General features: G+C 61.6%; 44 protein-coding genes and 1 tRNA gene. 19 read left to right on the forward strand and 26 right to left on the reverse strand.

Annotated features, from left to right (window positions below; genetic code table 11):
* Positions 1-655: 655 nt before the first annotated feature.
* A complete protein-coding gene (locus NKH12_RS17915) occupies positions 656-1,315 on the reverse strand; it encodes a DUF2161 domain-containing phosphodiesterase (RefSeq protein ID WP_352954355.1) in 660 nt (219 codons plus the stop codon).
* A 140-nt stretch (positions 1,316-1,455) separates the two neighbouring features.
* The gene (locus NKH12_RS17920) at positions 1,456-1,752 is read right to left on the reverse strand and encodes a DUF982 domain-containing protein (RefSeq protein WP_352954356.1); all 297 of its coding nucleotides are present in this window, start codon (positions 1,750-1,752) and stop codon (positions 1,456-1,458) included.
* A 234-nt stretch (positions 1,753-1,986) separates the two neighbouring features.
* On the opposite strand from NKH12_RS17920, the gene map reads away from it, so the two are divergent.
* Both map and radC read left to right on the forward strand, forming a co-directional pair.
* A complete protein-coding gene (gene map, locus NKH12_RS17925; protein WP_352954357.1) occupies positions 1,987-2,814 on the forward strand; it encodes a type I methionyl aminopeptidase in 828 nt (275 codons plus the stop codon).
* Between the two features lie 49 nt (positions 2,815-2,863).
* Positions 2,864-3,628 carry a RadC family protein gene (gene radC / locus NKH12_RS17930; protein WP_352954358.1) on the forward strand — a complete coding sequence of 255 codons (765 nt, stop codon included), beginning with the start codon at positions 2,864-2,866 and terminating at the stop codon, positions 3,626-3,628.
* A gap of 75 nt (positions 3,629-3,703) precedes the next feature.
* Here the strand turns inward: radC and NKH12_RS17935 are convergent, their stop codons facing one another.
* Positions 3,704-5,155, reverse strand: coding sequence for an MFS transporter (locus tag NKH12_RS17935; RefSeq protein WP_502910809.1), 1,452 nt, complete (start codon positions 5,153-5,155; stop codon positions 3,704-3,706).
* A gap of 147 nt (positions 5,156-5,302) precedes the next feature.
* Here NKH12_RS17935 and NKH12_RS17940 point away from each other — a divergent pair, with 147 nt between their 5' ends.
* Positions 5,303-6,211: a LysR family transcriptional regulator gene (locus NKH12_RS17940; protein WP_352954359.1), complete on the forward strand. Its 909-nt coding sequence runs from the start codon at positions 5,303-5,305 to the stop codon at positions 6,209-6,211.
* A 27-nt stretch (positions 6,212-6,238) separates the two neighbouring features.
* Here NKH12_RS17940 and NKH12_RS17945 read toward each other — a convergent pair whose 3' ends face one another.
* A complete protein-coding gene (locus tag NKH12_RS17945; protein WP_352954360.1) occupies positions 6,239-6,376 on the reverse strand; it encodes a hypothetical protein in 138 nt (45 codons plus the stop codon).
* 434 nt (positions 6,377-6,810) lie between these two features.
* On the opposite strand from NKH12_RS17945, the gene coxB reads away from it, so the two are divergent.
* The 6 genes from coxB to NKH12_RS17975 all read left to right on the forward strand — a co-directional run bounded on the left by coxB (position 6,811) and on the right by NKH12_RS17975 (position 12,017).
* Positions 6,811-7,626: a cytochrome c oxidase subunit II gene (gene coxB / locus NKH12_RS17950; protein ID WP_077381602.1), complete on the forward strand. Its 816-nt coding sequence runs from the start codon at positions 6,811-6,813 to the stop codon at positions 7,624-7,626.
* 86 nt (positions 7,627-7,712) lie between these two features.
* Positions 7,713-9,482: a cytochrome c oxidase subunit I gene (gene ctaD, locus NKH12_RS17955; RefSeq protein WP_352954361.1), complete on the forward strand. Its 1,770-nt coding sequence runs from the start codon at positions 7,713-7,715 to the stop codon at positions 9,480-9,482.
* Positions 9,479-10,183 carry a cytochrome c oxidase subunit 3 gene (locus tag NKH12_RS17960; RefSeq protein ID WP_352954362.1) on the forward strand — a complete coding sequence of 235 codons (705 nt, stop codon included), beginning with the start codon at positions 9,479-9,481 and terminating at the stop codon, positions 10,181-10,183. Before ctaD ends, NKH12_RS17960 begins: the two co-directional genes overlap by 4 nt.
* Positions 10,184-10,196: 13 nt before the next feature.
* The gene (locus NKH12_RS17965; RefSeq protein WP_352954363.1) at positions 10,197-10,919 is read left to right on the forward strand and encodes a heme-copper oxidase subunit III family protein; all 723 of its coding nucleotides are present in this window, start codon (positions 10,197-10,199) and stop codon (positions 10,917-10,919) included.
* A gap of 31 nt (positions 10,920-10,950) precedes the next feature.
* On the forward strand, positions 10,951-11,355 hold the full coding sequence (locus NKH12_RS17970) for a cytochrome C oxidase subunit IV family protein (protein WP_352954364.1): 405 nt from the start codon (positions 10,951-10,953) through the stop codon (positions 11,353-11,355).
* A 188-nt stretch (positions 11,356-11,543) separates the two neighbouring features.
* Positions 11,544-12,017: an aminoacyl-tRNA deacylase gene (locus NKH12_RS17975; RefSeq protein WP_065007814.1), complete on the forward strand. Its 474-nt coding sequence runs from the start codon at positions 11,544-11,546 to the stop codon at positions 12,015-12,017.
* Between the two features lie 157 nt (positions 12,018-12,174).
* On the opposite strand, the gene NKH12_RS17980 is transcribed toward NKH12_RS17975, so the two are convergent.
* The 3 genes from NKH12_RS17980 to NKH12_RS17990 all read right to left on the reverse strand — a co-directional run bounded on the left by NKH12_RS17980 (position 12,175) and on the right by NKH12_RS17990 (position 14,862).
* On the reverse strand, positions 12,175-12,993 hold the full coding sequence (locus tag NKH12_RS17980; RefSeq protein ID WP_065007813.1) for a DUF2189 domain-containing protein: 819 nt from the start codon (positions 12,991-12,993) through the stop codon (positions 12,175-12,177).
* Between the two features lie 405 nt (positions 12,994-13,398).
* Positions 13,399-14,346 carry a heme o synthase gene (locus tag NKH12_RS17985; RefSeq protein WP_352954365.1) on the reverse strand — a complete coding sequence of 316 codons (948 nt, stop codon included), beginning with the start codon at positions 14,344-14,346 and terminating at the stop codon, positions 13,399-13,401.
* Between the two features lie 135 nt (positions 14,347-14,481).
* A complete protein-coding gene (locus NKH12_RS17990) occupies positions 14,482-14,862 on the reverse strand; it encodes a c-type cytochrome (protein ID WP_352954366.1) in 381 nt (126 codons plus the stop codon).
* 275 nt (positions 14,863-15,137) lie between these two features.
* Here NKH12_RS17990 and NKH12_RS17995 point away from each other — a divergent pair, with 275 nt between their 5' ends.
* Together NKH12_RS17995 and NKH12_RS18000 are read left to right on the forward strand one after the other, a co-directional pair.
* Positions 15,138-16,025: an alpha/beta fold hydrolase gene (locus NKH12_RS17995; RefSeq protein WP_352954367.1), complete on the forward strand. Its 888-nt coding sequence runs from the start codon at positions 15,138-15,140 to the stop codon at positions 16,023-16,025.
* A gap of 77 nt (positions 16,026-16,102) precedes the next feature.
* On the forward strand, positions 16,103-16,387 hold the full coding sequence (locus NKH12_RS18000; RefSeq protein ID WP_502910810.1) for an antibiotic biosynthesis monooxygenase family protein: 285 nt from the start codon (positions 16,103-16,105) through the stop codon (positions 16,385-16,387).
* Positions 16,388-16,508: 121 nt separating this feature from the next.
* Here NKH12_RS18000 and tig read toward each other — a convergent pair whose 3' ends face one another.
* Positions 16,509-17,981, reverse strand: coding sequence for a trigger factor (gene tig / locus NKH12_RS18005; RefSeq protein WP_352954389.1), 1,473 nt, complete (start codon positions 17,979-17,981; stop codon positions 16,509-16,511).
* A gap of 444 nt (positions 17,982-18,425) precedes the next feature.
* On the opposite strand from tig, the gene NKH12_RS18010 reads away from it, so the two are divergent.
* Positions 18,426-18,510 (forward strand) — tRNA-Leu (locus NKH12_RS18010).
* A 165-nt stretch (positions 18,511-18,675) separates the two neighbouring features.
* Positions 18,676-18,867, forward strand: a complete 192-nt coding sequence (locus tag NKH12_RS18015; protein ID WP_352954368.1) for a hypothetical protein — start codon at positions 18,676-18,678, stop codon at positions 18,865-18,867.
* Here NKH12_RS18015 and NKH12_RS18020 read toward each other — a convergent pair.
* Genes NKH12_RS18020 through NKH12_RS18030 form a run of 3 tightly spaced genes read right to left on the reverse strand, consistent with a single transcriptional unit; the run spans position 18,842 to position 22,037 of the window.
* A complete protein-coding gene (locus tag NKH12_RS18020; protein ID WP_352954369.1) occupies positions 18,842-20,290 on the reverse strand; it encodes an aromatic amino acid lyase in 1,449 nt (482 codons plus the stop codon). The genes NKH12_RS18015 and NKH12_RS18020 overlap by 26 nt on opposite strands.
* A 53-nt stretch (positions 20,291-20,343) precedes the next feature.
* Positions 20,344-20,925, reverse strand: coding sequence for a GDYXXLXY domain-containing protein (locus NKH12_RS18025; protein WP_352954370.1), 582 nt, complete (start codon positions 20,923-20,925; stop codon positions 20,344-20,346).
* Positions 20,922-22,037 (reverse strand): DUF2157 domain-containing protein, encoded by a 1,116-nt coding sequence (locus tag NKH12_RS18030; protein WP_352954371.1) that lies wholly within the window; start codon positions 22,035-22,037, stop codon positions 20,922-20,924. The genes NKH12_RS18025 and NKH12_RS18030 overlap by 4 nt, the downstream gene beginning before the upstream one ends.
* Before the next feature lie 236 nt (positions 22,038-22,273).
* Between NKH12_RS18030 and NKH12_RS18035 the strand changes: the two genes are divergently transcribed.
* Entirely contained in the window at positions 22,274-22,414 is a 141-nt protein-coding gene (locus NKH12_RS18035) for a DUF1127 domain-containing protein (RefSeq protein WP_091596947.1), read from the forward strand.
* A gap of 54 nt (positions 22,415-22,468) precedes the next feature.
* Positions 22,469-22,609 carry a DUF1127 domain-containing protein gene (locus NKH12_RS18040; protein WP_023802557.1) on the forward strand — a complete coding sequence of 47 codons (141 nt, stop codon included), beginning with the start codon at positions 22,469-22,471 and terminating at the stop codon, positions 22,607-22,609.
* Positions 22,610-22,962: 353 nt separating this feature from the next.
* Here NKH12_RS18040 and NKH12_RS18045 read toward each other — a convergent pair whose 3' ends face one another.
* Positions 22,963-23,760, reverse strand: coding sequence for a hypothetical protein (locus NKH12_RS18045; RefSeq protein WP_352954372.1), 798 nt, complete (start codon positions 23,758-23,760; stop codon positions 22,963-22,965).
* On the opposite strand from NKH12_RS18045, the gene trmFO reads away from it, so the two are divergent.
* The 3 genes from trmFO to NKH12_RS18060 all read left to right on the forward strand — a co-directional run bounded on the left by trmFO (position 23,665) and on the right by NKH12_RS18060 (position 25,759).
* Positions 23,665-25,077, forward strand: coding sequence for a methylenetetrahydrofolate--tRNA-(uracil(54)-C(5))-methyltransferase (FADH(2)-oxidizing) TrmFO (trmFO, locus tag NKH12_RS18050; protein ID WP_352954373.1), 1,413 nt, complete (start codon positions 23,665-23,667; stop codon positions 25,075-25,077). The two genes, NKH12_RS18045 and trmFO, sit on opposite strands and share 96 nt — an antisense overlap.
* Before the next feature lie 78 nt (positions 25,078-25,155).
* Positions 25,156-25,446, forward strand: a complete 291-nt coding sequence (locus tag NKH12_RS18055; protein WP_352954374.1) for a type II toxin-antitoxin system ParD family antitoxin — start codon at positions 25,156-25,158, stop codon at positions 25,444-25,446.
* The gene (locus NKH12_RS18060) at positions 25,430-25,759 is read left to right on the forward strand and encodes a type II toxin-antitoxin system RelE/ParE family toxin (RefSeq protein ID WP_352954375.1); all 330 of its coding nucleotides are present in this window, start codon (positions 25,430-25,432) and stop codon (positions 25,757-25,759) included. The genes NKH12_RS18055 and NKH12_RS18060 overlap by 17 nt, the downstream gene beginning before the upstream one ends.
* Before the next feature lie 86 nt (positions 25,760-25,845).
* Here NKH12_RS18060 and NKH12_RS18065 read toward each other — a convergent pair whose 3' ends face one another.
* The 4 genes from NKH12_RS18065 to yajC all read right to left on the reverse strand — a co-directional run bounded on the left by NKH12_RS18065 (position 25,846) and on the right by yajC (position 30,319).
* The gene (locus NKH12_RS18065) at positions 25,846-26,697 is read right to left on the reverse strand and encodes a phytoene/squalene synthase family protein (RefSeq protein ID WP_352954376.1); all 852 of its coding nucleotides are present in this window, start codon (positions 26,695-26,697) and stop codon (positions 25,846-25,848) included.
* A 1-nt stretch (position 26,698) separates the two neighbouring features.
* Positions 26,699-27,088: an Mth938-like domain-containing protein gene (locus NKH12_RS18070; protein WP_352954377.1), complete on the reverse strand. Its 390-nt coding sequence runs from the start codon at positions 27,086-27,088 to the stop codon at positions 26,699-26,701.
* Between the two features lie 13 nt (positions 27,089-27,101).
* Positions 27,102-29,654: a protein translocase subunit SecDF gene (secDF, locus tag NKH12_RS18075; protein WP_352954378.1), complete on the reverse strand. Its 2,553-nt coding sequence runs from the start codon at positions 29,652-29,654 to the stop codon at positions 27,102-27,104.
* A 326-nt stretch (positions 29,655-29,980) separates the two neighbouring features.
* The gene (yajC, locus tag NKH12_RS18080; protein WP_352954379.1) at positions 29,981-30,319 is read right to left on the reverse strand and encodes a preprotein translocase subunit YajC; all 339 of its coding nucleotides are present in this window, start codon (positions 30,317-30,319) and stop codon (positions 29,981-29,983) included.
* A gap of 290 nt (positions 30,320-30,609) precedes the next feature.
* On the opposite strand from yajC, the gene NKH12_RS18085 reads away from it, so the two are divergent.
* Positions 30,610-31,485 (forward strand): ATP-binding protein, encoded by an 876-nt coding sequence (locus NKH12_RS18085; protein ID WP_352954380.1) that lies wholly within the window; start codon positions 30,610-30,612, stop codon positions 31,483-31,485.
* A 124-nt stretch (positions 31,486-31,609) separates the two neighbouring features.
* Here NKH12_RS18085 and NKH12_RS18090 read toward each other — a convergent pair whose 3' ends face one another.
* The 10 genes from NKH12_RS18090 to nagZ all read right to left on the reverse strand — a co-directional run bounded on the left by NKH12_RS18090 (position 31,610) and on the right by nagZ (position 40,990).
* Complete coding sequence (locus tag NKH12_RS18090) at positions 31,610-33,100, reverse strand: peptidoglycan DD-metalloendopeptidase family protein (protein ID WP_352954381.1); 1,491 nt, start codon at positions 33,098-33,100, stop codon at positions 31,610-31,612.
* 213 nt (positions 33,101-33,313) lie between these two features.
* A complete protein-coding gene (locus NKH12_RS18095; RefSeq protein ID WP_352954382.1) occupies positions 33,314-33,979 on the reverse strand; it encodes a protein-L-isoaspartate(D-aspartate) O-methyltransferase in 666 nt (221 codons plus the stop codon).
* On the reverse strand, positions 33,976-34,734 hold the full coding sequence (surE, locus tag NKH12_RS18100; RefSeq protein WP_352954383.1) for a 5'/3'-nucleotidase SurE: 759 nt from the start codon (positions 34,732-34,734) through the stop codon (positions 33,976-33,978). The genes NKH12_RS18095 and surE overlap by 4 nt, the downstream gene beginning before the upstream one ends.
* Positions 34,734-36,038 carry a serine--tRNA ligase gene (serS, locus tag NKH12_RS18105; RefSeq protein ID WP_352954384.1) on the reverse strand — a complete coding sequence of 435 codons (1,305 nt, stop codon included), beginning with the start codon at positions 36,036-36,038 and terminating at the stop codon, positions 34,734-34,736. Before serS ends, surE begins: the two co-directional genes overlap by 1 nt.
* Before the next feature lie 236 nt (positions 36,039-36,274).
* Positions 36,275-37,084, reverse strand: coding sequence for a twin-arginine translocase subunit TatC (gene tatC, locus NKH12_RS18110; protein WP_095493799.1), 810 nt, complete (start codon positions 37,082-37,084; stop codon positions 36,275-36,277).
* A gap of 44 nt (positions 37,085-37,128) precedes the next feature.
* Entirely contained in the window at positions 37,129-37,818 is a 690-nt protein-coding gene (gene tatB / locus NKH12_RS18115; RefSeq protein ID WP_352954385.1) for a Sec-independent protein translocase protein TatB, read from the reverse strand.
* A gap of 29 nt (positions 37,819-37,847) precedes the next feature.
* On the reverse strand, positions 37,848-38,069 hold the full coding sequence (locus NKH12_RS18120; RefSeq protein WP_095493766.1) for a twin-arginine translocase TatA/TatE family subunit: 222 nt from the start codon (positions 38,067-38,069) through the stop codon (positions 37,848-37,850).
* A 177-nt stretch (positions 38,070-38,246) separates the two neighbouring features.
* Complete coding sequence (gene scpB, locus NKH12_RS18125; protein WP_352954386.1) at positions 38,247-39,026, reverse strand: SMC-Scp complex subunit ScpB; 780 nt, start codon at positions 39,024-39,026, stop codon at positions 38,247-38,249.
* Positions 39,023-39,823, reverse strand: coding sequence for a segregation and condensation protein A (locus tag NKH12_RS18130; protein ID WP_352954390.1), 801 nt, complete (start codon positions 39,821-39,823; stop codon positions 39,023-39,025). The genes scpB and NKH12_RS18130 overlap by 4 nt, the downstream gene beginning before the upstream one ends.
* A 147-nt stretch (positions 39,824-39,970) precedes the next feature.
* Entirely contained in the window at positions 39,971-40,990 is a 1,020-nt protein-coding gene (nagZ, locus tag NKH12_RS18135) for a beta-N-acetylhexosaminidase (protein WP_352954387.1), read from the reverse strand.
* Positions 40,991-41,143: the final 153 nt, after the last annotated feature.

The following is a 41,143-nucleotide window of genomic DNA, read 5'->3' on the forward strand; positions in this document are numbered from 1 at the left end:
CATTAATAATCCTTTTTTTCTTAGCGCCCCGCGGTGCCTGCCTACTCGACGGCGTATATTAGCTTCAAATCACATACCAACACCCCTCTGATAGAATTTTTGAGATTTTTGGTATTGCATCGAGTGCCGCAGGCCGGAATTCAGCGCAAAAAGTGCGCGCTCCTGCCAATGTCGAATTCGCGGAAACAATCCGTAGACAGTCTTGATGAACTACGAAAATATTCCTTTTTTGTTCCTAGGCGTACCGATCCGTTCGACGCGCTTGGTAACGCAAATATCAATTTGTTGTTTCTAGCTGCTGCAATCACTGTCTCCTGCTGCCGCATCTGCTCGATTTTGCGCTCTGGCGGGCGGAGACATTTGTTTGAACAATCTTGCCTCGGACGATCGCAGTTGCGATATCTCGCCGGCGACGGTGCCCATTGCCGCGTTTGAGTTTCGACGCAACCCACCTTGTCGTCGCGGCATCAACGGGTGTGCACAAGGCAGATGCGCAACTCGGAAGAGGCTGTCACGTTTCGCCTTATGCAATAATGCCTTCCACGGCTAGCGACAAACCGATACAGCCCGCCGACACTGATCGTTGCCAGGTCCGGGAGAGGTTTGTTGTCTCCCCTGCCGCGGCAAGTCGCTCAAACGACTCGGCGCCGCCTCGTCATGGAGCCGGTTGGGGCCAGCGCTGCAACGCAGCACGGCCAACGTCCGTAACCGCATAGACGCCGCGCTCGGCCCTGGCGAACCAGCCATAGACATTGTGAAGCAGGATCTTGGCAGCGCGTGGTGAAATGGTTTTCAGGTCGCGCGGGCGCTTCGGCCCGTCGACCATCGCAGCGGCACAGGCCAGCGCATCCTGCCGGTAAGCGGTCATTATCGGCGCACGCGAGCCGCGGCCGACGACAGGGTCGCCGCGCCGGCGAAGATGCTCGTCCAGCAGGCGCGATCTTCGTCTCGGGTCGCGCCGGGGCGGCAAGGCGGCCGGGCTGAGCAGCAATTCGACGTTGCCGGCGGAACCAACCCCCAGAAGCCCGAACCCGAGCCGCCGGCAAAGTGCGCGGAACCGGCGATCATGCTCGCGGCCTTTGCCGCGGGCCGACATTCGCGCCGCGAGCCAGACCTCATCGCATGACGCAGCACGATCGACACCTTGAAGTATGAGTTCGAGGTTGAACTGCAATTTCAATTCGCAGATAACGACCACGGGCGGCTCGCCGTCACGCAGTCCCACGACATCGCAGCCGCCAACTTCGCCTTTGACGGTGAATTCCAGGCCTTCAAGAAACCGCTTCACCGGGATGTAGAGAGACGTTTCCTGCATGCCGAAGCCATAGCCGATTCGTAACTGGCTGGCACAGCATCACCGAAGGGCATGCCGCTCTGGGGCAGATTTGCCGCTCTTCGAACGCATGGAAGTGTGGGATGCATTAAGCAGTTCGCTGGCACTGCCTGGCTCGGGCGTTAAGCCCGCAGCCTCCTCGCCTCGCCTCCGCGCTTGCGCGGAACCAGCATGTCCCTGGCCAGGAGGCGGCTTACCCGGCAGAACGCCATGAACGCCCGGCAAGCATCCTCGGTCTCGACCAGGTCGACCGTGGCGCCAAAGCAGGCATTGAACGCGGCCTGATAGACCGGGCCCTGCCGGCGAACCGGCCAGCCTTGCAGGAAATCCAGCGCCTGTTCGACGCTGTAGATTTCCTCGACCGGCAGGCCAGGCGCGGTCGTGATGCGCACCGGCACCTCGAATTGCAATCTGTCCATTCGTGTCTCTCCAGAACGGGTTCCCCACTTCTTGCTCAGAAATATGTCGTCAGTGCGGACGAACACTCCGGCACAGGCCGGACAGGCACAAGATGAAGCCGCAAGACATGAATATCGCCGGCTTGAGCCCATCGCTGGCAGTTCGTCCTTGAACCTTGCGCCGTCCGGTGCCAAATCTGAGAGACTTTTCGCGCGGGCTCATCAGAAGCCCTTTCTTCCGGCAAGACGGACACAATGGTCACCTATCTCGACGCCGCCACGGCACCACTCAGAAACACCGGCCAGATCCGCCTCTACGGCGAAGAGGGCTTTGCCGGCATGCGCAAGGCCTGCGATCTCACCGCGCGCTGCCTCGACGAACTGGTGTCGATTGTCGCGCCGGGCGTCACCACCGAAACCATCGACCGCTTCGTCTTCAAGTTCGGCATGGATCACGGCGCATTGCCGGCGACGCTCAACTATCGCGGCTACACGAAGTCATCCTGCACCTCGATCAACCACGTCGTCTGCCATGGCATTCCCGACAGCAAGCCGTTAAAGGACGGCGACATCGTCAACATCGATGTCACTTACATCCTCGACGGCTGGCATGGCGATTCGTCGCGCATGTATCCGGTTGGCACGATCAAGCGCGCCGCCGAGCGCCTGCTCGAGGTCACGCATGAATGCCTGATGCGCGGCATCGCCGCGATCAAGCCCGGTGCCCGCACCGGCGCCATCGGCGCCGCCATCCAAACCTATGCCGAAGGCGAGCGCTGTTCGGTGGTGCGCGATTTCTGCGGCCACGGCGTCGGCCAGCTCTTTCACGATGCGCCGAACATCCTGCACTATGGCAACGCCAGCGAGGGCGTCGAGATGCGACCGGGCATGATCTTCACCGTCGAGCCGATGATCAATCTCGGCCGGCCGCACGTGAAAGTGCTGTCGGATGGCTGGACGGCGGTGACGCGCGACCGCTCGCTGTCGGCGCAGTACGAGCACACGATCGGCGTCACCGAAACCGGCTGCGAAATTTTCACGCTGTCGCCAAAAAACCTCGACCGCCCCGGCCTGCCGGCCTAGTGTTTGTGCGAGGGCCGGATCTTTTCGGTCAAGAAAATGCGGGCGGCCTATGGGGAAAACCAGCGACGACGAACGAATCTTCTTTCCTGAGCGATCGATAAAATCGCCCGCGAAAACCACGTCGGTCGACACGTCAGTAGAAAAGCCGCATTATCTCGGTCATCGTGACCGCTTGCGCCAACGGTTCGCGGCTTCGGGTTCCGACGCTCTCCCCGACTATGAACTGCTGGAACTCTTGCTCTTTCGCCTGATCCCACGCGCCGACACCAAGCCCGTCGCCAAGGCGCTGCTGGCGCACTTCGGCACGCTGGCCGAGGTGCTTGGCGCGCCGGTTGCGCGGCTTGAGGAGATTAGCGGTATCGGTCCGGCCGTGGCGCTCGATCTCAAGATCGTTGCCGCGACGGCCCAACGTGCGGCGCGTAGCGAGATCAAAGGCCGCGAGGTCCTGTCGTCCTGGACTCAGGTTCTCGGATATTGCCGGTCGGTGATGGCCTTCGAGGAGCGCGAGCAGTTCCGGATCCTGTTTCTCGACAAGAAGAACGCGCTGATCGCCGACGAGGTGCAGCAGGTCGGCACCGTCGACCACACGCCGGTCTATCCGCGCGAAGTGGTCAAGCGCGCGCTCGAACTCTCCGCCACGGCGATCATTCTGGCGCACAACCATCCGTCAGGGGATCCCACGCCGTCGCGCGCCGACATCGAGATGACCAAACTGGTCATCGAGACGGCCAAACCGCTCGGCATCGCTGTCCACGATCACATCATCATCGGCAAGAAGGGTCATGCCAGCATGAAGGGCCTGCTGCTGATCTGACGCCCCTGTTCGAACATGCACCGGCTTCTTGTCGAAAGCGTCCGAGTTGCGTTCGGACTACGGTGCCTGTTCGCATCATGACACGCTTCCAGGCAGCGGACGGCGTGCCTCCAGAGCGCGGCTTCCAACCGCGATGGCGAGCGCGACGACGATCAGTATAGCCGCGACCGCAAACGTCATCCGCATACCGTCGGCAACGGCCTCGGGGCGCGCCGTTGTGATGTCGATCGCCTCTGAGGCGAATGCGAACACTGCACCCATAACGGATGCGCCAGTGATGAGCCCCAGATTGCGCGACAAATTGAGCAAGCCGGAAATGACGCCCCGCTGATCCGGGCGGATATCGGACATGACGGCGGTGTTGTTGGCGGTTTGGAACAGCGCATAGCCTGATGTGATGACGGCGATCGGGGCGATGTAGCCGGAGATGCCTGATACTGCCGGCATCACGGATAGAATGAAGCAACCGGCCACTATCGCGATGAGCCCAATGATGGTCATGCGTCCAGCGCCAAAACGGTCCGCTATGCGACCAGCCGGCACACCGGTCAGCGCGGCGACAAGCGGACCGACCGACATGACGATGCCAACGAGAGCCGCGTCGAGCCCGAGCGCACGAGACAGATAGAACGGCCCGACCACAAGCGTCGCCATCATCACCGTCCCAACGAGCGCGCTCATGGCGAGGCTGGCACTCAGCATCGCGTTGCGAAACGCGGCCAATCGGATCAAAGGCGACGCCACTCTCGCCTCCACAAGCACAAACGAGCCGGCTCCGAAAACGGCTGCCACCAACAGAGCCATGTTGAGCGGACCAAAACTGCCACGCCCGATCGTCATCGCGAGTGCATAGGCGCCAAGTGCCAAGGCAAGCAGCAGCGTGCCGACAACGTCGAAGCCGGCCCGATCCGTCTTCAGCCCCCGGTGATCAGCCGGCAAATAGCGATAGGCGAGAACAAGGGCCAGCAAACCCAGCGGCACGTTGACGAGGAAGATCGCCCGCCAACCGGCTCCGGCAATCAGAAGCCCGCCGAGCGATGGACCGAGAGCAGTGCCGATCGCCGACATCGTTCCGAGCAGCCCCATGGCGCTGCCGGTCCTTGCCTTCGGCACCGTCTCACCGACAAACGCCATGGTGAGGGCCATCATGATGGCCGCCCCCAAGCCCTGGGCCGCCCGGGCGGCAATCAGCAGCCACAGCGTCGGCGCGACACCAGATAGGACCGAGGCAACCGTGAACAGGAAGAGGCCGGCCAGCAGCAGCCGCCGGCGACCGATGAAGTCCCCGAGCCGTCCGACGCTGACGATCAGGGTGGTGATGGCGAGGAGATAAGCCAGCACGATCCACTGGACTTCCTGGAACGAGGCGTTGAACGCCTGCGCCAAGGTCGGCAAGGCGACGTTGGCGATGCTGACGCCGAGTGAGGACAGCAACATCGACAACGAAAGGCTGGCGAGCGCCCACCGAACCGAAGTTGCTCGTTCTGGATTTCCAGCGACTGCCCGCCCTGCATCGATCGGCTTCAACGTGAACTCCCGTTTTTCTGGCGACTCCCGAAACGGAGCTGGCAGACAGGTAGTCCTTTGCTTGATATGGCGGAAGACGCATCATTTGCACTTAATCATTGCGTTTGACGCTATATCAGATCGTGCAGACCATGCTAGGGTCCAGCCATGTCGCATCCCGATCTCAATCTGCTTGTCACCCTTGATGTGCTGCTGACGGAAGGCAGCGTGGCACGCGCCGCCAAAAGACTGCGGCTGAGCCCGTCGGCGATGAGCCGGGCGCTTGCGCGATTGCGTGAGACGACCGGCGATCCGCTGCTGGTCAGGGCTGGACGCGGCCTCGTGCCCACACCCCGAGCCATCGAGCTCCGCGAACGCGTCGGTCAGCTTGTGGAGGACGCCGAATCCGTTCTGCGTCCTGTTGAGACGCTCGACCTGAAACGGCTCGTGCGAACCTTCACGCTTCGAAACAGAGAGGGCTTTGTCGAGAATTTTGGACCGGATCTCATTGCGCGCGTCGGCCAACAGGCACCGGGCGTGCGGCTGCGTTTTGTGCTCAAGCCGGACAAGGAGAGCACGCCCATGCGCGACGGCAGCGTAGACCTGGAAACGGGCGTCGTCGGAAAGGTCACGGGGCCGGAGGTGCGTGCGCAAGCGCTGTTCCGTGATCGTTTCGTCGGTGTCGTGCGGATGGGGCATCCATTGTGCGAGCTGACGATCACCCCTGCCCGTTACGCAGCCGGCCGGCACATCCTCATCTCCCGTCGCGGGCTCGGCAGAGGGCCGATCGACGATGCCTTTGAGCCATTAGGGTTGAAACGAGAGATCGTGACGGTCGTCGGCGGTTTTTCGGAAGCTCTGGCTCTGGCGCGCGCCTCGGACCTGATCGCCAGCGTTCCCGAACGCTATACGGGTAACCTGCGCGATGGAATGTACTGTTTCCCGTTGCCGGTTCCCTTGCCGGAAATCACGGTCTCACTTTTGTGGCACCCGCGACTCGATGCCGATCCGGCTCACCGCTGGCTGCGCGGGTGCGTTCGAGACGTTTGCGCCGGAATAACTCACTGGATTGCTTAGTGGTTGAGGCGAGCGTTGCTGATCCGATCACGGCAACTCGGTGTTGCAGGTGCCGGCGATCTGGCCGACCGCCTCGCTGAACTCGGCAAGGTCGAAATCGGCCTCGCCTCGCCTCGACAGCAGCCCGAACCGCCAGGACAGCTGGAGCCGGTCTGCGGAAACCAATCGCCTGATCCCGTCGGTCCCATCCCGAACCAGCCTCCTCCCCGCGGGCCGACTGACCAGCTTTCGTAGAATCTGTCGCTTATCGCATCGGCCCGAGAATCGGGATCGATTCTCGGACGCACGATGCGCAGATAGTGAGAGTTCGTTCAGAGTGCACTGCGTCCAAGTGGACGCACGTCGCTTTAAGGCGACAACGAAAAAGGCCGCGTTGAGGGCGGTCTTCCATAATTCGGCGCTATGCCGTGTTGTTCGGCGCCTTGGCACCTTTTCTTCGCTGCAGCCTTCTTCTTCTTGGACTGTTCCGCATCATCGCCATTGCGTTTTCGGCTGACCGGAAGACCGCACTAGAATTTCGACCGGAAATCGAGCTATGATGCATTTGGCATTTCCTGGGACGGATTCGCGCCCTTGGAATGCCGGGAGGGAAACGGGATATGGCCATCGCGCTTGTACTCGTTTTGGTAGTTGTGGGCTCAGTGTTGTTCCACTTCCTGAGCCCGTGGTGGTGGACGCCGATTGCCTCGAACTGGGACTATATCGACAACACCATCATCATTACCTTCTGGATCACCGGCGTCGTCTTCGCCGCCGTCGTCCTATTCATGGCCTATTGCGTCTTCCGCTTCCGTCATCGGGAAGGCAATCAGGCGGCATACGAACCCGAGAACAAGCGGCTCGAATGGTGGCTGACGATCGTCACCGCAATCGGGGTCACGGCCATGCTGGTTCCCGGCCTGTTCGTCTGGAACCAGTTCGTCAGCGTCCCAAGCGACGCAACAGTGGTCGAAGTCGTCGGCCAGCAATGGCAGTGGAGTTTCCGGCTGCCCGGCAAGGACGGCAAGCTCGGCACATCCGACACCCGCAACGTTAGCCCTGAAAATCCCTTGGGCGTGAACGCCAGTGATGCCAACGGCCAGGACGATGTCGTCGTCGAAGCCGCCGATCTGCATCTGCCGGTCGGTAAGCCGGTCAAGATGCTGCTCCGCTCGATCGACGTGCTGCATGATTTCTATGTCCCTGAATTCCGCGCCAAGATGGACATGATCCCGGGCTCGGTCACCTATTTCTGGTTCACCCCGACCAAGACCGGAACTTTTCAGGTCCTGTGTGCCGAACTTTGCGGCCAGGGGCACCCGTTGATGAATGGCGTGGTGATGGTCGACACGCCGGAAGACTATCTGGCGTGGCTCGGCGAACAGCAGACTTTCGCGCAATTGTCGGCCCCCCAGCAGGTGGGCTCGGCAGAGTAGACGCCGGGAAAGACGGCGACGTGGTTTGAAATTGCGGCAGGACTCGAAACTGTCGAGTCTGGCCGAAAAGGGCACGGAGTGTTCTTATGGTCGATGTCACACCTGCGGATGCGGTACCGCCGGCCGAAGTCGCGGAGATGGAACTCTACCATCCGCACAGCTGGTGGACAAAATACGTCTTCTCGCAGGACGCCAAGGTCATCGCCATTCAGTATTCGGCGACGGCCACGGCAATCGGCCTGGTGGCGCTGGTGCTGTCCTGGTTGATGCGGCTGCAGCTCGGCTTCCCCGGCACGTTCGATTTCATCAGCCCCGAAGCCTACTACCAGTTCATCACAATGCACGGCATGATCATGGTGATCTATCTGCTCACGGCACTCTTCCTGGGTGGCTTCGGCAACTACCTGATCCCACTGATGGTCGGCGCGCGGGACATGGTCTTTCCCTATGTCAACATGCTGAGCTACTGGATTTACCTGCTTGCCGTGCTGGTTTTGGTGTCGAGCTTCTTTGCGCCCGGCGGACCGACCGGTGCCGGCTGGACGCTCTACCCGCCGCAGGCGATCATGACCGGCACACCAGGCGGCCAGGACTGGGGTATCATCCTGATGCTCGTCTCGCTGATCCTGTTCATCATCGGCTTCACCATGGGCGGCTTGAACTACGTCGTGACGGTGCTGCAGGCCCGCACACGCGGCATGACGCTGATGCGCCTGCCGTTGACTGTCTGGGGTATCTTCACCGCCACGGTCATGGCGCTGCTCGCCTTCCCGGCGCTGTTTGTCGCCTGCGTGATGATGCTGTTCGACCGTGCGCTCGGCACCAGCTTCTTCATGCCGGCCATCGTCGAGATGGGCGAACAGTTGCAGCACGGCGGCGGCAGCCCGATCCTGTTCCAGCATCTGTTCTGGTTCTTCGGCCACCCCGAGGTCTACATCGTGGCGCTCCCGGCCTTCGGCATCGTATCCGACCTGATCAGCACCCATGCGCGCAAGAACATCTTCGGCTACCGCATGATGGTCTGGGCCATCGTCGGCATCGGCGCGTTGAGCTTCGTGGTCTGGGCGCACCACATGTATGTCAGCGGCATGCATCCCTATTTCGGCTTCTTCTTCGCCACCACGACTTTGATCATTGCCGTCCCGACTGCGATCAAGGTCTACAATTGGGTGCTGACGCTGTGGCGCGGCGACATCCACCTCACCGTACCGATGCTTTTTGCCCTGGCCTTCATCGTCACCTTCGTCAATGGCGGGCTGACCGGGCTTTTTCTCGGCAACGTCGTCGTCGACGTCCCGCTGTCGGACACGATGTTCGTCGTTGCCCATTTCCACATGGTCATGGGCGTCGCCCCGATCATGGTGATCTTCGGGGCGATCTATCACTGGTACCCGAAGGTCACCGGCCGGATGCTGAACGAGGCAATGGGCCAGTTCCATTTCTGGGTCACCTTCCTCGGTGCCTATCTGATTTTCTTTCCCATGCACTACATCGGCCTGATGGGCGTGCCGCGCCGCTACCACGAACTGACCGCCACGACGGTGATGACCGAGTCGGCCCACGATCTGAACGCGTTCATCAGCATCATGGCGTTCCTCGTCGGCTTCGCCCAGGTCGTGTTCCTGTTCAATCTGATCTGGAGCATCCGCCACGGCCGGGAGGCCGGCGGCAATCCGTGGCGCGCCACGACACTCGAATGGCAGACGCCGCAAACACCGCCCGCCCATGGCAATTTCGGCAAGGAACTGCCGATCGTCTATCGCTGGGCCTATGACTACAGCGTGCCGGGAGCCAAGGAGGACTTTATCCCGCAAAACATGCCGGGCACCTTCGGTACCTCCAAGGAGCCGGCATGAGCGTCATCCTGGTCTTCTTGGCTGTGATCGCCGGCTTTGCCGGATGGTGGCTTTCCCATCAGCGGCTGATGGCCAAGCCATGGCTCGAGCAAGGTGTGATCGGGGACCTTGTCGGCATGGAGGGCTCGGCGCTGCCGACCGCCAAGATCGGCCTTGGCGTCTTCCTCGCTGTCGTCGGCTGCCTGTTCGCGCTGTTCACCAGCGCTTATTTCATGCGCATGGCGCTGTCGGACTGGCAGGCGCTGCCGCTGCCGCGCGTGCTCTGGTTCAACACCGGCGTGCTGGTCCTGAGCAGCATCGCGCTGCAATGCGCCTCGGTCGCTGCGCGCCGGGGCCAGATCGACACGGTCAGGCTCGGCCTCGTCACGGCGGGTCTCACCGCGCTTGTCTTCCTGATCGGACAGCTTGTGGCATGGCGGGAACTGACCGCCGACGGCTACTTGCTGACCGCCAATCCAGCCAACAGTTTTTTCTACCTGATAACCGGGATGCATGGCCTGCACATACTGGGCGGGCTGGTGGGACTGAGCAGAACAACTGCCGGCGCCTGGAACGGAACGCCGCCGGAGCGGCTTCGCCTCAGCGTCGAATTGTGCGCCATGTACTGGCATTTCCTGCTTTTCGTCTGGCTCGCCATCTTCGCGCTTCTGGCCGGCTGGGCCGCGACTTTTATCGAGATTTGCCGACAGTTGCTGACCTAGGAGGGCCGGGCGGATGGCAGACACGACTCTGACGCATATCGGTCAAACACAGCCGCGGCCGGCGGGCTTGCAAGGCGTCGCCGCCGACTGGTCCTCGGATCAGCGCGCGTTCAAGAACGTGTCCTGGGGCAAGGCCATGATGTGGATCTTCCTGCTCAGCGACACCTTCGTCTTCGGCTGCTTCCTGCTCTCCTACATGACCGCCCGCATGTCTACCCGAGTGCCGTGGCCCAATCCGAGCGAGGTCTTTGCCCTTCACATTGGCGGCTCGAATATTCCACTGATCCTTATCGCCATCATGACCTTCGTGCTGATCTCGAGCAGCGGAACGATGGCCATGGCGGTGAATTTCGGCTATCGCCACGACCGCCGCAAGACGGCGATCCTCATGCTTTTGACCGCAGCACTCGGCGCGACTTTCGTCGGCATGCAGGCCTTCGAATGGACCAAGCTGATCTCCGAGGGGGTACGGCCCTGGGGCAATCCGTGGGGTGCGGCGCAGTTCGGATCATCCTTCTTCATGATCACCGGCTTTCACGGCACCCATGTGACGTTCGGGGTGATCTTCCTGATCATCGTGGCGCGAAAGGTCTGGCGCGGCGATTACGAAACCGGGCGGCCCGGTTTCTTCACCAGCCGCAGGGGCCGCTACGAGCATGTCGAGATCATGGGGCTCTACTGGCATTTCGTCGACCTGGTCTGGGTGTTCATTTTCGCATTCTTCTATCTTTGGTGAGAGGCAGACATGGCTTTGGTGAGAGGCAGATATGGCTGAAGCAACCGCAAACGGTCTGGGGCAACATACGCTGCACGGAACTCAAGCGCATGATGCGGCAGCAGCAGGCATCGCCCCTGCCGAGGTTCATCAGGAGCACCCGATCAAGCTCTATCTGGTGGTCTGGGCATGGCTGTTCATCCTCAGCGCCTGCTCCTATCTGGTCGATTATGTCGGCCTTCAGGGCTATCTCAGATGGTCGCTGATCCTGATCTTCATGATGCTCAAGGCTGGGCTGATCGTCGCGGTCTTCATGCATATGGCCTGGGAACGGCTGGCGCTGACATATGCGATCATATTGCCGCCGATACTGGTGCTGGTGTTCGTGGCAATGATGGCCTTCGAATCAGAATACACGCTTCTCACCCGGACGCTGTTTTTTGGGGCCGAGCCCTGACGTGCAATCCGGGTAGAGGGTTTGTCGACGGCGTCTCCTGTCAAGAGCAGGAAGCGCTATTTGCGGGCCGCTTCTGTGTGCCTTGAAACAATCGACAGCTGGACCATTTTTGGTAGGGGAAACGACAGAAGCAAAATGATTGCCCTCGTTTCCATATGCGTCGCGAACTCCAGCGAGGGAGGCTCAAGATGACGATCGCAAACAGACTGAAGGACTTTATCGACGAGAAAGGAATTTCCTACGACACCGTCGAGCACCACCGCACTTCGACAAGCAGGCAGTCCGCCATAGCGGCGCATGTGCCCGGCAGCATAATGGCCAAATCGGTGGTGGTTCACCACGACGGTGGCTATGCGCTGGCCGTGGTGCCCAGCACGCACAGGATCGAGCTGGGCACGTTGCAGGACGTCATGGACCAGCGTATCGGACTCGCCTCCGAAGACGAGGTGGTTTCGCTCTTCGAGGATTGCGACACCGGCGCCATCCCGCCGATCGGCGCGGCCTACGATGTGCCGGTGATTCTGGATGAAAGCCTCGGCAATGCCGCCGACATCTATTTCGAGGGCGGTGACCACAGGACGCTCGTGCATGTCAGCGGCAAGGATTTCCGCAACCTGACCAGCGACGCACAGCAAGCCCGCTTTAGCTACCCGGCTTACTAGAGCAATTCCAGGAAAAGTGTGAAACGGTTTTCCGTCCGGAATTGCGCAACAACAAAGAGATAGAGCGGTTCGGCGTTTCCGTGAAACGATGAACCGCTCTAAAGGCTCAGGCCTTGCCGTACCGGGCGCGCTCGCCGGTGCGGCAAGGCAGGATTTTTCAGCTCGCCGGTTTGGTGGAAGCCGGCGATTCCACAACTTTGCGATAGACGTGCCAGGTGGCGTGACCGAGGATCGGCAGCACGACCGCCAACCCGGCGAACACCGGTAGCGAGCCTATGATCAGGGCGACGGCGACAATCAGGCCCCACACAGCCATCACGATCGGGTTCGCCAGGACCACGCGCACCGAGGTGTGGATTGCTTCATAGGCGCCGACGTCGCGGTCGAGCAACAACGGGAACGCGACAACCGTGGTGCACAACACGACCGCGGCGAAGACGAAGCCGATGGCGTGGCCCAGGATGATCAGCGTCCAGCCGCGTCCGGTGGCGAATATTTCACTGATGAAGCTGGAGAGCGATTCCGGCGGCGCCGGGCCGAACACCTGCTGGTAAAATATCTGCGCGGTCAAAAGCCAGGCGATGAAGATCGCAAGCAGCATGATCCCGACCGCCGCGATGGCCGGCAGCGCCGGAGAATTCCTGACCTCGAAAGCGTGACCCCACGAGGCATCGAGCCCGGCCTCCCGCCTCCGGCTGATCTCATACAGGCCGATCGCCGCGAATGGGCCGATCAGCGCAAAACCTGACACCAGCGGAAACAACAGCGGCAGCGCATTGTTGCCCGACGTCCAGACAGCGAGCACGACGCCGACAAGCGGATAGATCAGGCAGAGGAAAACGATATGCGACGGTTTGACCATAAAATCGTCGACGCCACGCTTGAGCGCGTCGAAAAGGTCGGAAACGCCGATCTTTCGAATTCTGGTGTGCTCCAGCGTCTCGCTGGCGCCTGCAATCACGTGAAAACTTGCCATGACCATTCCTCCAGACTAGGTCCGGTAAGGTCGCGATTTCACGGTGCTGCCGTTCAGCGTAACTGGCCACGCAAAACCGCGACCTGCACCATGGTCAACATACGCTCTTGCATGGGATTTGTCGCCGTCCTTTGTCTGAGGGGACGGCTCCGGTGATCCGGCTAGCTCTAACGGCCTTTCTTCGATATTCTCCAAGGTGGGTTGAAGGGTGAAGGTCATGGATGGAAAGACCGTTCTCATGCTCGGCCTTGGCGTAGTTATTCTGCTGGTGCTGGGGTTCTGCGCAGTGCCAACGTGAGGTTTGAGCAGGTTCGGGGCGGACTTCGTTCAGCAATCGCCGATTCTCAACCCAGCAAGCAATCCGAGAACATCAGGATTCAATGCAGCCACGAGGCAGGTGATGCCTCAATTTCCGCCTGACATGACGACACGCATTGCAATGGTATCGGCAAGCAGCACGGCAAAGATCGCGAAAAGATAGAAAATCGAATAGGCAAACAGCGCCTTTGCGCGTTTCATCTCCCCCCCTTCAACACACCTTTTGTCGATCAGGAGCTTCCAGGCATGCCAGATGAAACCCGCGCCCAATGCGGCCGAAACGAGCCCGTACAATCCGCTCGCGAATCCAAAAGCCCAAGGCAGCACGCCGATTGGTGCCAGGATCAGTGAATAGACGAAGATTTGTTTTCTGGTCGAAGCCTGGCCGGCCACGTTCGGCATCATGGGAATGCCGGCGGCAGCATAGTCGCCGATCTTGAACAGGGCGAGTGCCCAGAAATGCGGCGGCGTCCAGAGGAAGATGATCAGAAACAGGATGAGACTTTCAGCTCCGACGGCGCCGGTGGCCGCCGCCCACCCGATCACCGGAGGAAGGGCACCCGCAGCGCCGCCTATGACGATATTCTGCGGCGTCGAGCGTTTCAGCCACATCGTGTAGATGACGACGTAGAAGAAGATGGTGAAGGCCAGCAGCGAGGCGGCAAGCCACCCCACCAGCACGCCGAGCGTCATGACCGAAAGTACGGAAAGCACCAGGCCGAAGCCGAGAGCTTCGCCTGGCATGACCCGGCCTGACGGGACCGGCCGCTTTGATGTGCGCGACATCAGCGCATCAATATCGGCATCGTACCACATGTTGAGTGCCCCGGCCGCTCCCGCTCCAACCGCAATTGCACTGATTGCAATCACGGCGATGGCCGGATTCATCGCCCCAGGCGCCACCATCAGGCCGACGAAGGCGGTAAAAACAGCAAGCGCCATGACGCGTGGTTTCAGAAGCGCGAAGAAATCACTGACCGTCGCTTCAGATATCTGGATACCGGTATCCTTGAGGCCGCTTTCCCTAGCCGACATTTCAGGCGACCACCGATGGGGACAGGCAATCTGGCCGCGCCAGCGGCCGGCGGAAGAGCCAGGTTACTTCCTGGCGGAAGAACCGGGTTACTTCCTGGCGGAAGAACCGGGTTACTGCCTGGCGGAAGAACCGGGTCATTTGGAGAATTGCTTCAGATAGGCGATGACGTTGGCGAGATCCTCGTCCTTCTTGAGACCGGGAAACGCCATCTTCGTGCCTTTGATCATGGCCTTCGGATCGCGAAGGTAATTCGTCAGCGTGGCTTCGTCCCATTTGACGCCGGATTTGCCCGCCTCGGTCATGGGTTTGGAATATTTGAATCCCGGATGCGTGCCGGCCGTCCGGCCGATAACGCCGCTCAACGACGGACCGATCTTGTTCTTGTCCTCGTCGACGACATGGCAGGCCTTGCATTTGGCGAAGACCTTCTCACCCGCGGCGGCATCCTGTGCCTGAGATTGGCTCGTGATAAACGTCGCAACGGACACGACGGCGAAAAACGCGATTGCACGCATGGCATTTCCTCCCCGATCGCCAAATCTGCCTTGGACGATCTGCGCCTGCCGACACTTCGTCAGCATGCGCCCCTTGCACGACAGAGCGGAATATCCGCGTCTCCCGCATGGAATTGCGGCATCTACTTACCACAGAATCCGGCCGGCAGATAGATTGCCGCCGAAGCGATGAGGCAGCTCGATCGGCGTCGAGCGCGATCGGAACGCATACCGGCTAAAGGCGTTAGACCAGCTACGGTTCACCGTCCACGAGATCAAAGATCAGAGAAGCGTCCATGAACGACAGGAGCGTCCTGGAGGTGCGCCACGGCACCCGCACGATCGATGGCGACACGGTCTTTTACAGAGAAGCAGGTCCTGACGCCGCGCCGGTGCTGCTGCTTCCGCATGGCTATCCCTGCTCATCCTTCCAGTATCGCCGGCTGATGCCGGCGCTCGCCGACCGGTGGCGGACGGTCGCGCCGGATTTCCCCGGCTTTGGCTACAGTGGAACCCCCGATCCGGCACGGTTCGGTTTTGATTTCGACGCCTATGCAACTTTCCTGGAGCGGTTTACCGATGCGCTGGGGCTCGGCAGCTACGCGCTGTGGCTGCACGATTACGGCTCGCAGATCGGCCTGCGTCACGCTATAGCGCACCCATCGCGGATCAAGGCCCTCATCATCCAGAATGGCGACATCTACGCGGATGCTCTTGGCCCTAAATACCAAACGATCCGGCGCTTTTGGCGGGATCCTTCACCAGCGAACCGTGCGCCGCTCGAACAGGCGGTGAGCGAAGACGGCTTTCGCGCCGAGTTCGTCGGCGAAGTCGATCGCGACGTCGCTCGACGTGTCCCGCCCGATATGTGGAAGTTGCATTGGCCGCTAATGAATACGCCTGTGCGCCGTGCGCTTTCAGTCGGACTGATGGAGAAGCTAAAGGCTAATCTCGACTGGTTCGCTCGTTACCAGGAATACCTGCGCGAGCAGCGGCCGCCGGCAATGATCCTTTGGGGGCCGAGGGACGAATACATGCCCGAGCCGGCTGCGCGCGCCTATCTGCGCGATCTCCCCGAGGCCGAGCTGCATTTGCTGAACGACGCAGGGCACTGGCTGCTGGAGACCCATTTCGAGGTCGCCCTGCCGTTGGTGCGACGGTTTCTTGGCAAGGTCCTGGGGTAGTTGCCCGCACAACACCGCAGTGGATCCAGCGATCGCTGCCCCCTCCTCATCAACACCCATCGAGAGGAGCGCACTCCATGATCGACAACGCCACAATCGCCCGGATCTGGCGGGGAAGGACACGCCGTGATCTGGCAGACGCCTACGAGCCCTATCTACGCCGCGAACGCATTCCGCCGCTTCAGGAGAAGGCACTTGGCGTGCAGTTGTTTCGCGAAGATCGCGAAGAAGAAACAGAGTTCGTGACGATCTCGTACTGGCCTGACGTCGAAGCCATGGCGAGCTTCACCGGCGGCGACCCGCACAAGATCCACCACCTGCCGCGTGACGAAGAGTTTCTCATTGAACTGCCAAGCGAGTGACGGTGATGCGGATCCTCGTCAATCAATTGCCTCGCGACTAGGGCAGCGGCGGCCTTGCGACGTCGGCAGCAACGAAAAGGCCGCCCCGTGGGCGGCCTTTCACATCCAGCAGAATGCCGTGTTATTCGGCGTCCTTGGCAGCTTTCTTCTTCGGCGCGGCCTTCTTCTTGGGCTCCTCCGCATCGTCGGCCTTCTTGGCGTCGGCCTTTTTCGCAGCGGCTTTCTTCGCCGGCTTTGCCTTGGCCGTCTCGGTGTCCTCGTCGTCGGCCATCAACTCTTCCTTGCTGACCTTGACGTCGGTGACGGAGATCTGGCCGAGCAGATGGTCGACCACCTTCTCCTCGAACAGAGGCGCACGCAGCGTGTTCAGCGCTTCGGGATTGCTGCGGTAGAATTCGAAGGCTTCCTGCTGCTGGTTGGCCGGATAGCGGCGCACCTGCTCGAGCAGGCCGCGCTGCAGTTCCTCGTCCGACACGGTGACGCCGGCCTTCTCGCCGATCTCGGCGAGAACCAGGCCGAGACGCACACGACGCTCGGCAAGCCGCATATACTCGGCGCGTGCCTCTTCTTCCGTCGTCTCCTCGTCGGCGAAGGTGCGGCCGGCGGCTTCCAGATCGCGGTTGACCTGGTTCCAGATATTGTTGAACTCGGCCTCGACGAGCTTCGACGGCGCCTCGAACGAGTAGGCGGCATCGAGCTGGTCGAGCAGCTGGCGCTTGATCTTCTGGCGCGTCATCGAACCGAACTGGTTCTCGATCTGGCCGCGCACCACTTCACGCAGGCGCTCCAGCGACTCCAGGCCGAGATTCTTGGCCATCTCGTCGTTGATTTCCAACGCACCTGGCTTGGACACTTCCTTGACGGTGACGTCGAAGGTGGCTTCCTTGCCGGCAAGATGCGCCGCCTGGTAGTTTTCCGGGAACGTGACAGTGACCTGCGTCTCGTCACCGGCCTTGCTGCCGACGAGCTGGTCCTCGAAGCCGGGAATGAATTCCTTGGAGCCGAGCACCAGCGGCTGGTCCGTGCCGGCGCCGCCGCTGAAGGCTTCGCCGTCGATCTTGCCGACATAGTCGATCGTCACGCGGTCGCCTTCGGCGGCCTTGCCGGCCTTCGGCTCGTAGGTGCGCGCCGATTCGGCGACACGCTGGACCTGCTCGTCGATTTCGGAATCCGGCACGTCGAACACCTGACGCGTCACTTTGATGTCGGAGAAATCCTTGATCTCGATCGGCGGAATGATCTCGTAGTTCAGGCGGAACTCGAAGTCTGCGCCGCCGGCCAGGATCTTCTCGGCCTCCTTCTCGTCCTCGGTCATGATCACTTCGGGCTGCATGGCAGCCTTTTCGCCGCGCCCGGTAATGATCGAACGGGTCGAATCGTTGAGTATCTCGTTGACCACTTCGGCCATGAACGACTTGCCGTAGACCTTGCGCAGGTGCTGCACCGGCACCTTGCCGGGGCGGAAGCCGTTGATGCGGACCTTGTTCCTGGCATCAGACAGCCGCGCCATCAGCTTGGCTTCCATGTCACCCGCCGGCACGGTGATCTTGATCTCGCGCTTGAGACCGGAGTTGAGCGTTTCGGTGACCTGCATCATAGAACCTTTGTTTCCACCAATGAGCAGCCAAACGGCTCCTGCCGTTTACAGCCTGCCGGTATTATCTTGCCGGGAATGGCTTTTGGTGCGGGACTTGGCGATCTGTCCGCCCAACGCGGCTCAAATCCTTCAGAAATACGCTCCAAAATGTGAATAAGTCTTTGTTTTTCCTACTTCTTATCACATTCTGCAGAAGCGGATCGTCGCATCCCGTCACATTCGACACGCCTTTTGTCACAGGCCCGGCCAATTTTCAACCATCTTCGCATCTACAGCGCCGCGCGTCCTCTTGGACGCGCAAAGGACGCTAGGACCTTCATTTTAGCACGTGATCCTTTCCGAAAATCGCTTTTTCGATTTTCGGGATCATGCGCCGGCGAACGGCCCTTATTTTGACCGCGACATTGACAGAATGATGACTACATGGGATTGCCGGGCGACGCGGATGTGGCGGAATTGGTAGACGCCCTGGATTTAGGTTCCAGTGCCGAAAGGCGTGGGGGTTCGAGTCCCTTCATCCGCACCAAGTTTTTCACCAGAAACTGGAAACGCTGGCGTCTCTAGATGGCGCGTTGTTCGGGAGGGCATCAATCGGCCCTTCTGAAAGCTGATCCTGCTCAAGACGACTGCCGGGAACCAGCCTCGGCGAGCCACGTTGCTAAATCATGGACCTTCACAAAAGGATCGTGCAATGGCGAAAGACCTACCTCGCGAAAAAGAGCAACGCGGCACCGGAAAGGTCTTCATGTGGGGCGCCGTGATCATCGCTGTGCTTTTTGTCGCCCTAATGGCCGTGTTCATCCTCGGGCCGTTTCTGGTCTTAAGCCGCCATTTGGGCATCGCGAAACTCCAGCCGCCTACTCCTCGAAGACCTGGCGGGTGAACCATTCTGCCAGTTTCGCGAGTTCAGGCCCCAGCACGCGATCGTCACCGACCGGCGGCACGATGCTTCTTATATCCGCGACGAACGACTGAAGCGCCGGAGGAGCCACGCGCTCGGTGACATGCAATGCCTGCGAGGCGATCACAGCCAGCATCGCCATCGCGGCATCGAGGCAGCGGCCGGCGCGTGCCTCCTTCGTCCAGGCGAGGAACACCGTCGTGGCGACATCGTCCTGGCCGGCGCCGGCCGATTCCGTTCCCGGGATAAAGGTGCGCTGCGCCGAAAGTTTCGCCTGCTCCAGATAACCCGTGATCGCCATCGGCACATAGCCGACATTGCCGTGACCGTCGCTGTCGCTCCAATCCCTCCCCGTCAAAAGCAGATCGGGCAGGAGCGACACCTTGCCGTTCAAAAGCTTCGAAGCGTGGCGGTCGCACAAGAGGCAGATATCGGCCCATATCGCTGCCAGATCGTCCAGGGCAGGTGTTGCCATGGCATTGTGATAGCCGCCGGTGCTGATGCAGCGCCCGAGCGGATGCCCGTCGTCAGGCGGGATGTAGACCGGATTGTCCGATACCGAAGCGAGCGACACGGTGGCCGCCCGCTCCGCCGATGCAAGCGCGCGATGCGCGTGCCCGAGGATGCGAGGGACGATGCGGTAGCTGACCGGTGCCTGGTAATTGCGGCGCCCGGTGCCGGCGCCGGCAAGGAACTCCCTCAATCCCCTCAGGGCCGCCGCTTCGTGTTCATCGCCCCAAAGCGCATCGAGCGCCGGGTCGTAATGTTCGAGCGGCGCGCGAAACGCCTCGATCGAAAGCGCAAAGACTTTTTCGGCAAGGCGAATGCGGCGGCGAGCCGCCAAGGCCGCGTCGGCCACGAGTGCGGCAGCGCAAGGCGAACCGTTGATCAGCGAGCCTCGTTCCTTGACTTCCAGGTCGAAGCGCGTCGAAAGCTCCGCAAACAGCGGATAGAGCGCGAGGATTTCACCGGCACCGCCCTGACCGGAGGATGGCACCATGGGCATCGGTCCGCCGTCCAGCATCGCGACGACGGCGAGCGCCACGCGCGGTGTCGTCGCGGCATTTCCCTCGAGGAAATTCGCCAGCCGGGCGAGCACGATCGCCCGTACCACGCGGTCTGGCAAAGGCTCGCCGAACGATGTGGCGGCTGCGAACGCCTTGATGCGCGCATGGCGACCCCGCTCGCCAAGTTCGAGCTGCCTGCTCGCCAGTTCTCCCATAGCGGTGGTTACGCCATAGATGACCGGTACAGGGTCGGTCTCGATGAGACGCAGGAACGACGCGCGACACTCTGCGATGCGCTGCAGGGCCTCGCCACTGATTTGCACCGTGTCTTTTTTCCAGGCGACGCGGAAAACGGAGCTGAGATTTATGTCTTCTCGTGTCGTCAGGATAGTTGTCATGTTTGATGCTGTCCGATTGGCCACGCTTTCCCAATTTCTGATCCGGGCCAATTCTAATAAAGTGGTTCCTCGAACAGCGTCTTGTCGCCGTCTATCAGCGCCTTGATCTGCGCGGCTCCATCGGCTGCGATTGCGACGCGGATGCCGAACGGCCGCACTCGCATATCGTTCTGGATCGCTATTCCCTCGCCTTCCGGCAGGTAGAAACGTTCAATGCCGTAATCCGGCGCGATCGTCGTTGCTGCGCTGAGATCCCACCCCGCAGCCACATGCCCGACGATATCGGCTTCGTCGGATGCTGCCGGCGCCGGCGCTTGCCCGAACCAGGCCGTGGTTGCGCCCCAATAGCCGTCGGCGCCCTGCTTCAGCCTGACCACGATCGGCGTATCGTCGCTCGTCAGCTTACCGGCCGGAACGTTGGCGATCAGCTTCACCGGTATACGCGAAATGTCGTAGCTGAGCATAATGTAGTCGCCGCGCAGGAGATCGCGCGGATCGACCGGTTCGACCCTCAGCAGCACTTGTTTGCCGTCGCGCAGGATCGCCGCCCGGCCGGTGATGATCCAGCTCAGGAAGCCGATCTGGACGAGCGCCAGCACAACCGCCGAAACGATCAGCCTTTTACCGGTCATCATGCCGCCGCTCCTTCCACGCTCGGGGCCCTCATGCGCTTTTCCACGCGGAGGATGACAAAGGCAAGGATGCCGAGAAGCACAGCTGCCGCCAGGAAGAAGCCTGCCGTGTCGAGCATCGACTGCAACATCACCACGTAGATGATGGCGAGTTCGAAGGCGAAGCCGGCATAGCCAACCCAGCGCAAGCCCCTGCTGTCGCGGCCGCCCAGCACGATTGCCGCGACAATGCCGGCAAGCGCAACGGCCGAGGCGATGGCAAAGCCGCTGTTGTTGCTCTCACCGGCAAGTTCGAACTGGATCATCGCTAGGCCGGTGAGAAATCCGACCAGCGCGTGCAAGGGCAGCCGGCCACCCAGCCGCAATATCCAGTCGACGGGCTCGGCAGCGAAGATCGCAGCCGAGAAAAGCAGCACCGACACGACGACGAGCGGCACAGCGACCTGCAGCGTTTCGTATTCCGTAAACAACAGCACGAGATAGAAGATGACCGACTGGATGATCAGGTGGCGCGCCGCCGGGCTGCGGGTCCAGAACGAAATGGCAAATAACACGATCGCCATGACGACGAAGAGATGCGGGAATTCCGTGCGACTGAAATAGTCGAAGCCCTTCAGGAACAGCCAGGCATCGGCAATGCCGACGGCAGCGACGGTCAGCGGGTTCGAGCGCAGCGCAACCGCCGCCAAGGCCGTGCCCGCGCCCCAGGTGATCAAGGCCGATGTCTCGTCGCCGGACAAATGATACATCTGGCCGATGAGCGCGATCGATCCGCCGAATGCCGCCGCGGCGACGATCCAAAGTGCCTCGCCGAGCGCAGCATGGTCGCGTGTCTTCAGCACCGCTCCGCCGACATAGCCGGCGAGGATGATGGCGAAGAGCGCTGCCACCCGCGCCATCCGCGGGATGGCTTCCCAATTGGCGGTGACGAAGATCAGGACGGCCGCACCAAAAAGCAGCGCTGCCATCATCGCCAGGATCGAACCGAAGCTTAGCGATTTGCGCTCATTGGCCTCGACGTCGCGCGTCAGTGCGTCGGCCGTAGAGGCATCAACCAGGCCAGCCTGCACCCATCGTGCGATGTCGGTCCTGACGCGTGACGAATAGCTCGCCATGCCTTTCTCCCCAGATTGGTCTTTTTTTCAGCCGATCCGGCCAAACCGTTGACGCTACGGCATTTTCCGATTCGGGTTTATCTGTGTCGAAGACGTGAGTTGGCGGTGATGGTGCGTTGCACAATTTGCATTGCTGCTATGCACCAATAGCGCTTTTAAATCGATATGACCCCACCTATCTTCACGTCGTACACAAAGACGGAATGATCCGAAAGAAAGACGAAACGAGAAATACCATGAACCTGATCCGCAACTACCGCAACTGGCGCCGCTACCGGGACACCGTTTCCGAGCTGAGCCGCCTGAGCACCCGCGAACTGACCGACCTCGGCATCAGCCGCAGCGACATCCACTACGTCGCCCGCAAGGCGGTCTAATCCTCTTCGGACCGCAAATGGTCCGAACCAGTTTGACTTGAAAAGAGAACGACAATGAACCTGATCCGCAACTATCGTAACTGGCGCGTTTATCGCTCGACGGTTACCGAGCTGGGTCGCCTTTCGAACCGCCAGCTGCATGATCTCGGCATCGTCCGCGAAGAGATCAAGAGCATCGCCCGCAAGGCGATCTAGTCAAGGAATTTCGCCAGGGTCGACCTCCTCCCCGACCCTGACGGATACGGTCAGCCTTTACCTCCTCCCGAGGGTTGACCACAAAAACGGCGCCCGCCGCACCTCCTCCCGCGGCGGGCGCTGTTTAAAAGGACGAAACGAGTTTCGTTCTGGGGTTTCGCCCCCTTCATCAGGCGAAAGGAATTTCGTCAAAGCCGACCTCCTCCCCGGCGATGACGAATACGGTCGATCTTCACCTCCTCCCGAGGATCGGCCAGCAAAACGACACCCGCCGGACCTCCTCCCCCGGCGGGTGTTGTTGTTTTTCAGGGTCGAGGCACTCTGAGAGCCGTTTAGCGGGACGCCCCTGTCCGTCAGTCCAGCGCACCGCTTTCCAGCACGCCCCGTTTCTTCCACTGGCCCAGCGGAAAAATGTCCGGTGCGCCGCCCATCGGCGCATACCAGGAATCCACCACCCATTCGGTGTCCCCGCGGTCGCTGATCACCGCTGTCCAATGGGGATAGCGTCCGTCGACAAACAGGCCTCGCGAAGCCTTGTCCTCGACCTTGTGAAACCTGAGCAGTTTTCGCTCGGCAAGATAGACCAGCAGCGCATGCGTATTGGTCGATTCGTCGACACAGTCCATCTGGCCCCTGATGCGCGATGCACCGAATTCCGACTGCGGCAGATCGCGAATGCCGGTGGCCCGGAAAATGCGCTGCTCGAAATAGCGGACAGCCTTCGAAATAGCGGAGCGCTCGGCTTGCGGCGAACCCGCACCCGCACGCAGGATAGAGCGGAAACGCGCGCCGTCACCGGGGCCGAGCGCCAGCATCGTCCGATAGTTGCAACTGTAGCCGTGGCATATGGGGATCCGCTTGGAAGCCGTCGCGGCCAGTTCGCCGGCGGCCGCCGATCCGCCCATGGCGATCACGACTGTCAAAAAGGTCGCTCTGGCAAAGATCCCGAGACTCCCATCCATTCTCCGACAGTAGATGATTGCAGCCCTTAGCGCCAACAGCGCCGCTAACTCGGGCAATTGCAATCGCAGCAACAAGCGACTATTTCGGCGCTCATGAGCAAGAATCCCATTCACGTCATCGGCGGCGGTCTCGCCGGCTCCGAAGCCGCTTGGCAGGCGGCCGAAGCCGGCGTTCCAGTCGTGCTGCACGAAATGCGTCCCGTCCGCGGCACCGATGCGCACAAGACGGATGGGCTGGCCGAGCTCGTCTGTTCCAATTCCTTCCGCTCCGACGATGCGCAAACCAACGCCGTCGGCCTGCTGCACGCCGAAATGCGGCTGGCCGGTTCGCTGATCATGAGCGCCGGCGATGCGCACCAGGTGCCGGCCGGTGGCGCGCTGGCCGTCGACCGCGACGGATTTTCCGAAGCGGTGACCAAAAAGCTCGAAGCGCACCCGCTCATCACCATCCAGCGCGAGGAGGTGCCCGGCCTGCCGCCGGCGGAGTGGGACCAGACGATCATCGCCACCGGCCCGCTGACCGCGCCGTCGCTCGCCCAATCGATCGCGGAAGTGACCGGCGCCGATGCGCTCGCCTTCTTCGACGCCATCGCGCCGATCGTGCATTTCGACACGATCGACATGGACATCTGCTGGTTCCAGTCACGCTACGACAAGGTCGGGCCTGGCGGCACCGGCAAGGATTACATCAACTGCCCGATGGATAAGGAACAGTACCTTGCTTTCGTGCAGGCGCTTGTCGATGGCCAGAAAACCGAATTCAAGCAATGGGAAGGCACGCCCTATTTCGACGGCTGCCTGCCGATCGAGATCATGGCCGAGCGCGGCGTCGAGACGCTGCGTCATGGGCCGATGAAGCCGATGGGGCTGACCAATGCGCACAATCCATCGGTGAAGGCCTCTGCCGTCGTGCAACTTCGCCAGGACAATGCACTGGGCACGCTATACAACATGGTCGGCTTCCAGACCAAGCTGAAGCACGCCGAGCAGGTGCGCGTGTTCCGCACCATCCCGGGCCTCGAAAACGCCGAATTCGCCCGCCTCGGCGGTCTGCACCGCAACACCTATATCAATTCGCCGACGCTGCTTGACCATTCGCTGCAGCTGAAATCGCGGCCCGGCCTGCGTTTCGCCGGCCAGATCACCGGCTGCGAGGGCTATGTCGAAAGTGCCGCCATCGGCCTGCTTGCCGGGCGCTTTGCCGCCGCCGAGCGGCTGGGCCAAGCGCCGGCGCTGCCGCCGATGACCACAGCCTTTGGCGCGCTGCTCAACCATATCACCGGCGGTCACATCGTTTCGGACGACGAACCGGGAAAGCGCTCCTTCCAGCCGATGAACATCAATTTCGGCCTATTCCCCCCGGTAGAAGCGCCGAAAGCCGAGGGAAAGCGCCTGCGCGGCAAGGACAAGACCGTCGCGAAGCGGCGTGCAGTGACATCGCGCGCGCTGGCCGACTGCCGCGAATGGCTGGGGCTGGCGTCATTGGCGACGGAAGCCGCGGAATAGTCCGCCTGTCTTTTCTTGTCGATCGGTCGACAGGAGAGTAGGATAGTATCCTACCCTCCATCACAGGGGAGCAATTCCATGGAGCCCGCCGAGAAACTGTCAGTCACCGTCACGCCCGCCATGGCGCGCATGATCCGCGAAAAAGTCGAGGACGGCTCCTTCGGATCGGCAAGCGAGGTCATCCGCGCAGCGCTTCGCGCCTTCCAGCGCGAAGAGGAAGAGCATGCCGAGCGCATGGCGTCGATCAGGGCGCGCGTGAAGGCGTCGATTGAGGATACGAGACCGAACCTTTCTGGGGAGGAGGTGCGCGACCGTCTTAAGGGATTTTTCGCGCAGTATTCGAGCCGCGCCGATGATTCGGCGGCTTGAGGTCGAGTATCGCGAAAGCGCCAGCGATGATCTGGCAGCAATTTTCAGACACATCGTCGAAGCTAGCGGAAGTGCTGACATCGCACTGAAGTTCGTTCTGCGTATCGAAGACCACTGCCAAAACATCGGCAATGCCCCTCGCGGTGGCCGCCCGCGCCATGACATCGTGCCAGGATTGCGAACGGTACCCTTCGAGCACTCCGCCATCGCCTACGTTGTCGATGGCGATCTCGTCCGCATCGTCAACATCTTCTACGGCGGCCGCGACTATGAGACGCTGATGCGCGATGGCGGATCGAGCGATCGATCATGATGGACAAGTTACTCGCCCAGCTCAACGAGCACGGCGGCAGTCCCGGCTTTCCGTTCCTCTCTGGGTTCCTTCACATTTGGCAGTCTTCAGGCGTCCGGCCAGCCTCGCGTCGCACGCCGGAACAGCAGCCAATGCCGGCGCCAGGCCGAGAGCCGCGCCACGCCGTTCAGGGGTGAATGACGAGAACCTTCCATCTTGCCGAGATAGGCGCGCGACAAGGCCAGCGGCAAAAATGCCGGTCGCAGCGAAACCGGCAAGATCGATGCACCCTGCTCGAAAGCGGACAAATGCTCCTGCGCCAGTGCAATCATCGCGGCGACAGCGCGTTGCGCTCCAGGCCCACCATCGCCCGTAACGAACTCCTCCGGCGACGACCCTGCCGCGGCCAGAATGTCGACTGGGACAAAGCATTGCCCGCGCTTGCGGTGCAATGGCAGCAGCAGTAAAAGGCCGGTCATCGCTTGTGCACAACCTGCCCTGCCTGCAAGTTCGGCGAAACGCGGTGCTGCGACGGGATCGAGTACCATCGCTGCAAGTTGGATGAGCGCCGCTGCGGTCTCGCCGCAATAGCCTTCCAGATCGGTGCGCGACGGCATAGGGTCGTCATAAAGATCGAAAACGCGGGCTTCGAGCATGTTCTCGAAGGCAGGTTTCGGCAGGCGGTGGGTGGAAATCGTCGCCTTCAACGCGTCCGCAACGGGATGGCCGAAGCCTGCCCCGGCGTCCTCGGCTGCGATGACATCGCGCCACCATTGCAGCCGCACCTCGCCCGGCAGTGCCTCGCGGATACGATCGCGAATGCCTGATATCTCGGCATTGAAGGCATAGAGCGAAAAAAGTGCGTCACGCCTGTCCTCGGGCGCGTAGAGCGCGCAAACATAGCGGTCATGATCGGCGGCTCGCACCGTTTCCATGACGATTTTGGTGTTTTCGGTCACGTCACTCGACGGCAATCAGTGCGGCGGCCACCGCACGGTTTTCCGCCAGAAGCACATTGTAAGTCCGCACGGCCGCTCCGGTCGACATCGGATCGGCCGCAATGCCCGCCGCCTTCAGCGCGGCACGCAGCGGTGCCGGCAACGGCCTGAGATCCTTGCCGGCGCCGACCAGCAGGATCTCGACCTTGTCAGCCTCGTTGAGCAGCTTGGCGAAATCCGCCGCCGTCAGTGCCAGGGGATCAGCCGGCTCCCAGCCGTAAATGCCCGACGGCAGACACAGAAGCGAGCCGCGATGCGACATGTCGGCGAAACGGAACCCGCCGTTGCCGTAGGCCTCAATCGGCGCACGGCCGGGGAAATGCGCTTCGCGGATGACAATGCCTTTGGTCATCCTCGGCTGCCCGTCAGGTTGCCATGGCTTTGCCACCGCTCACCGGCTTCTCCTCATCGGCCGTCGCCGCCTCCGGCCGGAGCTTGAACAGGATGAGCAGTGGCGCGGCGATAAAGATCGACGAATAGGTTCCGAAGACCACGCCGAACAGCATCGCCAGCGTGAACGAGCGGATCACCTCGCCGCCGAACAGCACCAGCGCCAGCAGCGCGAGCATCGTCGTCACCGAGGTCAGCGTCGTTCGCGACAACGTCTCGTTGATGGCGTTGTTCAACAATTGCGGCAGCGGCATCCTCTTGTATTTTCGCAAGTCTTCTCGAACGCGGTCATAGACGACGATCGTGTCATTGAGCGAATAGCCGATGATGGTGAGTATCGCCGCAAGCGACGATTGGTTGAATTCGAGACCGGTGATGACGAAGAAGCCGATCGTCATGACCACATCGTGGACGGTTGCGATGATGGCGCCGACCGCAAACTGCCATTCGAAGCGGAACCAGACATAGATCAGGATTCCGAGCAGTGCGATGAGCATGGCGATGGTGCCTTGCTTGGCGAGTTCGCCGGAAACCGTCGGTCCCACCACCTCGACGCGGCGGAAATCGTAATGGTCCTGCAACTCGCCGCGCACCTTGTCGATAACGGTCTGTTCGGCGTTCTCGCCGCCCTCCTGCGTGCCGACGCGAATCAAGACGTCGTTCGGGTCGCCGAACTGCTGGACCTGCACTTCGCCGATGTTGAGTTCCGAAAGCCTGCCGCGGATATCGGCAATATCGGCAGTGCCATCCTTGGCCTGGACCTCGATCAGCGAACCGCCCTTGAAGTCGATGCCGTAATTGATGTCGACAGTCATGAACAGCACGACCGCCAGGATCGACAGCACGCTGGACAGCGCGAATGTCCAGCGACGGATGCCCATGAACGGAATTCTCGTGCCCGCCGGGACGAAAGTCACCGGGGCGCGCGGCAACTCCTTCGGGCGGGCGCGGCGAAGCCAGATCGACACCAGCAGCCGGGTGAAGGTGAAGGCGGTGAAGACGGTGGTCAGAATGCCGATGGCGAAGGTTACGGCAAAGCCCTTCACCGGTCCGGTCCCGAGCCAGAACAGCACCACGGTCGCGATCAGCGAGGTGACGTTCGAATCGACGATGGTCGCCAGCGCTTTCGAAAACCCCGTGTCGATCGCCTGGATGACCGAGCGACCGTTTCGTCGCTCCTCGCGGATGCGCTCGTAGATGAGAACGTTCGAATCGACCGCCATGCCGATGGTCAACACGATACCGGCAATGCCGGGCAATGTCAGTGTCGCGCCAAGCAACGACAACAACGCGATGATCATCGCCACATGCACCGCCAGCGCGATGTTGGCAATGAAGCCGAGGAAGCCATAGGCCACGAACATGAACACGACGACGAGGATGGAGCCGATCACGCCGGCGACCTTGCCGGCGTGAATGGAATCCTCGCCGAGCCCCGGGCCTACTGTGCGCTCTTCGATTACCGTCAGCGTCGCCGGCAGCGCGCCGGCACGCAACAGCACCGCGAGGTCGTTGGCGCTCTCGGCGGTGAAATTGCCCGAGATCTGGCCGCTGCCGCCAAGGATCGGCTCGCGGATCTGCGGCGCCGAAATCACCTGATTGTCGAGGATGATCGCAAACAGCTTGCCGACATTCTGCGATGTGGCCTGGCCGAAACGCGCCGCTCCCTTGGAATCGAAGGTGAACGAAACCACCGGCTCGTTGGTCTGGGAATTGTACGTCGCCTGCGCATCGACGAGATTTTCGCCCGAAACGATGACGCGGTTCTCGATCAGATAGGGAACCGGCGGATCGTCCTGCGAATACAACACCGAGGATCCCGCCGGTGGACGACCGTTCAGCGCATCCTGCACCGGCATCGACTGGTCGACCATCTGGAAGGTCAGCTTGGCGGTCTGACCAAGAATGTCCTTCAGCCGTTGCGGATCCTGCAGGCCCGGCACCTGGACCAGAATTCGGTCGTCACCCTGGCGTTGCACGATCGGCTCGGTGGTGCCGAGTTCGTTGACACGGCGCTCGACGACTTCGAGCGACTGCGCCAGCGCCGTCGACGTGCGGTATTTGATGCCGGCATCGGTGACAGTGAACTTGAGCAGGCCGGGCTCGGAATCATCCAGCGACATCTCCTGGACGGAGCCGCCGCTGAACAGGCCGGCGGCCACCGGGTCGGTCAATGTCTTCAGCGCCGTCTTGGCGGCATCGACCTGACCGGGATCGGTGATGCGGACCTGCACGGTCCGGCCCGATCCGGCAAGGCCGGTGTAACCGATCTTGGCGTCGCGCAGCATTGTCCTGATTTGGTCGCGCGTCGTCTCCAGCCGATCCTTGGTCAGATCGTTCGGATCCATCCTGAGCAGGATATGCGAGCCGCCCTGCAGATCGAGGCCGAGCGTCATCTGGCGCTTCGGCACCCAGTCGGGAAGCTTGGCGAGCGTGCTTGCCGAAAAAAGATTGGGCGCAGCAAGGATCACTGTGGCGGCCACGGCCAGCCAGATCAGGATCATCTTGAAGCGCGAGAAATAAAGCATAAGGCGTCGTCCGTCAGGGCGTTCTGGCGGATCGTTCCGCCTGGAATTGGGTTATTTCTGGGCGTTCTGGCTCGCCACCGGCTCGCCTTTGGTCCGCATATCGGCGATTGTCGAGCACGGGTCAGTCACTTTGGTGCTGCCTTCGGGCTTTCTTCAACTATTGTCAATCTTGCCGGCAAGGCACCAGCGCGCAATGGCATCACGATATCGTTGGCGCCCTGTGACGAGTGGCCAGCCAGATCAGAGTCGTCCTGAGCGCGAGAAATACAAGCAAATGGCGTCGTCCGTCAGGGCGTATCCGCGGATCGCTCCGCCAGAAATTTCGATTATTTCTTGGCGTTCTGGTTCGCCACCGGCTCGCCCTTGACGCGCACATCGGCGATCGTAGAGCGCAGCGCCGTTACTTTGGTGCCGCCGCCGAGATCGATCTCGAGCTCATTGTCGTCGATCACCTTGGTCACCTTGCCGACGAAACCGCCGCCAGTGATGACCGTGTCGCCGCGGCGAACCGCCGCCAGCATCTCGCCGCGCTTCTTCAACTGTGTGCGCTGCGGCCGGATGATCAGAAAATACATGATCACGAAAATCAGGACAAACGGCAAAATACTGATGAACATATCCGGGGAGGCGCCGACGCCTTGGGCATATGCCGGTGTCACGAACATCGAGGTACTCCTGAATTTTGAAAAACAGCCGCCAACCGTCCTAGGGAAATTTGGCGGCCCCATGAAATTTGGCCGGAATATAGTCGGTAAAGTTGCCAATGCAACTGCGGTCGGGCATTTCGGCTGCTTTTCCGGCTGGTTGAGCCGTGTTAGAGCATGATCCCGAAAAATGGAGCGCGGTTTCGGAAAAGATCATGCTCTAACAAAAGGTTGGAGCCGGTTCCGAAACCGCCGGAATCAAATATGTCCCGTTGTCACATTTTCCTGAATGCAAAAACAAAAGACAAGAAATGAGCGACAGCACCATTGAAGCCCTGAACAAGAAGCTCGACCGCCTGATCGAGGCGGTCGCCCGCCTCGCTCCGCCGCCGGTGCCGGAAACCGATCTCGGCGAGGCCGATTGCTTCGTCTGGCAGGCTGATCCCGGCTGTCTGGAGCCGGTGCTCAAGGTCAACCGCGTCGACATCGGCCTGATCCGTGGCGTCGATCGCGTCCGCGACATACTGGTCGACAACACCGAGCGCTTCGCCGCCGGATACGCAGCCAACAACGTGCTGTTGTGGGGCGCACGCGGCATGGGAAAATCCTCGCTGGTCAAGGCCGTGCATGCGGCGGTCAACGCGTCGGCAAAGCTGGACCTGCCGCTCAAGCTCATCGAGATCCACCGCGAGGACATCGACACGCTGCCGAAGCTGATGAATTTGCTGAAGGCGGCGCCTTACCGCTTCATCCTATTTTGCGACGACCTCTCCTTCGACCACGACGACACGTCCTACAAGTCGCTGAAGGCCGCGCTCGAAGGCGGCGTCGAGGGCCGCCCAGCCAATGTCATCTTCTACGCCACTTCGAATCGGCGGCATCTTTTGCCGCGCGACATGATCGACAATGAGCGCTCGACCGCCATCAACCCGTCGGAGGCGGTCGAGGAAAAGGTTTCGCTGTCCGACCGTTTCGGCCTCTGGCTCGGCTTCCACAAATGCTCGCAGGACGAGTATCTCGACATGATCGACGGCTATGTCAGCCATCACGGTCTTGCCATCGATCCCGAGACGCTGCGCGCCGAGGCGCTGGAATGGGCGACGACCCGCGGCAGCCGGTCGGGCCGCGTCGCCTGGCAGTTCACCCAGGATCTGGCAGGCCGGCTCGGCAAGTCGCTTCAAGATTAGGGACAACGACTGAAAAAGCCGCCCCTTGCGGAACGGGCTGAGCCGGCGGGTCGGACTGGAGGTCAGGCGGCGCGCGATCGCTTTTCTTGTTCTATTCGAGATAGGTCGAAGGATCGACTTTCTTTTATTCAAGATAGGTCGAAGGATCGACCGGCGCCGAATTCTTGCGCACTTCGAAATGCAGTTTCGGCGAGTCGGTGGTGCCGCTCATGCCGGACTGCGCGATTTCCTGGCCACGCTTGACCTTCTGGCCGCGCTGGACCTCGATCGAACGGGCGTGGCCATAGACAGTGACCAACCCGTTCTCGTGGCGCACCAGCACCGTATTGCCGAATTCCTTGAGGCCATCGCCGGCATAGATGACGACGCCGTTCTCGGCCGCCTTGACCGGGGTTCCTTCCGGCACGGCGATGTCGACACCGTCCTTGCCGCCGCCAAAGCTGGAGATCACGCGGCCGCGTACCGGCCAGCGCATCTTGCCGATACCGGTGGCGTTTGGCGCCACCGCATCGTCGTCCTCGGCCTGCTCGATGACCTTAGCATCCTTCCTCGGCGGCGTGTAGGCGGCGAGCGTCTCCGACGGCGTGGTCTTTGCCGCAGGCGGGGTGGTGGCAGTCGTTACCGGATCGACCTTTGCCGGCTTGGCACTGGCAACCGTCGCGGTTCCGCCGGCCGGCACCTTCAGGGTCTGGCCGATCTTGAGCAGACCGTCCTGCAAACCGTTCACCTGCTTCAACGCAACCACGCCGACGCCTGTCTTCCTGGCGATGGCCGACAGCGTATCGCTCTGCTGGACCGTGTAGGTGCCACCGACACCAGCCGCCTTGGGTGCGGCGCCCTTCGGCTGGCTTGCTGCGGCCGATGCATCCACCTGCGCGGCGGACTTGCCCTCCTTGAGCTTCGGCTGCTGCGGCAGCACGGCCACCATCTCCGGCGCCTTGGCCGGCAAATCGCGCTTGGTGTCGTCCGCAGGCTTGGCGTCCGCAAGCTTCGGCGCCGGTTTCTTGCCCGAATAGGCATAGGCGGGGATGACGAGCTTCTGGCCGGTCTTCAGCCCGTTGGTCGCGCTCAGCCCATTGACCTTCATAAGGGCATCGGCGGGCACGCCGTAGCGCCGCGACAGGCCGGAAATGGTCTCGCCGTCCTTGACGATGATCTCGGTGGCACGCGGTTCGCCGCCTGCCGTCGCCATGCGCGGAGCATCAGGCTGTGCGTCCTTGAACGGCTTTGTCACCGTCCCGGTTGCAGTCCGGTCGACCCGGGGGGCGGCTGGCGCCGAAGCGGTGCGCGCCGGATTGGCGGGCGCCGGCTGCGACTGGCTGACCGGCGGCAGTTGCTGCGTCGTAACCGGTTCGAGGCTTGAGCGGCTGACCGACTGGGTATGGCTGCCGTCGAGCGGCGCGGCCGAAACCGGGGCATCGCCGGGATAAGGCTGGGCGGCGTCCTGCTTGTCGATGATGGCGCGCTGGTTGTTGGTTGAGGAGGTAAAGACGTCATCGACGCTGTTGAACCGCGAGACCTGGGAACTGCATCCCGCCGCGGTGCCCGCAACCATAAGGACAGCGAAACCACGCGCCAGGTTGCGTCCGTTTGCCTTCAAAATACTGAATTGCATCGCTTTTACCCGCAGATACCCGGTACAGACTGACCGTGATTAAAGCGCGTTAATGTTACTGGTCGGTTAAACCTCTAGAATCAGACGCAAATTTTCTTAAAATATTTAAGGGCTGGAGCTGATCGGGTTGAGGTTCAGGCAGGGCCGAGGCGGAGACGGGCGCGAACCGACCAGACGGTCGGTTGCGGGCATCACCTGAATACCGACAGATCCCTAGATGACCGCGGCTACGCTGCGCAGGATCGGCTGCAGGCGTACGAGGCCGATGTCCTCGCGTTCGAAGCGGCTGCCGACCTTGGTCAATTTGGCCAGCACCTGCTCGCCCTCCTCGGGTCCGATCGGGGCGATGACGATGCCGCCGCTCGACAATTGGTCGAGCAGGAAGCGCGGCAAGCTGTCGAAGGCCGCCCACGCGACGATACGGTCGAACGGCGCTTCATTCGCCAGTCCGTTGGAGCCGTCCGCCTGGCGCACGATGACATTACCGATGCCGAGCGCCTCGAAGCGCTGTTTGGCCTGCTCGGCCAGCGTCTTGTAGCGGTCGACGGTGACGACCCGCGCGGCAAGCCGCGACATCACCGCCGCCGTGTAGCCCGACCCGGTGCCGATCTCGAGCACGCGGTTGCCCGGCTCGACGGCAAGCGCTGCGATCACCGCGGCCTGCAGATCGGCGCCCTCGATCGCCTCGCCGCATTCGATCGGCAGCATGCGGTCCGACCAGGCGATCGGATGGAACTGCGCGGAAAGGAAGCCGCGCCGCGGCGTCGCCTCGAAGGCGGCGATCAGCGCCTTCGGCACGACGCCCTTGCCACGCAGGCGGAGCAGGAAAGCGGCGAAGCCTTCGCGGTCGTCGACCATCGGACCGTGGTTCAGGTTCATGCGAGCGCCTTGGTCAGTTGATCGCGGATTTCATGAGCGGTGAGATCGAGCTGCAGCGGCGTCACCGATACCAGCCGGTTGCGCATGGCATAGAGGTCGGTGCCTTGCTTGCCCTCGACCGGCTCGCGGCCGAAGCGCAGCCAATAATAGGGAAGTCCGCGGCCGTCGCGGCGCTCATCGACCCACAGGCTGTGGACAAGCTTGCCTTGCGAGGTGACCACCGTGCCGGCGACCTCTTCTGGCGCGCAATTCGGAAAATTGACGTTGAGCAGCACGCCATCCGGCAGCGGCATGGCGACAAGCTTTTTGAGCAGCGCCGGCGCAAGCGCCTCGGTGGTCTCATAGGGAACGACGCGATCCTCGCCGACATAGGAATAGGCCTGGCTGAGCGCAATCGAACGCACGCCGAGCAGCGCGCCTTCCATGGCGCCAGCGACGGTGCCCGAATAGGTGACGTCGTCGGCGATGTTGGCGCCGGAATTGACGCCGGACAGAATTAGGTCGGGTGCTGCGGGCAGGATCTTCTTGACGCCCATGATGACGCAGTCGGTCGGCGTGCCGCGCACGGCGAAGTGCTTTTCGCCGATCTTGCGCAGGCGCAGCGGCTCCGAGATCGACAGCGAATGCGCGTAGCCGGACTGGTCCTGCTCCGGCGCCACCACCCAGACATCGTCCGACAGTGTGCGGGCTACACGTTCGAGCGATGCAAGGCCCTCGGCATGGATGCCGTCATCATTGGTCAGGAGGATGCGCATTATTTCGATTCGATCTTTTCCAGACCGCCCATGTAAGGCCGAAGCGCTTCAGGAATGGTTACGCTGCCATCCTCATTCTGGTAGTTTTCGATGACAGCAATAAGAGCGCGGCCGACGGCGGTACCGGAGCCGTTCAGCGTGTGGACGAAGCGGTTGCCCTTGCCATCCCTGTCCTTGTAGCGGGCGTCCATGCGCCGCGCCTGGAAATCGCCGCAGACCGAACATGACGAAATCTCGCGATAGGCGTTCTGGCCCGGCAGCCAGACCTCAATGTCGTAGGTCTTACGCGCGCCAAAGCCCATGTCGCCGGTGCACAGCGTCACGGTGCGGAACGGCAGACCGAGCCGCTTCAGCACTTCCTCGGCGCATTCGGTCATCCGCTCATGCTCGGCAAGCGAGGACTCGTGGTCGGTGATCGACACCAGCTCGACCTTGTAGAACTGGTGCTGGCGCAGCATGCCGCGCGTGTCGCGCCCGGCCGAGCCCGCTTCCGAACGAAAGCACGGCGTCAGCGCCGTATAGCGCAGCGGCAGTTTTTCATGCGCGGTGATTTCCTCGCGCACGAGATTGGTCAGCGGCACTTCGGCGGTGGGGATGAGGCCAAGCCTGCCATCTCCACGCGGGGCAAAGAAGAGATCCTCCTCGAATTTTGGCAGTTGCCCCGTACCGAAAAGAACCTCGTCTTTGACCATCAGCGGCAGCTGGATCTCCTCATAGCCGTGCTCGGTCGTGTGAAGGTCCAGCATGAACTGGCCGAGCGCACGCTCCATCCGCGCCAGTCCGCTCTTGAGCACGGTGAAGCGCGAACCGGACAGTTTTGCCGCCCGCTCGAAATCCATCATGCCGAGCGCTTCGCCGATCTCGAAATGTTCCTTCACCCAGTTCGAGCGAGTCGGCACCTTGCCGACGATGCGCTTGACGACATTGTCGTGCTCGTCCTTGCCGACCGGCACGTCGTCGAGCGGCACATTGGGCAGCACCGCCAGCGCGTCGTTCAGCGCCTTGTCGAGTTCGCGTTCGCGCGCCTCGCCGTTCTGGATGAAGGCCTTGATCTCGCCGACCTCGGCTTTGAGTTTTTCGGCAAGGGCGGCGTCGCCCGAACGCATGGCATTGCCGATCTCCTTCGAGGCAGCGTTGCGGCGCTCCTGCCTGGTCTGCAGCTCCGTCAGATGTTCGCGCCGCGCCTCGTCCCTGGCGATCAGATCATCGACCGTGGACTGTGCGTCGTCGCCGGACCACGAGCGCTTCTTGAGCGCCTCGACAAGGGCCTTCGGGTTGTCGCGAATCCATTTGATATCGAGCATGGTCTTGAACGCTCCTGAGCTTAGGTCAGAGGGCGTAAACCGCATCCTTGATCGATGCAAGACGCCAAGTCGAGTTCCTTCGCGCCCCCCCACGAGGGGGGAGATCTCCAGCGGCCGAAGAGGTTAGCTATCGACGAAGCTGCCAATCTCCCCCCTTGAGGGGGAGATGTCCGGCAGGACAGAGGGGGGCGCTGTCCCGCAGACTTTGAAAAGATAAGAGGCTCCTATGAAGGAGCCTACGTCGACGATGCGTCCGCTGCTTTTTCGGCCGCCGCTTCCGCAGCCTCCCGCTTCTCGCGCGCCAGACGTTCCCGTTCCTTGCTGCGCTCGATCAGCCGGGCCGACCAGATCGAGACCTCGTAGAGAAGGATCGTGGGAACGGCCAGGCCGATCTGGCTTATCGGGTCGGGCGGCGTCAGAATAGCCGCCACGACGAAGGCGATGACGATCGCCCATTTGCGCTTTTCGACTAGCGCCTCGGACGACAGCATGCCCACCCGCGTCATCAGGCTGGTCACCACCGGCAACTGGAACACCAGGCCGAAGGAGAAGATCAGCGTCATGATCAGGCTGAGATATTCCGACACTTTCGGCAGCAGCGAAATCTGCACCTGGTCGTCGGTGCCCGCCTGCTGCATGGCGAGGAAGAACCACATCACCATCGGCGTGAAGAAGAAATAGACCAGCGACGCGCCCATCAGGAACAGGATCGGCGAAGCGATCAGGAACGGCAGGAAAGCGTTGCGTTCGTTCTTGTAGAGGCCGGGTGCGATGAATTTATAGATCTGCGTGGCGATCAACGGAAAAGCGATCACCATGCCGCCGAACATCGCCAGCTTGACCTGGGTGAAGAAGAATTCCTGCGGCGCCGTGTAGATCAGCTCGACCTTGTGCGGGTCGAGCCCTGCCCATTGAGTCGCCCATTTGAACGGGATGACCAGCAGGTTGAACAGTTGCTTGGCGAAGAAGAAGCAGAACAGGAAGGCAACGAAGAACCCGCCGATCGACCACATCAGCCGCCGGCGCAACTCGATCAGATGCTCCATCAGCGGAGCCGCCGATTTATCGATCTCGTCCTTTTCCGAAATGCTCACTTGGCGGCTCCCGCCGTCTTTTTTGCGGCTGCAGCCGGCTTCTTCACCGCTGCCGGTGCAGGCGTCGGCGCGGCCTTTTTAGCTGCGGGCTTTGTCGCAGCAGGTTTTGCCGCTGCTGCCGCTGGCTTGGCTGCGGTCTTGGAGGCCGGCATCGCTTTCGCTGGCGCAGCCTTCTTCGCCGCCGAGGCCTTTTCCGGTGCAGCCGGCGTCGCCGTCGCAACAGCCGGTGTCACCACCGACTCATCGGTCATCGCCGGAAAGGTCGACGCCGTCGGCGCCGCTTCCGGGGCATTGACGCCCGGCAACACCGTCGCGCCATTCTTCCGCTCGGTATCCTGCGGCGTTGAAGCAGCTGGCGCGACCGGGTCTACGGCCGGCTTCGGCTTCATCACCGCGTCGACGCCTGAACGGACATCGGCTGCCGCCTGCTCGAACGGATTGAGCTGTTTCCTGATCTCGGCGGCCGGGTTGAGGCTTCTGAGTGAATCGACCGACTTCTTGACGTCGTCAAGCTCGGCCTCCTTCAGCGCGTCGTTGAACTGTTTCTGGAAGTCGGCTGCCATGCCGCGCATCTTCGCCGTCGTGCGGCCGAAAGTGCGCAGCATCTTGGGCAAATCCTTAGGCCCGACGACCACGATCATGACGATCGCGATCACCAGCATCTCGGTCCAGCCGATGTCGAACATGGCGATACGTTCCGACTAAAGTTTTGGGCTCAGCTCTTGCTGGCCTTTTCCTTCACTGCCGAAACGGTTTCGTCGGCACGGTGCTCAACGGTGCGCTTGTCCTCGGCAACCTCGTCGTCGGCTATGCCCTTCTTGAAGCTCTTGATACCCTTGGCCATGTCACCCATCAGCTCGGGAATCTTGCCGCGGCCGAACACCAGCAACACGATCACCAGAACGATCAGCCAGTGCCAAATCGAAAATGAACCCATAACAATCTCTCTCGAAGTTTTCTCTGACGATGATCTATGCGCTTTCGCGTCGGGATTCAAACACAACCGCGACAGAGTTAATAAATGAGTGGCCGAAGTCACGCACTTTCGGCGCCATAGCCCGCTACCAATCGGCGCAGCCGCGAAATACCAACGGCTTTCGGCACGTCGTTTGGGTCAATCTTCCTCGACGCGCGGCGTCAACAGGCCGAGTTCCTCGAGGTCGATGTCGGTCAGCGGATCCTCGTCGTCGGTCAGCGCATCCGGATCCGCCGGCGGCAGCGGAATGGAAAAATTCGACGGCATGCGGCCCGAAAGCAGCCCGGCGCCCTTCAATTCCTCCATGCCGGGAAGATCGCGGATCTCCTCAAGCGCGAAATGGTCGAGGAAGATGTCGGTGGTGCCGTAGGTGACGGGACGGCCGGGCGTGCGGCGCCGGCCGCGCATCTTCACCCATTCGGTCTCCATCAGCGTGTCCAGCGTCCCCTTTGAGGTCTCGACGCCTCTGATATCCTCGATCTCGGCGCGCGTCACCGGCTGGTGGTAGGCGATGATCGCCAGCACTTCGAGCGCCGCGCGGGAAAGCTTCTTCTGCTGCACCGTGTCGCGGCTCATCAGGAACGCGAGATCGCCGGCGGTGCGGAACGCCCAGGCATCGCCGACGCGCACCAGGTTGACGCCCCTCCGCGCATATATCTGCTGCAGTTCGGCCATCGCCGTGGCAATGCTGATGCCGTCGGGCAGGCGTGCGGCAAGCTGCTTTTCGCTGACCGGCTCGGCGCTGGCGAAAACGATCGCCTCGGCCATGCGCACGGCTTCCGCCAAATGCAGTCGCTCGCCAGGATTCTGGGACAAGTTCTGGGTTTGATTTTCTGCCGGTACCCCGGCGAGCACGCCCTCTTCGGTCTCGTCGTCGACCTTGAACGGAATGACTGAAGCGTTGGCGCGTTCACTCATGATGCCACCTCGACTGCCCTGATGCCTTGCGCGCGGCCGCGCAGATAGAGCGGCGCGAACACCTCGTCCTGCCGCATTTCCATTTTGCCTTCGCGCACCAGTTCCAGCGTCGCCGCAAACGAACTGGCAATCGCGGTACGCCGCTCGTCCGGGCCGGTCAGATATTCGACCAGGAAACTGTCCAGCGCCGTCCAGTCGGCAAGCGTGCCGATCAGCCGGTTCAGGATATCGCGCGCATCCTTGAGTGACCACACACCGCGCCTGGCGATCGTCACATTGGTGATCGCCTGCTTCTGGCGTTGCGCCGCATAGGCGGTCAACAGATCGTAGAGCGAGGCCGAATAGGCGTTGCGTTTCTCGACGATGACCATTTCCGGCATGCCGCGGGCGAACACGTCGCGTCCGAGCCGGTTGCGGTTGACCAGGCGTGCAGCCGCGTCCCGCATGGCTTCCAGCCGCTTCAACCGGAATTGCAGCACCGCCGCCAGCTCCTCGCCGCTTTCGCCGTCGTCGCCGGGTTGCTTGGGGATCAAAAGCTTCGACTTGAGAAACGCCAGCCACGCCGCCATCACCAGATAGTCGGCGGCAAGTTCCAGCCTGAGCGCCCTCACCTTCTCGACAAAAGCCAGATATTGCTCGGCCAGCGCCAGGATCGAGATGCGCGACAGATCGACCTTCTGGTTGCGGGCAAGATGCAGCAGAAGATCGAGCGGGCCCTCGAAACCGTCGACGTCGACGACCAGCGCGGGATCGCCGGTCAGCCGCGAATCGTCGTTCTCGGCCCACAGACGGTCCATCGGTGCGGCCTTGCCGGCCTTGCTGTCCAATGTTTCCGCCACTTCCTGCCGCTTTCCTTTGCTTCTATCTTCTTGTTTGACCATGATCTGTTCCGAAAAACCGGCTCCCACTTTTTGCTACGCTGACCTTCGGTTCGGGATCATGGTCTAGGCCACCGCATCGAAATAGGTGGCGAATTCGGCGCGTATCTCGGCTTCATCAGCCCGATCGCGGTTCTTGATATAGGTCAGTGCCCGTTGCGCGCGTTGCAGCGACGTGCCTTCAAGCCCCGTAGTACGCGACGCAATGCCGGCCATCTCCTCGAAAACGCCGTTGCAGTGAAGGACCAGATCGCAGCCCGCGGCAAGGATCGCGGCCGCCTTTGTCGGGAAATCCCCAGAAAGTGCCTTCATCGAGGTGTCGTCGCTCATCAACAGCCCGTCGAAGCCGATTTCGCCGCGAATGATCTCGTCGATGACCTTGCCGGATGTCGTGGCCGGGTTTTTCGGGTCGATCGCGCTGTAGACGACATGCGCCGTCATCGCCATCGGCAAATGATTGAGCTCCCTGAACGGGGCGAAATCATGCCGCTGCAAGTCGCTCATCGAGGCATCGACGGTCGGCAGTTCGAAATGCGTGTCGGCAAAGGCCCGTCCATGCCCGGGAATATGCTTCATCACCGGCAGCACGCCTCCCGACATCAGGCCCTCGGCCGCGGCGCGCCCCAGTTCGATGACGGCACGAGGCTCCTTGCCATAGGCGCGCGCGCCGATGACGTCGCTGGCGCCCTCGATCGGCACGTCGAGCACCGGCAGGCAATCGGCCGTGATGCCGTAGCGCAGCAGGTCGAAGGCATGCAGCCGCGCCATCAGCCAGGCGGCGCGGATGCCGGCGTCGTGGTCGTTGCGCCACAAGGCCCCGAGCGCACCACCGGCTGGATAATTCCGCGCCAACGGCGGCCGCAGGCGCTGCACCCGGCCGCCTTCCTGATCGATGAACACCGGGGCGTCCGGGCGCTCGACACAGTCGCGCATCGTGGCGACCAGATCGCGGATCTGCTCGGCCTCGCCGATATTGCGGGCAAACAGGATGAAGCCCCACGGGCATTCATTGCGATAGAAGTTGATTTCGTCGCGTGTGAGCGATTTCCCGGCGCAGCCGAGGATCATGGATTTTGATTCGGTCATGAGCAGGAGTTTAGAGCTTCACGCGGACAAAGGGAATCGCATCGAACCACATGCGGTCTAGAGCGTCGGACGCTCAGGTTGAATCGAGAGGGGATTCCAGTGAGGCGACGTTCGTGATTCACTTCCTGTAGGAGGTGATTTGCGATGCCCAAG

The organism is Mesorhizobium sp. M1322 (assembly GCF_040318085.1).
Taxonomy (GTDB): domain Bacteria; phylum Pseudomonadota; class Alphaproteobacteria; order Rhizobiales; family Rhizobiaceae; genus Mesorhizobium.

Excerpts from the sequence above, each read along its gene's own strand:
- NKH12_RS17915 (WP_352954355.1), bottom strand. The coding sequence starts at position 1,315 with ATGCAGGAAACGTCTCTCTACATCCCGGTGAAGCGGTTTCTTGAAGGC.
- NKH12_RS17970 (WP_352954364.1), top strand. The coding sequence starts at position 10,951 with ATGGCTGAAGCAACCGCAAACGGTCTGGGGCAACATACGCTGCACGGA.
- NKH12_RS17940 (WP_352954359.1), top strand. The coding sequence starts at position 5,303 with ATGTCGCATCCCGATCTCAATCTGCTTGTCACCCTTGATGTGCTGCTG.
- NKH12_RS18025 (WP_352954370.1), bottom strand. The coding sequence starts at position 20,925 with ATGATGACCGGTAAAAGGCTGATCGTTTCGGCGGTTGTGCTGGCGCTC.
- nagZ (WP_352954387.1), bottom strand. The coding sequence starts at position 40,990 with ATGACCGAATCAAAATCCATGATCCTCGGCTGCGCCGGGAAATCGCTC.
- NKH12_RS18055 (WP_352954374.1), top strand. The coding sequence starts at position 25,156 with ATGGAGCCCGCCGAGAAACTGTCAGTCACCGTCACGCCCGCCATGGCG.
- NKH12_RS17920 (WP_352954356.1), bottom strand. The coding sequence starts at position 1,752 with ATGGACAGATTGCAATTCGAGGTGCCGGTGCGCATCACGACCGCGCCT.
- tatB (WP_352954385.1), bottom strand. The coding sequence starts at position 37,818 with ATGTTCGACATCGGCTGGACCGAGATGCTGGTGATCGCGATCGTCATG.
- surE (WP_352954383.1), bottom strand. The coding sequence starts at position 34,734 with ATGCGCATCCTCCTGACCAATGATGACGGCATCCATGCCGAGGGCCTT.
- tatC (WP_095493799.1), bottom strand. The coding sequence starts at position 37,084 with ATGGAGCATCTGATCGAGTTGCGCCGGCGGCTGATGTGGTCGATCGGC.
- NKH12_RS18020 (WP_352954369.1), bottom strand. The coding sequence starts at position 20,290 with ATGACAACTATCCTGACGACACGAGAAGACATAAATCTCAGCTCCGTT.
- NKH12_RS17990 (WP_352954366.1), bottom strand. The coding sequence starts at position 14,862 with ATGCGTGCAATCGCGTTTTTCGCCGTCGTGTCCGTTGCGACGTTTATC.
- tig (WP_352954389.1), bottom strand. The coding sequence starts at position 17,981 with ATGCAGGTCACCGAAACGCTCAACTCCGGTCTCAAGCGCGAGATCAAG.
- NKH12_RS18030 (WP_352954371.1), bottom strand. The coding sequence starts at position 22,037 with ATGGCGAGCTATTCGTCACGCGTCAGGACCGACATCGCACGATGGGTG.
- NKH12_RS18040 (WP_023802557.1), top strand. The coding sequence starts at position 22,469 with ATGAACCTGATCCGCAACTATCGTAACTGGCGCGTTTATCGCTCGACG.
- NKH12_RS18060 (WP_352954375.1), top strand. The coding sequence starts at position 25,430 with ATGATTCGGCGGCTTGAGGTCGAGTATCGCGAAAGCGCCAGCGATGAT.
- NKH12_RS17960 (WP_352954362.1), top strand. The coding sequence starts at position 9,479 with ATGAGCGTCATCCTGGTCTTCTTGGCTGTGATCGCCGGCTTTGCCGGA.
- NKH12_RS17995 (WP_352954367.1), top strand. The coding sequence starts at position 15,138 with ATGAACGACAGGAGCGTCCTGGAGGTGCGCCACGGCACCCGCACGATC.
- NKH12_RS17980 (WP_065007813.1), bottom strand. The coding sequence starts at position 12,993 with ATGGCAAGTTTTCACGTGATTGCAGGCGCCAGCGAGACGCTGGAGCAC.
- scpB (WP_352954386.1), bottom strand. The coding sequence starts at position 39,026 with ATGAGTGAACGCGCCAACGCTTCAGTCATTCCGTTCAAGGTCGACGAC.
- yajC (WP_352954379.1), bottom strand. The coding sequence starts at position 30,319 with ATGTTCGTGACACCGGCATATGCCCAAGGCGTCGGCGCCTCCCCGGAT.
- secDF (WP_352954378.1), bottom strand. The coding sequence starts at position 29,654 with ATGCTTTATTTCTCGCGCTTCAAGATGATCCTGATCTGGCTGGCCGTG.
- map (WP_352954357.1), top strand. The coding sequence starts at position 1,987 with ATGGTCACCTATCTCGACGCCGCCACGGCACCACTCAGAAACACCGGC.
- NKH12_RS18070 (WP_352954377.1), bottom strand. The coding sequence starts at position 27,088 with ATGACCAAAGGCATTGTCATCCGCGAAGCGCATTTCCCCGGCCGTGCG.
- trmFO (WP_352954373.1), top strand. The coding sequence starts at position 23,665 with ATGAGCAAGAATCCCATTCACGTCATCGGCGGCGGTCTCGCCGGCTCC.
- NKH12_RS18085 (WP_352954380.1), top strand. The coding sequence starts at position 30,610 with ATGAGCGACAGCACCATTGAAGCCCTGAACAAGAAGCTCGACCGCCTG.
- ctaD (WP_352954361.1), top strand. The coding sequence starts at position 7,713 with ATGGTCGATGTCACACCTGCGGATGCGGTACCGCCGGCCGAAGTCGCG.
- NKH12_RS17975 (WP_065007814.1), top strand. The coding sequence starts at position 11,544 with ATGACGATCGCAAACAGACTGAAGGACTTTATCGACGAGAAAGGAATT.
- NKH12_RS18090 (WP_352954381.1), bottom strand. The coding sequence starts at position 33,100 with ATGCAATTCAGTATTTTGAAGGCAAACGGACGCAACCTGGCGCGTGGT.
- coxB (WP_077381602.1), top strand. The coding sequence starts at position 6,811 with ATGGCCATCGCGCTTGTACTCGTTTTGGTAGTTGTGGGCTCAGTGTTG.
- NKH12_RS18120 (WP_095493766.1), bottom strand. The coding sequence starts at position 38,069 with ATGGGTTCATTTTCGATTTGGCACTGGCTGATCGTTCTGGTGATCGTG.
- NKH12_RS18000 (WP_502910810.1), top strand. The coding sequence starts at position 16,103 with ATGATCGACAACGCCACAATCGCCCGGATCTGGCGGGGAAGGACACGC.
- NKH12_RS18095 (WP_352954382.1), bottom strand. The coding sequence starts at position 33,979 with ATGAACCTGAACCACGGTCCGATGGTCGACGACCGCGAAGGCTTCGCC.
- serS (WP_352954384.1), bottom strand. The coding sequence starts at position 36,038 with ATGCTCGATATCAAATGGATTCGCGACAACCCGAAGGCCCTTGTCGAG.
- NKH12_RS18130 (WP_352954390.1), bottom strand. The coding sequence starts at position 39,823 with ATGGACCGTCTGTGGGCCGAGAACGACGATTCGCGGCTGACCGGCGAT.
- radC (WP_352954358.1), top strand. The coding sequence starts at position 2,864 with ATGGGGAAAACCAGCGACGACGAACGAATCTTCTTTCCTGAGCGATCG.
- NKH12_RS17965 (WP_352954363.1), top strand. The coding sequence starts at position 10,197 with ATGGCAGACACGACTCTGACGCATATCGGTCAAACACAGCCGCGGCCG.
- NKH12_RS18015 (WP_352954368.1), top strand. The coding sequence starts at position 18,676 with ATGGCGAAAGACCTACCTCGCGAAAAAGAGCAACGCGGCACCGGAAAG.
- NKH12_RS17985 (WP_352954365.1), bottom strand. The coding sequence starts at position 14,346 with ATGTCGGCTAGGGAAAGCGGCCTCAAGGATACCGGTATCCAGATATCT.
- NKH12_RS18035 (WP_091596947.1), top strand. The coding sequence starts at position 22,274 with ATGAACCTGATCCGCAACTACCGCAACTGGCGCCGCTACCGGGACACC.